This window comes from Segatella salivae F0493 (assembly GCF_000477535.1).
Lineage (GTDB): Bacteria > Bacteroidota > Bacteroidia > Bacteroidales > Bacteroidaceae > Prevotella > Prevotella salivae.
Window position 1 is genome coordinate 403,313 of record NZ_AWGW01000007.1, and the last position, 55,093, is coordinate 458,405.

Annotated in this window: 46 protein-coding genes (1 of these 46 only partly in view); 24 read left to right on the top strand and 22 right to left on the bottom strand. The window is 42.3% G+C overall.

Features of this window, described 5'->3' with window-relative positions:
- Both queF and HMPREF9145_RS04295 read right to left on the bottom strand, forming a co-directional pair.
- Positions 1-168, bottom strand: partial view of a preQ(1) synthase gene (gene queF, locus HMPREF9145_RS04290; RefSeq protein WP_007135484.1) — the start only. The gene continues 288 nt to the left of window position 1, outside the view; only the first 168 of its 456 coding nucleotides appear in the window; the start codon lies at positions 166-168; the stop codon falls past the left edge of the window.
- A 3-nt stretch (positions 169-171) separates the two neighbouring features.
- The gene (locus HMPREF9145_RS04295; RefSeq protein ID WP_021825076.1) at positions 172-861 is read right to left on the bottom strand and encodes a queuosine precursor transporter; all 690 of its coding nucleotides are present in this window, start codon (positions 859-861) and stop codon (positions 172-174) included.
- A 256-nt stretch (positions 862-1,117) separates the two neighbouring features.
- Between HMPREF9145_RS04295 and lysS the strand changes: the two genes are divergently transcribed.
- From lysS to HMPREF9145_RS04340, 9 genes are all read left to right on the top strand, one after another.
- Positions 1,118-2,857: a lysine--tRNA ligase gene (gene lysS / locus HMPREF9145_RS04300; RefSeq protein WP_036906461.1), complete on the top strand. Its 1,740-nt coding sequence runs from the start codon at positions 1,118-1,120 to the stop codon at positions 2,855-2,857.
- Positions 2,850-3,845 (top strand): NAD(P)H-dependent glycerol-3-phosphate dehydrogenase, encoded by a 996-nt coding sequence (locus HMPREF9145_RS04305; protein WP_021824924.1) that lies wholly within the window; start codon positions 2,850-2,852, stop codon positions 3,843-3,845. The genes lysS and HMPREF9145_RS04305 overlap by 8 nt, the downstream gene beginning before the upstream one ends.
- 47 nt (positions 3,846-3,892) lie before the next feature.
- Positions 3,893-5,239, top strand: coding sequence for a glucose-6-phosphate isomerase (locus tag HMPREF9145_RS04310; protein WP_021824877.1), 1,347 nt, complete (start codon positions 3,893-3,895; stop codon positions 5,237-5,239).
- Positions 5,240-5,974, top strand: coding sequence for an HAD family hydrolase (locus HMPREF9145_RS04315; RefSeq protein ID WP_021825165.1), 735 nt, complete (start codon positions 5,240-5,242; stop codon positions 5,972-5,974).
- A 113-nt stretch (positions 5,975-6,087) separates the two neighbouring features.
- The gene (locus HMPREF9145_RS04320; protein WP_021824819.1) at positions 6,088-6,267 is read left to right on the top strand and encodes a tetratricopeptide repeat protein; all 180 of its coding nucleotides are present in this window, start codon (positions 6,088-6,090) and stop codon (positions 6,265-6,267) included.
- Between the two features lie 36 nt (positions 6,268-6,303).
- On the top strand, positions 6,304-6,534 hold the full coding sequence (locus HMPREF9145_RS04325; RefSeq protein ID WP_007135477.1) for a 4Fe-4S binding protein: 231 nt from the start codon (positions 6,304-6,306) through the stop codon (positions 6,532-6,534).
- Between the two features lie 14 nt (positions 6,535-6,548).
- Positions 6,549-7,640, top strand: a complete 1,092-nt coding sequence (locus HMPREF9145_RS04330; RefSeq protein ID WP_021825055.1) for a 3-methyl-2-oxobutanoate dehydrogenase subunit VorB — start codon at positions 6,549-6,551, stop codon at positions 7,638-7,640.
- Positions 7,633-8,400 carry a thiamine pyrophosphate-dependent enzyme gene (locus tag HMPREF9145_RS04335; protein WP_021824835.1) on the top strand — a complete coding sequence of 256 codons (768 nt, stop codon included), beginning with the start codon at positions 7,633-7,635 and terminating at the stop codon, positions 8,398-8,400. Before HMPREF9145_RS04330 ends, HMPREF9145_RS04335 begins: the two co-directional genes overlap by 8 nt.
- A 15-nt stretch (positions 8,401-8,415) precedes the next feature.
- The gene (locus tag HMPREF9145_RS04340; RefSeq protein ID WP_021824881.1) at positions 8,416-8,952 is read left to right on the top strand and encodes a 2-oxoacid:acceptor oxidoreductase family protein; all 537 of its coding nucleotides are present in this window, start codon (positions 8,416-8,418) and stop codon (positions 8,950-8,952) included.
- 504 nt (positions 8,953-9,456) lie between these two features.
- Here the strand turns inward: HMPREF9145_RS04340 and recQ are convergent.
- The 8 genes from recQ to lptB all read right to left on the bottom strand — a co-directional run bounded on the left by recQ (position 9,457) and on the right by lptB (position 20,020).
- The gene (recQ, locus tag HMPREF9145_RS04345) at positions 9,457-11,634 is read right to left on the bottom strand and encodes a DNA helicase RecQ (RefSeq protein WP_021825058.1); all 2,178 of its coding nucleotides are present in this window, start codon (positions 11,632-11,634) and stop codon (positions 9,457-9,459) included.
- A gap of 91 nt (positions 11,635-11,725) precedes the next feature.
- Positions 11,726-12,970 (bottom strand): ATP-dependent Clp protease ATP-binding subunit ClpX, encoded by a 1,245-nt coding sequence (clpX, locus tag HMPREF9145_RS04350; protein ID WP_021824974.1) that lies wholly within the window; start codon positions 12,968-12,970, stop codon positions 11,726-11,728.
- Positions 12,971-12,973: 3 nt separating this feature from the next.
- Positions 12,974-13,639 carry an ATP-dependent Clp endopeptidase proteolytic subunit ClpP gene (clpP, locus tag HMPREF9145_RS04355; protein ID WP_007135470.1) on the bottom strand — a complete coding sequence of 222 codons (666 nt, stop codon included), beginning with the start codon at positions 13,637-13,639 and terminating at the stop codon, positions 12,974-12,976.
- A gap of 173 nt (positions 13,640-13,812) precedes the next feature.
- The gene (gene tig / locus HMPREF9145_RS04360; RefSeq protein WP_021824872.1) at positions 13,813-15,165 is read right to left on the bottom strand and encodes a trigger factor; all 1,353 of its coding nucleotides are present in this window, start codon (positions 15,163-15,165) and stop codon (positions 13,813-13,815) included.
- A gap of 194 nt (positions 15,166-15,359) precedes the next feature.
- Positions 15,360-17,678: a TonB-dependent receptor domain-containing protein gene (locus tag HMPREF9145_RS04365; protein WP_021824986.1), complete on the bottom strand. Its 2,319-nt coding sequence runs from the start codon at positions 17,676-17,678 to the stop codon at positions 15,360-15,362.
- 213 nt (positions 17,679-17,891) lie between these two features.
- Positions 17,892-18,308: a hypothetical protein gene (locus tag HMPREF9145_RS04370; RefSeq protein WP_036906549.1), complete on the bottom strand. Its 417-nt coding sequence runs from the start codon at positions 18,306-18,308 to the stop codon at positions 17,892-17,894.
- A gap of 574 nt (positions 18,309-18,882) precedes the next feature.
- Positions 18,883-19,161, bottom strand: coding sequence for a hypothetical protein (locus HMPREF9145_RS04375; protein ID WP_007135465.1), 279 nt, complete (start codon positions 19,159-19,161; stop codon positions 18,883-18,885).
- Positions 19,162-19,240: 79 nt separating this feature from the next.
- Positions 19,241-20,020 carry an LPS export ABC transporter ATP-binding protein gene (gene lptB / locus HMPREF9145_RS04380; RefSeq protein ID WP_021824842.1) on the bottom strand — a complete coding sequence of 260 codons (780 nt, stop codon included), beginning with the start codon at positions 20,018-20,020 and terminating at the stop codon, positions 19,241-19,243.
- Positions 20,021-20,268: 248 nt separating this feature from the next.
- On the opposite strand from lptB, the gene HMPREF9145_RS04385 reads away from it, so the two are divergent.
- Both HMPREF9145_RS04385 and HMPREF9145_RS04390 read left to right on the top strand, forming a co-directional pair.
- Positions 20,269-21,027: an MlaE family ABC transporter permease gene (locus tag HMPREF9145_RS04385; protein WP_021824990.1), complete on the top strand. Its 759-nt coding sequence runs from the start codon at positions 20,269-20,271 to the stop codon at positions 21,025-21,027.
- Positions 21,024-21,812, top strand: coding sequence for an ABC transporter ATP-binding protein (locus HMPREF9145_RS04390; protein WP_021825043.1), 789 nt, complete (start codon positions 21,024-21,026; stop codon positions 21,810-21,812). Before HMPREF9145_RS04385 ends, HMPREF9145_RS04390 begins: the two co-directional genes overlap by 4 nt.
- An 18-nt stretch (positions 21,813-21,830) precedes the next feature.
- On the opposite strand, the gene HMPREF9145_RS04395 is transcribed toward HMPREF9145_RS04390, so the two are convergent.
- The 8 genes from HMPREF9145_RS04395 to HMPREF9145_RS04425 all read right to left on the bottom strand — a co-directional run bounded on the left by HMPREF9145_RS04395 (position 21,831) and on the right by HMPREF9145_RS04425 (position 29,491).
- Complete coding sequence (locus HMPREF9145_RS04395) at positions 21,831-22,223, bottom strand: hypothetical protein (RefSeq protein WP_036906552.1); 393 nt, start codon at positions 22,221-22,223, stop codon at positions 21,831-21,833.
- A 52-nt stretch (positions 22,224-22,275) separates the two neighbouring features.
- Positions 22,276-23,589 (bottom strand): ribosome biogenesis GTPase Der, encoded by a 1,314-nt coding sequence (gene der, locus HMPREF9145_RS04400; protein ID WP_007135460.1) that lies wholly within the window; start codon positions 23,587-23,589, stop codon positions 22,276-22,278.
- Positions 23,590-23,822: 233 nt separating this feature from the next.
- On the bottom strand, positions 23,823-24,704 hold the full coding sequence (gene era / locus HMPREF9145_RS04405) for a GTPase Era (RefSeq protein ID WP_007135459.1): 882 nt from the start codon (positions 24,702-24,704) through the stop codon (positions 23,823-23,825).
- Positions 24,705-24,802: 98 nt separating this feature from the next.
- The gene (locus tag HMPREF9145_RS04410; RefSeq protein WP_021825131.1) at positions 24,803-25,822 is read right to left on the bottom strand and encodes a beta-ketoacyl-ACP synthase III; all 1,020 of its coding nucleotides are present in this window, start codon (positions 25,820-25,822) and stop codon (positions 24,803-24,805) included.
- Positions 25,822-26,007, bottom strand: coding sequence for a 50S ribosomal protein L32 (gene rpmF / locus HMPREF9145_RS12715; protein ID WP_007135457.1), 186 nt, complete (start codon positions 26,005-26,007; stop codon positions 25,822-25,824). The genes HMPREF9145_RS04410 and rpmF overlap by 1 nt, the downstream gene beginning before the upstream one ends.
- Before the next feature lie 29 nt (positions 26,008-26,036).
- Positions 26,037-26,564, bottom strand: a complete 528-nt coding sequence (locus HMPREF9145_RS04415; protein ID WP_007135456.1) for a YceD family protein — start codon at positions 26,562-26,564, stop codon at positions 26,037-26,039.
- 130 nt (positions 26,565-26,694) lie between these two features.
- Positions 26,695-28,017: a 5-methylcytosine restriction system specificity protein McrC gene (locus HMPREF9145_RS04420; RefSeq protein ID WP_021824934.1), complete on the bottom strand. Its 1,323-nt coding sequence runs from the start codon at positions 28,015-28,017 to the stop codon at positions 26,695-26,697.
- 31 nt (positions 28,018-28,048) lie between these two features.
- A complete protein-coding gene (locus HMPREF9145_RS04425) occupies positions 28,049-29,491 on the bottom strand; it encodes an McrB family protein (protein ID WP_021824847.1) in 1,443 nt (480 codons plus the stop codon).
- A 292-nt stretch (positions 29,492-29,783) separates the two neighbouring features.
- Here HMPREF9145_RS04425 and HMPREF9145_RS13665 point away from each other — a divergent pair, with 292 nt between their 5' ends.
- On the top strand, positions 29,784-30,017 hold the full coding sequence (locus HMPREF9145_RS13665) for a hypothetical protein (RefSeq protein WP_036906466.1): 234 nt from the start codon (positions 29,784-29,786) through the stop codon (positions 30,015-30,017).
- Here the strand turns inward: HMPREF9145_RS13665 and HMPREF9145_RS04435 are convergent.
- Positions 30,014-31,177 (bottom strand): sensor histidine kinase, encoded by a 1,164-nt coding sequence (locus HMPREF9145_RS04435; RefSeq protein ID WP_036906558.1) that lies wholly within the window; start codon positions 31,175-31,177, stop codon positions 30,014-30,016. The two genes, HMPREF9145_RS13665 and HMPREF9145_RS04435, sit on opposite strands and share 4 nt — an antisense overlap.
- Before the next feature lie 311 nt (positions 31,178-31,488).
- Here HMPREF9145_RS04435 and HMPREF9145_RS04440 point away from each other — a divergent pair, with 311 nt between their 5' ends.
- The 7 genes from HMPREF9145_RS04440 (at position 31,489) to HMPREF9145_RS04475 (ending at position 45,233) form a co-directional block, all read left to right on the top strand.
- The gene (locus tag HMPREF9145_RS04440; protein ID WP_021825029.1) at positions 31,489-32,265 is read left to right on the top strand and encodes a DUF695 domain-containing protein; all 777 of its coding nucleotides are present in this window, start codon (positions 31,489-31,491) and stop codon (positions 32,263-32,265) included.
- Positions 32,266-32,449: 184 nt separating this feature from the next.
- A complete protein-coding gene (uxuA, locus tag HMPREF9145_RS04445) occupies positions 32,450-33,715 on the top strand; it encodes a mannonate dehydratase (RefSeq protein WP_021824985.1) in 1,266 nt (421 codons plus the stop codon).
- Between the two features lie 19 nt (positions 33,716-33,734).
- Entirely contained in the window at positions 33,735-35,321 is a 1,587-nt protein-coding gene (locus tag HMPREF9145_RS04450) for a mannitol dehydrogenase family protein (RefSeq protein WP_021824857.1), read from the top strand.
- Positions 35,322-36,146: 825 nt separating this feature from the next.
- The gene (locus HMPREF9145_RS04460; protein ID WP_021824822.1) at positions 36,147-38,519 is read left to right on the top strand and encodes a glycoside hydrolase family 3 N-terminal domain-containing protein; all 2,373 of its coding nucleotides are present in this window, start codon (positions 36,147-36,149) and stop codon (positions 38,517-38,519) included.
- Positions 38,520-38,527: 8 nt separating this feature from the next.
- Positions 38,528-39,898 carry an alpha-L-fucosidase gene (locus HMPREF9145_RS04465; RefSeq protein WP_036906561.1) on the top strand — a complete coding sequence of 457 codons (1,371 nt, stop codon included), beginning with the start codon at positions 38,528-38,530 and terminating at the stop codon, positions 39,896-39,898.
- Between the two features lie 160 nt (positions 39,899-40,058).
- Positions 40,059-43,463: a SusC/RagA family TonB-linked outer membrane protein gene (locus HMPREF9145_RS04470; RefSeq protein ID WP_036906563.1), complete on the top strand. Its 3,405-nt coding sequence runs from the start codon at positions 40,059-40,061 to the stop codon at positions 43,461-43,463.
- Positions 43,464-43,490: 27 nt separating this feature from the next.
- Complete coding sequence (locus HMPREF9145_RS04475; protein ID WP_021825011.1) at positions 43,491-45,233, top strand: SusD/RagB family nutrient-binding outer membrane lipoprotein; 1,743 nt, start codon at positions 43,491-43,493, stop codon at positions 45,231-45,233.
- Between the two features lie 479 nt (positions 45,234-45,712).
- Here HMPREF9145_RS04475 and ahpC read toward each other — a convergent pair whose 3' ends face one another.
- The gene (gene ahpC / locus HMPREF9145_RS04480; RefSeq protein WP_021825035.1) at positions 45,713-46,279 is read right to left on the bottom strand and encodes an alkyl hydroperoxide reductase subunit C; all 567 of its coding nucleotides are present in this window, start codon (positions 46,277-46,279) and stop codon (positions 45,713-45,715) included.
- A gap of 468 nt (positions 46,280-46,747) precedes the next feature.
- On the opposite strand from ahpC, the gene HMPREF9145_RS04485 reads away from it, so the two are divergent.
- From HMPREF9145_RS04485 to HMPREF9145_RS04495, 3 genes are all read left to right on the top strand, one after another.
- On the top strand, positions 46,748-47,116 hold the full coding sequence (locus HMPREF9145_RS04485; RefSeq protein WP_021824869.1) for a hypothetical protein: 369 nt from the start codon (positions 46,748-46,750) through the stop codon (positions 47,114-47,116).
- Between the two features lie 19 nt (positions 47,117-47,135).
- Positions 47,136-49,484: a pectate lyase family protein gene (locus HMPREF9145_RS04490; RefSeq protein ID WP_021825135.1), complete on the top strand. Its 2,349-nt coding sequence runs from the start codon at positions 47,136-47,138 to the stop codon at positions 49,482-49,484.
- A gap of 182 nt (positions 49,485-49,666) precedes the next feature.
- Positions 49,667-51,307: a phosphatase PAP2 family protein gene (locus HMPREF9145_RS04495; RefSeq protein WP_036906478.1), complete on the top strand. Its 1,641-nt coding sequence runs from the start codon at positions 49,667-49,669 to the stop codon at positions 51,305-51,307.
- Between the two features lie 212 nt (positions 51,308-51,519).
- On the opposite strand, the gene HMPREF9145_RS13395 is transcribed toward HMPREF9145_RS04495, so the two are convergent.
- Complete coding sequence (locus HMPREF9145_RS13395) at positions 51,520-51,762, bottom strand: hypothetical protein (RefSeq protein ID WP_155945267.1); 243 nt, start codon at positions 51,760-51,762, stop codon at positions 51,520-51,522.
- Positions 51,763-52,215: 453 nt separating this feature from the next.
- Here HMPREF9145_RS13395 and HMPREF9145_RS04500 point away from each other — a divergent pair, with 453 nt between their 5' ends.
- Complete coding sequence (locus tag HMPREF9145_RS04500) at positions 52,216-52,839, top strand: Type 1 glutamine amidotransferase-like domain-containing protein (protein WP_021824961.1); 624 nt, start codon at positions 52,216-52,218, stop codon at positions 52,837-52,839.
- A 357-nt stretch (positions 52,840-53,196) separates the two neighbouring features.
- Here the strand turns inward: HMPREF9145_RS04500 and HMPREF9145_RS04505 are convergent, their stop codons facing one another.
- Positions 53,197-54,060, bottom strand: coding sequence for an AraC family transcriptional regulator (locus HMPREF9145_RS04505; protein WP_021824936.1), 864 nt, complete (start codon positions 54,058-54,060; stop codon positions 53,197-53,199).
- 356 nt (positions 54,061-54,416) lie between these two features.
- Here HMPREF9145_RS04505 and HMPREF9145_RS04510 point away from each other — a divergent pair, with 356 nt between their 5' ends.
- Positions 54,417-55,040, top strand: a complete 624-nt coding sequence (locus tag HMPREF9145_RS04510) for a Type 1 glutamine amidotransferase-like domain-containing protein (protein WP_021824908.1) — start codon at positions 54,417-54,419, stop codon at positions 55,038-55,040.
- The last annotated feature ends 53 nt before the right edge of the window (positions 55,041-55,093 follow it).

Sequence of the window (55,093 nt, forward strand, 5' to 3'; positions counted from 1 at the left end):
TTGTCCCGTGATAGGACATAGAGATGTGAACTCGGGACAATTGAATCTAACCCAATAATCGTTATCCGTGTGCTTATTGTTAAACGTTTCTAACACTTCGGGCGCATAGTCCATGCGATATTTAGTCTTTGCTCCCAGGGCTTGAAGTCCTTCATTTGTTCTTTCCATATCTTAGAGATTAAATATTTTCAACACGTTATAACTGATGTCGTTATCATATACATCGGCGCCTTCATGACGCTTAAGATAGTTCACAATGCGTATTGTCAGAGGCAAAACTACAATTTCATAGGCCGTCTTTAGCACCACTTGCCACAACATAAGCTTTGGAAGTTCGTGGTTAGGAACTATTCCTCCGAACGCCAAAGGAAAGAAAATGAGCGAATCAGCGGACTCTCCGAAGACCGTACTCAATATGGCTCGCGCAGAGAAGTGACGTCCTTTGTCTCGTATCTTCATCTTACTCATCACATAAGCATTAACGAAACTGCCTACAAGAAAAGCCACAAACGAAGCTGCAGCAATGCGAGGAGCAAGCCCAAAGATTTCATGAAACCCCTTCTGATTCGTCCAATAAGGAGCTCCCGGGATAGCATCGCAGAGTGCACCAAGGCCTACAAAGAAGAAGTTCATTGCGAAACCAGTCCATATTAAGAGTCGGGCTTTGCGATAACCCCACACTTCACAGACGCAATCATTAATGATATAAGACACAGGGAACACGATTAAACCTCCCGTAAGACTAATCGTTCCGATAGCTATTTGCTTTGTTTCGAGCACGTTTGCAGCTATTAAGCAAACGCAAAAGAGTATGCTGAAAAGCATAAACAGCACACTAACCTGATTCTTTTCTGTTGTCATTTCTTGTTTTTTACGAGGTTTACCAAGCACTCGATGGATTGAATTCGGGTGCAAAGATAATAAAAATTGTGGAATGAAAAGTGTGAAACACTGAATTACATTGTTCCAATTTCCACTTTTTCTGCATTCATAAAGGAAGATGATTGCAATCAAACGTGCATAAGAAGTGAGCCATAAAAAACAATAAATGAGATGTAATCTCAAATTATTTTATTATTTTTGCAACAGAAAACAAAGTATATATACGAATAAAAATATGAATGTTTTAGAGCTAAGTGAACAGGAGATTATTCGCAGACAATGTCTCCAGGAGTTGCGTAATATGGGCATCGACCCTTATCCTGCAGCTGAATATCCAACCAATGCATATTCAACAGAAATAAAGGATGAGTTCAAAGATGACGACGAAAAACGCGAAGTAGTGATTGCCGGACGCATGATGAGCCGCCGAATTATGGGTAAAGCCAGCTTCGCAGAGCTTCAAGACAGCAAAGGACGCATTCAAGTCTATATCTCACGTGACGAAATTTGTCCCGGAGAGAATAAGGATTTATATAATGTAGTGTTTAAGAAACTGCTCGACATTGGTGACATTATTGGTGTTAAAGGCTATGTGTTTAGAACACAAACTGGCGAGATTAGTGTGCACGCAAAAGAGATTACACTGCTCAGTAAGAGTCTAAAGCCGCTGCCAATCGTTAAATATAAGGATGGCGTTGCCTATGATAAGTTTGATGATCCAGAGCTACGCGCGCGTCAACGCTATGTAGACTTGATTGTCAACGATGGCATAAAGGAGACCTTTTTGAAGCGTGCGACCATCTTACGCACAATGCGTAACTTCTTTGATGAACACGGATATACGGAAGTAGAGACGCCAACCTTGCAGAGTATTGCAGGAGGTGCGAGTGCACGTCCATTCATAACACACTTCAATGCGCTTAACATTGACATGTATATGCGTATCGCCACAGAACTCTATCTAAAGAGATTAATCGTCGGAGGCTTTGAAGGCGTTTATGAAATTGGTAAGAACTTCCGCAACGAAGGTATGGATAAGTTTCATAATCCGGAGTTTACCTGCATGGAACTATACGTGCAATACAAGGACTATAACTGGATGATGAGCTTCACAGAGCAACTACTTGAGACGATATGTAAGGCAGTTAACAACGGAAGTACAGAGGTAAAGAATGGTGAACACACGATATCTTTCAAGGCACCTTTCCGCCGTTTGCCGATACTTGAAGCCATTAAAGAAAAGACCGGCTTTGATCTTACGGACAAAAATGAAGAGGAAATTCGCAAGATTGCAACCGAAGAACTGAAAATAGAAGGCTTGGATGAGAGCTTTGGAAAGGGAAAACTCATCGACGAAATATTCGGAGAATTCTGTGAAGGCACATTCATCCAACCGACTTTCATTACAGATTATCCTGTAGAAATGAGTCCGTTGACGAAGATGCACCGTTCAAAGGCTGGACTTACAGAGCGATTTGAGCTCATGGTTAATGGCAAAGAACTCGCTAATGCCTACTCCGAATTGAATGATCCTATAGACCAAGAGGAGCGCTTTAAGGACCAAATGAAGTTGGCAGATAAGGGAGATGACGAGGCAATGATTATCGATCAAGACTTCTTAAGAGCTTTACAATATGGCATGCCTCCTACATCTGGCATCGGAATTGGCATTGATCGACTCTGTATGTTGATGACAGGTAAGGAGTTCATTCAGGAAGTTTTGCTCTTCCCTCAAATGAAACCAGAAGCCAAAATGCCACAAAGCAGTGTTAAAGAATGGGCAGAATTGGGTGTCGATGAGCCTTGGGTATACGTTCTTCGCAAGGCAGGCTTCAACCTGATTAGCGATATTAAGGACGAGAAAGCACAGGGATTGCAACAGAAACTCGGTGAAATCAATAAGAAATATAAATTAGGTTACGAGAAGCCTTCTGTGGAAGAGGTTCAGCATTGGATTGACAAGGCAAATGTTTAAATGTGGAAACATAGCCATTATTGGCGGAGGTTCGTGGGCAACGGCTATCGCAAAACTCGTCGTTAAGCATGAAAACCATATCGGATGGTACATGCGTCGCGACGACAGGATAGCCGAATTTAAACGCTTAGGCCATAATCCTGCCTACCTACAAGCGGCAAGTTTCGAGGTCAGTAAGATTAATTTTTCGAGTGACCTCAATCAAGTTGTCAGCGATTATGACACATTAGTGTTCGTAACGCCATCTCCTTATTTGAAGAATCACTTGCAAAAGCTCTCTGTTCCGCTAAGTAATAAGTTTATCATTAGTGCCATCAAAGGAATTGTTCCAGATGAAAACCTTGTGGTATCTGAATACTTTCATCAAGTGTTGGGCGTCCCCTACGAGAACATAGCATGCGTAAGTGGCCCATCACATGCGGAAGAAGTAGCCTTAGAACGACTTTCTTATCTCACTATTGGATGTGCTGATGTGGAAAAAGCTCAGGCATTTTCAAACATCATCTCAAGCGAATTTATCAATACAAAGACTTCTTTGGACATCGTCGGCATTGAATATGCGGGCGTATTAAAGAATGTTTATGCTATTGCGGCAGGCATTTGTCATGGTCTTAAATATGGCGACAACTTCCAAGCAGTGTTTCTTTCTAACGCCATTCAAGAGATGAATCGTTTCCTTACGGCTGTTTATCCTGCACAACGAAACATTTGTGATAGTGTATATTTAGGCGATTTACTCGTTACAGGCTATAGTAATTTCAGTCGGAATCGTACATTTGGAACAATGATTGGTAAGGGATATTCTGTTAAAAGCGCACAGATCGAGATGGAAATGGTAGCAGAAGGATACTTCGGTAGCAAGTGTATGATGGAAATCAACAAGCAGTTTGGCGTTGACATGCCTATACTTGATGGTGTATATCATATCTTATATGAACATGGTTCTCCGCAAAGAGTCGTTCAATCAATTATAGAAAATTTTAGATAGTCAATGATCTTGTACATTATATAAGGTCAGGATAATAACAAAAAACAATGAAAAATATCAGTGTAGACATTACAAAGGCAGCACAGTTCCTAAAACCGGGAGCTGTTGAAGCCTATGAAAGTCAGGTCAAGGCCGCTCAAGAAGCTCTTGAAAATGGTACTTGTCCAGGTAACGATTTCCTTGGTTGGCTTCATCTGCCGACAAGTATCACACCAGAATTCCTTGGTGAAATCCAGAACACGGCAAACACTTTGCGTAACAAATGCGAAGTAATCGTCGTTGCAGGTATTGGTGGTTCTTACCTCGGTGCACGTGCCGTTATTGAGGCATTAGGTAATAGTTTCGCTTGGTTAACAGCCGAAAAGAAGAATCCAATCATTCTTTTTGCTGGCAATAATATAGGTGAAGATTACCTGTTTGAACTCACAGAGTATCTTAAAGGCAAAAAGTTTGGTGTTATTAATATTAGTAAATCGGGCACAACTACAGAGACTGCGCTCACCTTCCGCTTGCTAAAGAAACAATGTGAAGCACAGCGTGGCAAGGCAGAAGCTAAGGATGTAATCGTTGCTGTGACTGATGCGAAGAAGGGAGCTGCCCGTACTTGTGCAGACAAAGAAGGCTATAAGAGCTTTATTATCCCTGATAACATTGGCGGACGCTTCTCAGTTCTCACTCCCGTTGGGCTGCTTCCAATAGCTTGTGCAGGCTTCGATGTCAAACAACTCGTTAGTGGTGCGCAGGAGATGGAACGTGTATGTGGTAAGGAAGTACCCTTTAATCAGAACCCCGCAGCACTCTATGCAGCTGTTCGAAACGGTCTTTATAGCGAGGCAGGAAAGAAGATTGAGATTGTTGTTAACTTCCAACCAAAGCTCCATTTCTTTGCAGAATGGTGGAAACAACTATTTGGTGAGAGCGAAGGTAAAGACAATAAAGGTATCTTCCCAGCAGCTTGTGACTTCACAACCGACCTGCACTCTATGGGTCAGTGGATTCAAGAGGGCGAACGTTCTATTTTTGAAACAGTCATCAGTATAGAGGAACCAGAAAACAAACTGCTTTTCCCACACGACGAAGAGAACTTAGATGGTCTTAACTTCCTTGAGGGAAAGCGCATTGACGACGTTAATAAGATGGCAGAACTTGGCACTCGTCTCGCTCACGTTGATGGTGGAGTACCTAACATTCGCATTAGTGTTCCACGCTTGAATGCTTATTACATTGGTCAACTTATCTATTTCTTTGAGATAGCTTGTGGTATCAGTGGCAACCTACTTCAGGTCAACCCATTCAACCAACCAGGTGTAGAGGCTTACAAAAAGAATATGTTTGCCCTGCTCAACAAACCTGGTTACGAAGCTGAAAGCAAAGCCATCCGCGAACGTTTGTAAATGAAAGACGAAATAAATAAATACTTAGAAGAACACGGCTTTGGGCATTTTAGCCCCAAAGCCGTGCTTTTTGATATGGATGGTGTACTCTATGATAGCATGCCTCACCATGCCATTGCATGGCAAGAAAGCATGAAGCAGTTTGGCATTCGCATGACAAAGGCTGACGCTTACGCCACAGAAGGGGCGCGAGGTATTGATACCATCCAACAGTTTGTTAAGCAACAACAAGGCAAAGACATTAGTCTTACAGAGGCACAACGCATGTATGATGAGAAAACTCGACGTTTCCACATGATGCCAGAAGCCCTAATCTTTGATGGCGTTCTTGACATTATGCGAAACATTCAACAAGCAGACATGAGCATAAATGTTGTTACCGGCAGTGGACAACGACCGCTGATAGCACGCCTCCTCCATGACTTTGGAGCCTTTCTTGATGAAAATCATATCACCACGGCATACGATGTAAAACGTGGCAAGCCTTATCCAGATCCTTATCTTGCAGGACTTCAGAAGGCGGGTAACCTTCAACCATACGAAGCGATCGTGATAGAGAACGCACCACTTGGCATTCGTTCGGGTGTGGCTGCAGGCATCTTTACAATCGCAATCAATAGCGGTCCACTGCCAGACGACTCACTTCTTAACGCCGGTGCAAACATATTATATCACAAGATGACTCAACTGGTCGACGATTGGAGTAACTTTATTTCGTTTTTTGCACACTCTTAAAAGGCGTGCGCACTTTTAAGCAAAACTATTTTAATATAGCTTAAAATTACATTGAATGTTTGTTGTAAGTCTTTGTGTATCGTAATTTTGTTTAAACAAAGACATATAACGACATGACATCTGAAGAATTTTACATCCTTGGCAATGACTTTCGCCGGCAAGGTGACTTCAAACGTGCTATGGAAGCCTATATGGAATCCATTGCACTCGATGCTAATAGTCCCGCCGTTGAAGCCAAAAAGATGCTCGCATCCATATATGCTTTCTATTGCAAAGACATGTATAATCCTTAGGAGTGTCATCGACAACAAACACATATCAATCACATTATGGGAAAAGTAGTAGGTGCCATCGTTGTTAACGAGGACCGTTGTAAAGGCTGTTCGCTTTGCGTAGCGGCCTGTCCGAAAGACGTTATCGCGCTGGCCGACAGGAAAGTCAACGTAAGTGGCTACACTTATGTCGAAGCAATCCATCCCGATGACTGCATCGGATGCGCTGCTTGTGGCATAGTTTGCCCCGATGGCTGCATCACTGTCTATCGAAAGAAACTTGATTAAACATGATCAAATCTATGGAAGAGAAAGAAATTAAACTCATGAAGGGTAACGAAGCCATCGCACATGCAGCCATTCGATGTGGCACAGATGGTTATTTTGGCTACCCGATTACACCACAAAGCGAAATCATTGAAACCCTTGCACAACTCAAACCATGGGAAACCACTGGCATGGTTGTATTGCAAGCAGAGAGCGAAGTGGCTTCTATCAATATGCTATATGGCGGAGCTGGCGCCGGAAAACGCGTGCTAACAAGTAGCTCAAGCCCTGGAATTGCGTTAATGCAAGAGGGTATTTCCTACATGGCGGGAGCCGAATTACCCGGTGTTATCGTGAATGTTCAGCGTGGAGGTCCAGGCTTAGGAACCATCCAACCGAGTCAAAGCGATTATAATCAAGCCACTCGTGGTGGTGGAAATGGAGACTATAATGTCATCGTTCTCGCGCCAAACTCTGTGCAAGAAATGGCAGATTTCGTCGACTTAGCATTCACTTTGGCTTTCAAATACCGTAATCCTGCAATGATATTAAGCGATGGAGTAATCGGTCAGATGATGGAAAAGGTAGTGCTTCCCCCTATGAAACCTCGCCGAACAGAAGAGGAAGTTATCCGCGAATGCCCTTGGGCTTCAACGGGACGCACTAAACATCGTGCACCAAATATCATCACTTCACTTGAACTTATGCCTGAAGTGATGGAACAAAAGAACTTGCATCTGCAAAAGAAATATCAGCAAATCAAAGACAATGAAACGCGTTGTGAGATGACAAATTGTGATGATGCTGACTATATTGTCGTGTCATTTGGTAGCGCATCTCGCATTGCTGAGAAGAGCATGGAACTTGCTCGGGAACGCGGAATCAAAGTAGGACTCTTCCGCCCCATAACACTTTGGCCTTTCCCTGAAAAGGAATTGCGCGAAGCTTCGGCCGGAAAGAGAGGCATACTTGTGGCAGAAATCAATGCAGGACAAATGATTCAAGACGTCAAACTGGCTGTAGGAAGCAACATTCCCGTAGCACATTTCGGACGATTAGGCGGTATCGTGCCCGATCCTGAAGAGATTGTAGACGCTTTAGAGACTAAACTTATCGACAATGAATAACGACATCATATCACCAGAAAACTTAGTTTATGAGAAACCTAAACTCATGAACGACACTGCTATGCACTATTGTGCAGGCTGTTCTCACGGCGTTGTACATAAGCTTGTGGCTGAAGTCATCGCCGAAATGGGCATGGAAGACAAGGCCATTGGAGTCAGCCCGGTAGGTTGTGCGGTATTCGCTTACCGCTATCTTGACATCGATTGGCAAGAAGCGCCACACGGACGTGCTCCCGCTTTGGCTACAGGCATTAAACGCCTTTGGCCCGATCGCCTTGTGTTTACCTATCAGGGAGATGGTGATTTGGCTTGTATCGGAACAGCAGAAGCCATCCATTCGCTCAACAGAGGCGAGCATATCACGATTATTTTCATTAATAATGCTATCTATGGCATGACTGGTGGGCAGATGGCGCCAACCACTTTATTAGGTCAAAAGACTGCAACCTGCCCGTATGGTCGCGATGCAGAACTGCATGGTTACCCTCTAAACATCACGGATTTAGCCAGCCGTTTGGAGGGCACTTGCTATGTAACACGCCAGAGTGTAGAGACTGTTCCTGCCATTCATAAAGCCAAAAAAGCTATCAGAAAGGCATTCGAAGCCTCAATGAAAGGACTTGGTTCAAGTCTCGTTGAGATTGTATCAACGTGTAACAGCGGTTGGAAGATGACACCATTAAAGGCTAACGAGTGGATGGAGCAACACATGTTTGAGAAGTATCCCAAAGGAGATTTGAAGGATACAACCTCACTTTAAACAACAAGTAAACGTATGAAAACAGAAATTATCATAGCAGGCTTCGGCGGACAAGGTGTGCTTTCCATGGGAAAGATACTCGCTTATTCGGGTATGCTCGAAGGAAAAGAGGTCACTTGGATGCCTGCCTACGGCCCCGAACAACGCGGAGGAACGGCTAATGTGACGGTGATTATCAGCGATGAACGCATCTCTTCGCCCATACTTAGCAAGTATGATGTGGCCATTGTGCTTAATCAGCCTTCGTTAGATAAGTTTATGCCGAAGCTAAAACCTGGCGGAATGCTCATCTATGACGGCTTTGGCATCGTTAATCTGCCTACGAGAGACGACATCAAAGTCTACAGAATAGACGCTATGGACAAGGCTGCGGAGATGAAAAACGCCAAGGTTTTCAACATGATTGTACTTGGAGGTCTCCTTAAAGTCTGTCCAGTTGTCAGTACGGATGGACTACAAAAGGCTCTATTCAAATCGCTTCCAGAACGCCACCACCACCTCATTCCACTAAATATGCAGGCTGTGGAGGAAGGCAAGAAGATGATAAAATAGAGGCTTTTCAATAGAAGAGTTTCACGCTTTTGCAAAAACAAGTTGTTGTTTTCTATCATTTCTGAACTATGATAAATTGAAAACGGAATGCAATAAAAATAGCGTGAAGCTATGATTTCAAAGGCTACGGCGTACAATGTCAATCATTGTGCGCCGTAATGTATATACATCATCTTGCATCTTTGCATAAACCACATGATAGATGATTTGATTCTGCGCCATCGGTATTATATTTTCCCACGCATTGCAATGTTTAATCATGTTGTGAAATGACGCATATCGACGTGTAATTAGGCTCATTTTATCGTGTGAAATGACGCTATTCACACGATTATTTGCATGAGATGACAACGCAAAAAGTCAGAAAAGGGATAATCCTTTGAGGAGCAACGTTTTGTGGATAATAAAAAAATAACGCATATTTGAAGTGGAAGTAACCCACGATTCAAATATGCGTATCCTATAAAATCATTTGCGAAATAAGACAACAAATGTCAAAACGGCTTAGTTTGCCATTTCCGATAGGAACTTAATTCTTACCAATCGGATTTCATCTTCACTGTATTCGTCGCCAAGTTCATTGATAGCATCGTCCAAACTATCGGTTTCACTCTCACGAAAATACTCATAAATATCGTCAACATGCTCGTCGTCAATCACCTCTTCAATGAAATAGTTGATGTTAATCTTAGTGCCACTATAAACGATTGCCTCCACTTCATCAAGTAATTCATCGAAAGAAAGGCCCAAAGATTCAGCGATATCATTGAGTGCCAACTGCTTATCTATGCTCTGAATAATCTTTACTTTGATGATGCTTTTCTTGGCAACAGTACGCACGCGAAGTTCTTCGGCGCGCTCAATACCATTGTCTTCACAATGCCTTTTAATGAGTTCAAGAAACTCTTTGCCATAACGCTTAGCCTTACCAGCCCCAACTCCTTGAATCTGTTGAAGCTCTTCAACCGTTATCGGATACATTGTTGCCATCTGTTCTAACGATGGATCTTGGAAGATTACATATCCTGGAACGCCGAGTTTCTGGGCCATTTGCTTGCGAAGTCCTTTCAACATAGCAAACAATTCGGGGTCAAGAGCCATACCAACAGCCTCACCTCCCTCTTCATAATCGTCGTCTTTGAACTCATTATCACGCACAATCATAAACTCAGTTGGATGCTTTATGAAGCGCTTTCCGGCTGAAGTTATCTTCAAAAGTCCATAGTTTTCTACATCCTTTTTAAGGTAACCAGCTATTAATGCCTGTCGAATGACGGGGTTCCATAACTTCGGATCCTCGTCCTCTCCAGCCCCAAAGTCTTCTAATTGGTCGTGTTTATGCGACAAGATATCATCCGTTCCACGACCTTTTATGAAGTCAATGACATACTCTTGTCTAAAGTTTTCCTTTAGTGCAAGCACTGCTTTTAGAACAATGTTCAAGGCATTTCCCGCCTCAATCTTTTCTTTTGGATGGAGACAATTGTCGCAGTTGTGACAATTATCATGGGGATATTCTTCTCCGAAATAATGTAAAAGCATCTTGCGACGGCATACAGAAGACTCTGCATAGGCAGCCGTTTCTTGTAGCAACTGGCGTCCAATGTCCTGCTCGGCAACAGGCTTTCCTTCCATAAATTTCTCTAATTTATTGAGGTCTTTCTGGGCATAAAACGCGATGCACAGCCCCTCTCCACCATCTCGACCGGCTCTACCCGTCTCTTGATAATAGCCTTCTAAGCTCTTCGGAATATCGTAATGGATAACAAAACGCACATCAGGCTTGTCGATACCCATGCCAAATGCAATGGTAGCTACAATGACATCGATGCGTTCCATGAGGAAATCGTCTTGGGTTTGTGAGCGTGTTGCGCTATCAAGACCTGCGTGATAAGGAGCTGCTTTAATATTGTTAGCCTTGAGAACTTCGGCAAGTTCTTCCACCTTTTTACGTGAAAGACAATAGATAATGCCACTCTTTCCCTCGTGTTGACGAATGAATTTGATGATTTGTTTATCCACATCATTCGTCTTTGGCCGTACTTCGTAGTAGAGATTTGCCCGATTAAATGAGCTCTTAAACTCGTGGGCATCCATAATTCCAAGGCTCTTCTTGATGTCAGTACGCACCTTGTCGGTCGCTGTTGCAGTCAAAGCTATGACGGGAGCATTGCCAATTTTGTTGATCGTTGGACGTATATTGCGATACTCCGGACGGAAGTCGTGCCCCCATTCTGATATGCAATGAGCTTCATCAATGGCGTAGAATGAAATGTGAATCGACTTGAGGAATTCTACATACTCTTCCTTATTGAGCGATTCTGGAGCCACATAGAGCAGCTTGGTCTTGCCACTTCGCACGTTATCCATCACCTGTTGGATGGCTGATTTGTTGAGAGATGAGTTCAAATAATGAGCCACAGTACCGTCTTCACTCATGCCGTTTATGACGTCAACTTGGTTCTTCATCAGGGCAATCAGTGGCGAAATGACGATTGCAGTGCCCTCCATGATGAGTGAAGGAAGCTGATAACACAGGCTCTTTCCACCTCCAGTGGGCATCAAAACAAACGTATCATGCCCCTCCATTAGACTGAGAATGATTGCTTCTTGGTCGCCTTTGAACTTGTCAAAGCCGAAATAATGTTTTAGTTGTTGTAATAGATTTGTGTCCTTTGCCATACCATTAGCTCACTTCATCCCTATCCATTAGCGATAGTTTTGTTTTTCATTGGGCATCCGGACGATAGCTTTTATCGCCCGGATTCATTGTTTATACAGTCTTATCAAGATTTTGTAAGTAAGACTTGTCTAATTGATTCTTCGCATAGTCAAGTGTAACGACAAAATCTTTCATCCGTTTTGACGGCACTTCGAACATCGCATCCATCATGATTGACTCAACAATTGAGCGCAGACCACGTGCACCTAACTTATATTCTACAGCCTTATCCACGATGAAATCGAGTGTATCCTCTTCGAAACTTAGCTTAATGCTATCCATTTCGAACAGCTTTTTATATTGCTTGATGATTGAGTTCTTCGGCTCAACCAGTATGCGACGCAATGCTTCGCGGTCCAAAGGATTGAGATAAGTGAGTACCGGTAGACGACCAATAATCTCGGGAATCAATCCAAAGGACTTCAAATCCATTGGCTGAACATATTTCATGAGGTCGCTCTTATCTATCTTTGCCACGTTCTGTACAGAGTTATAACCGACCACATGGGTATTCATTCGCTGGGCAATCTTACGTTCTATACCATCAAAAGCACCGCCACAGATGAATAAAATGTTCTTTGTGTCGACATGAATATAGTCTTGATCGGGATGTTTTCGACCGCCTTTTGGAGGTACATTGACCATCGTTCCCTCTAAAAGCTTTAGTAAACCTTGCTGAACGCCCTCGCCGCTGACATCTCGAGTGATAGAAGGATTGTCGCTCTTACGTGCAATTTTATCAATCTCATCTATGAAAACAATACCCCGTTCGGCTGCAGCAACATTGTAATCTGCAACTTGAAGTAAGCGGCTTAGTATACTTTCAACATCTTCTCCCACATATCCTGCCTCGGTAAATACCGTTGCATCGACGATGGTAAAAGGCACATCAAGCAGCTTTGCAATAGTACGTGCGAGCAAAGTCTTACCCGTTCCCGTGCTACCCACCATGATGATGTTACTCTTTTCAATCTCAACACCATCCTCATCGGTAGGTTGCTGCAGACGTTTATAGTGATTATACACCGAAACGGACAAGAAACGTTTGGCTTCATCTTGCCCGATGATATACTCATCAAGGTATTTTTTTATCTCCTTTGGCTTGGGAACTTTCTTTAATTTAAAAGGTTCCTCCTGGTCATTTGTAGCAGTATCTGAACCAGCTACGCCCGCACTGCGTACAATATCATAGGCCTGCTTGGCACAATCCTCACAGATGTATCCATTAAGTCCAGTGATAAGCAGCCGCACTTCGCTTTCACTTCTGCCACAAAAACTACATGTTTTTTTTGCCATAGTTTACTTCTTACGAACCAATACCTCATCAATCATGCCATATTCTTTTGCTTCTTGAGAAGTCATCCAATAGTTTCGATCACTATCTTTCCATACTTTTTCGAAGGGAGTATGTGAGTGTTCAGAGATGATTGTATAGAGTTCTTTCTTGAATTTCTGTATCTCTTTGGCCTCAATCTCTATGTCGGAAGCTTGTCCTTGCACACCACCGAGAGGCTGATGTATCATTACTCGGCTATGGGTTAGCGCCGAACGTTTACCTTCTTGGCCTGAAACGAGGAGCACAGCAGCCATAGATGCAGCCATTCCTGTACATATCGTTGCCACGTCACTACTAATGAATTGCATCGTGTCATAAATGCCAAGACCGGCTGTTACGCTACCCCCTGGGCTGTTGATATATATGGAAATATCCTTCCCACTGTCTACAGAATCAAGATAAAGTAACTGAGCTTGCAATGTATTGGCAGTATAATCATCTATCTCTGTACCAAGAAAGATAATGCGATCCATCATCAATCGTGAGAACACATCCATCTGAGTAACGTTCAATTGGCGTTCTTCGAGAATATAAGGGTTAAGATATTGCGCTTGAGACTTAATGACATCATCAAGCACCATCCCACTCATTCCTAAATGCTTAGTGGCATATTTTCTAAAATCATTCATAGCGTTATGTTTTAATTAAAGACAAAAAAAGGAGGTTATCCACCTTATTTATTATCTATAGTTGCAAAGATGATGCCAAAAGCAGATTCATCTCAGCTTGTCTTCATATAGACAAAGATAATAAAAAAAGTCGATAACCTCTTATAAAAGAAGTTTTTTTTCAAAAAAAACAATTACTCGCTCATCATCTTATTGAAGTCATCGAGGCTGATTTCCTTTTCATTTAGCTTCACAACTTTCTTCAAAGCGTCAGTCAATTTGATGTCAACAGCGCGATCAACGAGGCCGTCAACATTCTCCCGTTTCTTTAGAATCTCCTTGGCATAGTTCTCTACATACTCATCAGGTACATTGTTCATACCATACTGAGCGAATTGAACTCGTGCGGTTTCTTTAGCTGCATTGAGTACATCTTCATCATTAACTTTGATTTGATTATCAGCAACAAGTTGTTCCTTTATTAAGTGCCAAGTAAGTTCTTTGATGCTTTGCTCGTAGTTCTTCTCAACAAACTCTTCGCCCTTGTCCTTGTTGTTGTTCAGCATAATACGCTTCAACAAAGCATCAGGGAATTCAAGTTTGCCCACCTTCTTCTCGCAATAAGCACGTACATCAAGGATAAACTTATAGTCAGCATCAACTGCAAGCTGCTCTTTTAGACCCTCTGCAATCTTCTCACGGAACTCTTTTTCACTCTTAACTGTGTCTTTTCCAAACAAAGAATCAAAGAGTTCTTGATCTACTGGGTGCTTCTTGTAACGCTGAATATCTGTGATTTGATAGCTGAAATCAGACTTAATATCCTTCACACGATCACGTTCAACCTTTAGAAGTGAAGCAATCTCTGCTTCGTTTTCAAAGGCTTTGCTTACATTTAACGTAATAATGTCGCCGAGTTTTGCGCCATTGAAGAGTGCCTTTTGAGCCTCATCCTTGATATAATTAGGCAAAATAGAAGCTGCTTCAACTGTGATTCCGTCTTCTTTTGTATTGCCTTTCTCATCAAGCTCACGCAAATCACCCTTCAACATATCGTTATCTTCATAGCTTTCTGCCTTCTCATAGGTACCATTACGAGAGGTAAACATCTCTACTTGGCGGTCGATAAGAGCGTCATCTACTATGATAGTATAGTGATCAATCTTATTATGTCCGTTCAATTCTATTTTGAATTCCGGTGCAACGGCAATGTCAAAAGCGAACGTATAAGGCGCAGGTTTCTCTAAATCTTGAGCTTCTTGCTTCTCAGAAGGAAGCGGTTCACCCAACATTTGGATTTTATTGTCCTGCATATACTTGTAAATCTGTTCACCAATGAGTTTGTTGATAGCATCCATTTTGGCTGATGCGCCATACTGTTTCTTTATCAGTCCCATTGGAACCATACCCGGACGGAAGCCTGGGTAGTTGGCTTTCTTGCGGTAATCTTTCAATGTCTTCTCGACACTTGCCTGATAATCTGCCTCTTCAACAGTGATAGTCAACAGACCATTCACCTTGTCCGGATTCTCAAATGAAATCTTCATCTCTGATGTTTTTATTTATATTATTATTATTATTCGCACAAATTACGGGACGCAAAATTACTCATAATTAATGAATATACCTAATATATAATAGAAAAATTTGTTTTTTTAACCATAAAGATGAACCATTTCAGGCCTATTTTTCAAGCTTTCTGCCTTACTGATACTTGCAACTCATTGGCCAACAAAACCCATTACATACGGCCTTTCTCCCCAGCTCCGGCACCTTTTCCTTTATATTTGCTTTGTGAAGCGTTAAAGTTATAGGTCACAGTGAGGCTTAAACGACGTGAGAATTCATAGCCTGACAGACATAGATTGACATGATTTCCGTAGGTGTATGTCTTTGAAAAACTGGTCTTCAACAAGTCGTTGACAAACAAGTTGACGGTCCACGTCTTATGACAGAACTGCTTTATCAGTTGCAAACTAAGGTTAGTGTTCGGTTTTACTAAGTTAACGCCGTAATAACTACTAAAGTTATGATTCAAATTCACATACACATTGAAGTCATGAGGCAACGAAAAACGATTGCGAAGAGAGAAAGAAACCGTCAGCTTATTCATGTTTTTATCCAATGAATAATCTTTTGTTTCAAAATGCTGACAGCCAAAATTCAACTCATACGTAGGCTGATACCACCCAAATTTGGGCGAAGCTGTGAGTGAAGCATAAAGATATTGATAGCTATCGAAATTGGAATTATTAGTTACTCCAATATCCTGTCCATTGTAAAGTGTAGCTGTCCTGAGCATCTTATCCTTGGTATATTCATATCCTACCTCGGCATTCAGCCACGAATAATTACCAGAAAGGCTTACGCTTTGCACTCTTTCAGGACGCAGATAAGGGTTTCCTCCCTCATAAAGATAACGGTTATCATATTGCATTTCATTACGAAGCCAGTTATAACTTGGGCGAGCTATCTTACAAACATAACTGCCTTGAACTCCCCATTTGCCTTTCTGCCAAGCCAAAGATAACGAAGGAAACCAATCGGCATAGCGTCTGCTGGGACCTGATTGATATATACCTGCTTCATAATAATTAGACTTTACGTGCTCATAACGCAAGCCGGCATTGGCTGAAAAGTTACCAAACGCAAACTCATATTCGGCAAATCCTGCCGTGTTTCGCTCTTTCATCTCAGTCAAACTATTGCTAACCACCCCACCATCATTGCTATATTGGCCGAACGAATAAGTGCTTGTGAGCTCTGTTCCCACATTTAATGTGCCCTTCCATAAAGGGTAAGAGAGGATTAATTTGCCTGCCCAAAGATGATTCTTTTGCTCATTATGCGTTGTAACTGTTTGGCTTTGTAGCTGTGAACTTACCTCTTTGCTCTGTTTTCTTCCTGCATCTTTATTCCACAACGCCGTCAAGTTGAGGTCTATTTTCATGTTACCCAACTTTCCCAAGTAATAGGCATTGGCTTCATGATTGGGTCCTTCAAGCCCATGAGATGTATAGTCTTGGTCGATATGGCCTATCAGATTGCCGTTCTTCGTGACGTCTTGCGTAGCTCCAAGCGCATCTCCTTTGTCATAGAATTCACGTGTCAACGTGTAACTTCCACCTATAGAATTGTCGCTATCGAAGTCGTAACTTGCCCCCCATTTGCCATAAAGTCCGTTCGTACGTTCTTTAATTCGTATGTGCTGGTCAAGCACAATATGGTCTGTTCCATTGATTTCGTCGCTGATATATGGGTCTTGTGCGTAGACCGAAGAATACACATAAGCATCTAAAAAGGTTTCAAATCCACCATGACGATACTTGAGATAGTCTTCCTGGAAGCCTGAAACATAGGTGTTATACTTGATGTTATTGTCGGCACGGAAGCTCAAACCATCGCCTTGTGAGCGTTTAGTTTTAATGCGAATCACGCTCTTCACGGTCGCATTATAACGTGCACCGGGACTCGTAATGACTTCAACGGTCTTAATATCTGTAGACTTCAATTGTTCAAGTTCACTCTTGTTTTGCACCTTTTTGTTATTAATATAGATTTCAGGTGTGCCTTTTGAAAACACGTTCACACTGCCATCATTCTCCACATTGACGCGAGGCAGCTGACGAAGTACGTCGGTAGCCGTTCCCGTTTGAGCCAAAAGTGTGTTGGCAATGTCGACAGAAAGGCCACCCGCAACAGGCTTAAACTGCGGCCGATTAGCTTTCACAACGACTTCTTTCAAGGCATGTACCTGCTCGGTAAGGGTCAAGATACCTGCATCATCGCCATCAATCTGCTTGAAAAGTGGTGCATATTCCACAGATGTTAGCTTCAACAAATAACGTTGTTCCTGGGGAACATCAATGTGAAACTGCCCATTTTCATCGGTCACTGCACCCTGAATGAAGGTTGAATCAGCAGGATTTAACACAACAACATTAACGAAAGGTAGAGGCTGTTGCTGCCCATTAACCACCTTTCCAACAACTGATGGTGCAGCAAAAGCACTGACAACAGAAAACCACAGAAGGCTCGTTACGAGAAGTTTCTTTTTCATTCGATTAGTATTTACTTTATCATGAGACGTTCAAACGCTTCAAAAAGTTGCATCGCCTCTTATTTTTTTCATATATACTCCTTATACGTTGTAATGCTGTTATTGTGACATCATGATGCAAAAAAAATAGAGATACAACAAATTTTCTTTGTTATACCTCTATGATTCAAGTGCTATCAGCCCTTCAGACGACGCACTATCGTTGGTAAAAAATTAATTCTCGTGAATCTTTACGACCAAATCAAGCTTATTGATGCTCTCTTGTGTCTTGTCAATCTTCTTTTGCAGTTTTTTCAATTTCTTTTGACTCTTAGCCAACTTCTTGTTTACTTTCTTTGCCTCTTTAAGCTTCTTAATCGTTGCTTTAGCATCTTTCACGGTGCTTGATGCATCAGAAGTGCTGAAGTCTGTGGTTACAGAATTAGCTGTTGCATTAGCCTCTGCAGCCTCTTTTGTTAGTTCATCGTAGCCAGCCTTTTCCTTTTCAAAGTCTATTTGCAGCTTTTTCAACTTAGCATTAAGCATCAAAGCCTTCTTCTGTTGTTTCAAATCTTTTACCGAATCCCCTGTTTGTGCGAAAGCGGTGAAAGCTGTTAACACTGCAATACAGATAATTAATAATCTTTTCATCATACAATCTTTTAGATATTTATGGTGCAAATATAGAGAGAAACCACCAAACTTGCAAATTATTTAGAAAGAAAAGTCAATGCAACAAAGATTATTCCGTTTTCTGTCTTCATGCAAAACAGCGTATAGGTTGGAGCTAATGATGATGATTGATAAACCCATTTATACAAGAAAGCTATTAAAAGCAAAGGCTTGTTTCTTTCAAAACACAGATTATGCTTTATCACTTCATAACACACTGTGGCTCAACATATTGCTGAGATAAGAACAAAACAAGCCAAGCCTTGCATGGAAAGAGAAAACAAACTGACTGAAATCATGAGATAATTTGACTGAAAACACCGATTGTTTTGCGTCAGATTGCAAGACGAAATGACTTGAATTGTTTGGTCATGTGAGCACAGTGAACACCTGATATGCTTTTATCATCCTTTTCGTAACCTAAGAAACATCAGCTCAAAGTGGTCTGAACCTCACTCGACTCCACCGCTCATAGGGCAATCATCAGATGAAATCGCAAGCCGTTTTGATGAAAAGTGGCTGATGAAAAACAAGAAAGAACGAACCCAGGAAACTAATTTTGCCAGCTCTGTCCTAACAAGAGGAAGAACGTAGTTAAGGCAACGAAGACCTCAACAATCACAGAAAGCACAAACATCAGCCAGCCGGCAACTCTTCCTTTGGCTGCACCAAAGTTGAAAGAACATATAGCTATCACGATTATTCCCACAATAAAAAGAAACGGAATAAACTCATCCGCCACAGAAGTGAGCCGGAAATAAGCCGGGAACAGTTGGAAAATGAACCACCCTATGACATAAAGAAGCCATTGATATTTCATGAAAAGTTTCATAACATGCACGGTTTTATGAATTGTGATGACACGGATTATCGTTCGTTCTCTCGCTTGATGCCGTCAGCTTTTTATCTTCTTACCTTTCATAAGCCTCGTCTTCTTCGTTTGGTTTGAATCTACGATAGACGAAATTATCGCTCAAATAGTTCTTGCGCACAATGGGATTGGCAGCCAACTCCTCGGAAGTGCCATGGAAAAGGATGCGTCCTTCGAACAAGAGATAAGCGCGATCGGTGATAGAAAGCGTTTCTTGCACGTTGTGATCCGTAATGAGGATGCCTATGTTTCGATACTTCAAGCGCCACACAATGTGCTGAATGTCCTCCACAGCAATAGGGTCTACGCCCGCAAAAGGCTCGTCAAGCATAATGAATTTAGGGTTAATGGCAAGACAACGCGCTATTTCTGTGCGTCTTCTTTCGCCTCCAGAGAGCTGATCACCCTTATTCTTTCTCACTTTGTTTAAGCGGAATTCATTAATCAAACTCTCTAACTTCTCTACTTGTTCTGCATGAGAGAGTTTCGTCATCTCAAGCACTGCCATGATATTATCCTCTACACTCATCTTGCGAAACACACTGGCTTCCTGTGGAAGATAACCTATTCCGGTGCGTGCCCGCTTATAAACGGGGTAGTTAGTAATCTCTTCATCGTCGAGATATACATGGCCTTCGTTGGGCACAACATTACCCGTTGTCATATAAAACGATGTGGTTTTACCTGCTCCATTGGGTCCAAGTAGGCCAACAATCTCGCCTTGTTTGACGCTGATACTTACCCCATCAGCCACCGTTCTCTTGCCATATCTCTTGACAAGTCCCTCAGTTCGGAGTGTAGTCAAATGTGTTTCGTCCATAAATCTATGTTTTGTTTGTTGCTCATCGGTAATCGTCTCACCTCTCAACAAAACCAAATTACGATTAGTATAACAAGAAATGCCTCACAAATCACATTCATTGATGACTATGAAAACATTTAATTTGATACAAAGTTAGTTGAATTTGTGAGGATAACAAAATAAAAAAAGAAAAACTATCTCAATTATAGTAGATTTTCTGAAGAATTTGGTTACTTTTGCAAGGAATAAGAATTAGGATAATTATCATGTTTATTTTCAAGCCGTTATACAACTATCTTACCACTTTTGGGAGTTATCTCATATTGATGTGGCGTTCATTTGCCATCCCCGATAGGATGAGAATGTTTTTCAAACGCTATACAAAAGAGATGTCACAACTTGGTGTTGACTCCATAGGTATTGTGTTGTTGATTTCTTTTTTCATTGGAGCAGTAATCTGCATTCAAATGAAAGTCAACATCCAAAGCCCCTGGATGCCACGTTGGGTGTCAGGATATACGACGCGAGAAATCATGCTTTTGGAGTTCTCCAGCAGCATTATGTGTTTGATTTTGGCAGGAAAGGTCGGCTCAAACATAGCTTCTGAGCTTGGAACTATGCGCGTTACACAACAGATTGACGCCTTAGACATCATGGGAGTAAACTCAGCCAATTACCTAATTCTACCCAAAATATTAGGTTTAGTCACGATGATGCCCTTCCTGGTTATATTCAGTTCGGCACTCGGAATCCTTGGAGCTTATAGCACAGCTTATATAGGTCACCTGCTAACTCCAGACGATTTGACCCTTGGTATACAGCATTCCTTTAACTCATGGTTTATTTGGATGAGCATACTTAAAAGCATGTTCTTCGCCTTTATCATAGCAAGTGTGTCGTCATTCTTTGGTTATACTGTTGAAGGAGGGTCTGTAGAAGTGGGCAAAGCCAGTACAGATGCCGTTGTAAGTAGCAGCGTTTTGATCTTATTTTCAGATGTATTCTTAACCCAATTACTGTCATGATAGAAGTTAAACACCTATATAAATCGTTCGGAGATAAGGAAGTTCTGAAGGACATCAATGCCGTTTTTGAAGATGGAAAGACGAATTTGATTATCGGACAAAGCGGTAGTGGAAAGACTGTTTTAATCAAAAACCTTGTCGGTTTGCTTGAACCCACAAGCGGAGAGGTGCTATATGACAACCGAAACTTCGTCACTATGTCTAAAAAAGAAAAGGTGATGATGCGGCGAGAAATGGGTATGATCTTCCAAAATGCAGCGCTTTTTGACTCTCTTTCGGTATTAGAGAACGTGATGTTTCCCTTAGATATGTTCTCAACGATGAACTATCGGGAACGTGTAAAGCGTGCCCAGGAGTGCTTAGATCGCGTGAATCTGATTGAAGCGCAACAGAAATTTCCCGGTGAAATATCTGGAGGCATGCAAAAACGAGTAGCAATAGCGCGCGCAATTGTACTCAATCCGAAGTATCTTTTCTGTGATGAACCGAACTCAGGACTTGATCCTAAGACGTCGTTAGTTATAGATGACCTGCTATCGGGAATCACAAAAGAGTTTGATATCACGACAATCATCAACACACACGATATGAACTCTGTGATGGGTATAGGCGAAAATATCGTCTTTATCTATAAAGGTCACAAGGAATGGCAAGGGAATAAGGACGAGATTATCAACTCAACAAACAAGAAACTCAATGACCTTGTGTTTGCAAGTGACCTCTTCAAGAAGGTGAAAGAAGTGGAAACTGAGGAACATAACAATGAGATGGGGCCGAAAGAATAAAGAATTCTTTCTGCAAACTCATCGCATATACCACACGCCTTTACGCTCAACCATAGGTACTATCACCTGTTCGGTTGTTTTATCTCCATAAGAAAACAGCAAAAAAGCATTGCCTGTGTGATGCAAAGTATCTATTGTTGCGTTGCTAATCGTAATCTCTTTGATGCCCTGATGCTCCTCTTTCTGCTGTCCAATGAACATCTTTGCATTGGCAATCAATTGTTCTCGATAAGAAGGGGGAATGCTATCAGGACGATATGAGCCATCAACAAAGGCCTCATAATTATCGTGTAGCAAATAATCATAATAGATTTTAGCCGTCTTTCCGACAATCTCTGCAGCATCCTTCTCTTGCTTTTTACAGCTGAAAAGCAAGCAAAGAGAACATAAAACAATTAGAATCTTCCTCATAACCATAATAAAATGTCTCTTTCCCCATAGCAATGAGGAAAGAGAAGACCTTTTATTTCTGACGTATAAACACGTTGATTGGGCAACCATGCATACTCCAATTCTCCCTAATTTTATTCTCTAAGAAACGTCGATAGTTTTCTTTCACATACTGAGGGAGGTTTGCATAGAACACAAACGAAGGGATTTGAGTGTTTGGAAGCTGTGTACAATACTTGATTTTAATATACTTTCCCTTGACACTTTGAGGCGGAAAAGCTTCTATTAACGGCAACATCACCTCGTTAAGTTTAGAGGTTCCCACGTGCGTTTTACGGTTAAGATAAACTTGTTTGGCTGTTTCGAGCACACGGAAGATACGTTGTTTCGTCAAAGCTGAAGCGAAAATGATAGGGAAATCAACGAAAGGTGCCATCCTGTTTCGTATGGCAGCTTCGAACGTATTGATTGCTTTCTGCGACTTATCTTCTACTAAATCCCACTTGTTTACAACGACTACAAGACTCTTTTTGTTCTTTTGTATGAGCTGAAAGATATTCATATCCTGTGCTTCTACACCTCTTGTAGCATCTAACATGAGGATACACACATCGCTATTCTCTATTGCTCGGATAGAGCGCATTACGCTATAGAACTCCAAATCCTCACTAACCTTGTTCTTACGACGTATTCCTGCGGTGTCAACAAGATAGAAATCAAAGCCAAACTTGTCGTATCTGGTGTAAATACTATCACGTGTTGTACCCGCAATCTCGGTCACAATGTTACGGTCTTCGCCTATAAAAGCATTGATGATACTGCTTTTTCCTGCATTAGGACGACCCACTACAGCAAATCTTGGAATCTCTTCTTCAACGCTTTCTGGGTTCTCTTGGGGCAATTTATCAATGATAAGGTCGAGCAAATCGCCTGTACCCCCACCCGTAGCAGCACTGATACACTGCGGCTCTCCTAAGCCTAACTTATAAAATTCGGCTGCTTCGTAATACTCACTATTATTATCTACCTTGTTGGCTACAAGGATAACGGGTAGTTTTGCGCGTCGAAGAATCATGGCTACATCTTCATCCCAGTCGGTGACTCCGGTCGAAACATCGACAAGAAAGAGTACTAAGTCAGCCTCTTCTGTAGCAACAAGCACCTGACGACGTATCGCATCTTCAAATATATCGTCGGAATTTACAACCCAACCTCCTGTATCTACGATTGAAAACTCTTTTGAATTCCAAGAACATTTGCCATACTGGCGGTCACGAGTTGTGCCTGCTGTGTCGCTGACTATAGCGCGACGAGACTGTGTGAGGCGGTTAAAGAGCGTAGACTTGCCTACATTTGGGCGACCTACAATAGCTACTAAATTTGACATACTGTTTGTTTAATTACTGAAGTTATACATTCTTCGGCCCTCCGTGTGACGGAGAGTGTGCCCTCTTTCAATTCAGGGCAAATGATTATCTTTTTGTTTTTATCTTTCCAAGTCTGTTCACTTGTCGATTAAAGTGCCTGCAATTGGTCGGTGAAACACGTCATATTGCATTGCAATTAGCATGAAAACATCGGATGATTTAAGGCAAATTAGCTTGCCATAAGCCTCCCCTTTTACTCTGGGTTATAGCCAAAGCTGTCGAGTTCTCGCTGAGAAGAGCGCCAGTCTTTATCGACTTTGACAAAGGTTTCAAGATAGATTTTCTTATCAAAGAACTTTTCTAACGCCTTACGCGCTTCGGAACTAACCTTCTTTAAGGCTATTCCTTTGTGGCCGATGATAATTCCTTTCTGACTATCGCGCTCCACATAAATCACCGCATTGATATGAATCGAAGTGTCAGTCTCCTTGAATTGCTCTACGCGCACCTCCACACTATAAGGGATTTCCTTATCATAATAGAGCAGAATCTTCTCTCTTATCATCTCACTTACAAAGAATTTAGCCGGCTTATCGGTAAGCTGGTCTTTGTCAAAATAAGCGGGTGACTCGGGAAGAAGCTCCTTAATGCGTTTCATCAAGAGTTCAACCCCAAACTTATTCTTGGCAGAAATGGGGAGAATCTCTGCATTAGGAAGTAATGAATGCCATTTGGTGACAATCGTTCCGAGTTCTTTTTGATTGCTCTCATCAATCTTATTGATAAGCAAAATCACTGGAATCGGAAGCTGTTTCACCTTATCTAAGAAGTCAATATTCTTCTCAGGATTCTCTACAACATCAGTAACATAGAGCAGAATATCGGCATCTTTAAGCGCAGATTCAGAGAAAGCAAGCATCATTTCCTGCATCTTGTAGTTGGGTTTCAATACACCTGGCGTGTCGGAAAAGACGATTTGACAGTCCTCAGTGTTAACAATTCCCATGATACGATGGCGTGTTGTCTGAGCCTTAAACGTAGCAATACTGATACGTTCTCCTACAAGTTGGTTCATCAATGTACTCTTTCCAACATTCGGATTGCCTACAATGTTTACGAAACCTGCTTTATGCATAACGATGTTTACTAATTGTTTATTTCAAACAAAAAGACGCATCATCTTATTATTAGAATAAGAAAGATGCGCCCTTTTGTATATATTGCCTGTTAAAACTACTTCACTGTAGCTACTGAAGCACCGTCATAAGCCCATCTTAAATATGAAGCTCCGTTGACAAATCCTGCTCCAAATGCGGTAAAGATGATGTTATCACCTTTCTTTAAGTCTTTTTCGAAGTCCCAAAGCACAAGTGGCATGCACGCAGCGCTTGTGTTTCCGTAACGTTGAATGTTAACTAACACCTTATCCATTGGTGCACCTATGCGCTTGGCTACAGCCTCAATGATACGCAAATTGGCTTGATGAGGTATGATATAGTTAACATCATCCATCGTCAAATGATTGCGTTTTAAGAGTTCTTCGCAGTCATCGCCCATGGCAGTAACGGCATAACGGAACACAAAACGACCCTCTTGATAGGTGTAATGCATACGATGATCCACAGAATAATGAGATGAAGGACAAACCGAACCGCCTGCTTTGACATGCAAGAATGGTAGTCCTTTGCCATCTGTTCGATGGAAAGAGTCAATCAAACCAATGTTCTCTTCCTCTGTAGCTTCTACCAAAACAGCACCTGCTCCATCACCAAACAGTGGACAAGTAGCACGATCTTGATAATCGGTTATTGACGACATCTTGTCTGCTCCAATAACGATGATACGTTTATGGCGGCCACTCTGAATCATGTTACAAGCCACATCAAGCGCATACATGAATCCACAGCAAGCAGCAGAAAAGTCAAATGCAAACGCATTCTTTAATCCAAGCTTGCCTAAAACGATAGATGCGGTTGAGGGATGTACGTAATCTGGGGTGGTGGTTGCAACAAGAAGGGCATCAATGCTATCAGGATCTGCACCGGTTTTCTTCATCAAAAGCTTCGCAGCCTTACGCGCCATATACGAAGTTCCAAGTCCTTCTTCGGTAAGAATACGACGTTCTTTGATGCCTGTTCGTGTGACTATCCATTCATCATTGGTATCAACCATGCGAGAAAGTTCCTCATTATTGAGGACATAATCAGGCACATAGCCGGCTACACCCGTGATGATAGCGTTGATATTTCCCATTATTCAGCTACTTCCTTAACAACAGCGACCTTGCCTCTATAGTATCCACACGTTGGACATACAGTGTGATAAACATAATAAGCGCCACAGTTTGGACATACTGCCAACGTTGGAGCCACTGCCTTATCATGCGTTCTTCTCTTGAGTGTACGAGTCTTTGACTGTCTTCTTTTAGGATGTGCCATAATCTTTTAATTTTTAATCTTTAATTTTATTATTCGTCTAATTTCAAATTGGATAACGCTTCCCAACGCGGATCCATTGTAGTCTCATCATCACTCCCACTACTTCGGGTAGCAGAATGCTCCTCGAGCATCCGTATCATCGCAGGGTTGCATTTTCCAGGTGCATGCACATGCTTGATGGGGATATTGAGTTCAATGGATTCATAGACGTACCATGCGACATCGAGTATTCCTTCTTCCTCGGCCACCGTCACAAGATCATCGTCTTCTGAGTAGCTATCTCCGAGCTTAACAGCCATCCGTTGGTCTGCCACAATGGGTTGATCCATGTCGTCAAGACAAAGATCACAGGGCACAACGACGCTGCCAACTGTATGGAAATTCAAATCAAAGCAGTCACCAATGCGGTTCACTGCCAGCGTAGTATGTAAACAACCATGTTGCACTTCGGCAGCCTCAAGTGACTGAAAAAATGCATCATCTAAGTCGAATTCAAGCACTGTCTGCCCTTCCTCCAACGCTTTTAAGTCTATTTTATAGGCTTCTGAACTTGCCATACGGGCTGCAAAGTTACAAATATTTTCTGAAATTTGCCAATGAAAGCGTTAAAAAAATCTTATTTATAAGACTTACTTTAACTTCAAAACGTCTTATCTGTTATTTAAAAATCATTCATATTATAATCTTTCATGATTCTATTGATGCCAAAAAGTCCTTTTCATGGTGTCGCATTTGGACTACAAACTCAATATAAGAAGATGCAGAAGTCGCAATCTGAACGCCATAAATACCTATCATTGAGACACCATCTCTTAAGTGAGCAGTGACTATTTCTTCAGTCTTTGCTGTCAAAGGAGCAACAAAACCACCTCTCTTAACGTGCAAAGCTGTCATATATGTAATGATTTGATGAATGTCATTACGATCAACTTCGGCAACCCTTTTACACTCTTCCAAACGTTTATACTTCGTATCCAACACCATTTCGTCATTATAAAAGTCAGGATAACGAAGCCCACTACCATCGGTAAATAAAGCGATTCCTTTCTTTCTTAGTCTATTTTCGGCATGTATGAACTGACAATCTCTAAGAAGTGTGGCAACATATTCCTCCCATAACCATGCACCATCAAACAAAACACCATGTATTTCATTATCATCTTCGCCATATTTCACCTCTTCCATGCGCAATATTTGAATGCAAAGCAATTGTAATGAGCGATATTTCGTATAATAAGGATGGCTTTTCAATCTCAGATTTCGATTGATAACAACCGCTCGTTCCACCTTATTATATAAGGTGGTATAATGCTTTATTATCTTTATGTTCTCTGTAGTTTCACGACAAGAAGACAATACACATCGCCCAAAATGCGTTGATTGCATAAATTCTATGGTATGTCTTATCAACTGAGTAACATCATTATCACGGCTATACTCATGCGTTGTATAAGCAAATCTCCCTGAGAATGGAACATTGTTTCGCAGGTGTTGGCTCACATTTATACTCCCATGTACGTTTGAATCATTATGATTATAACATTGATATTGACGGAAAACACCTTGCTGTATGGCTGATTTAAGAAGATGAGGAAACATCAACATTAAGAGTTCTGAGAGTCCTTCTTCACCACTATTCAAATCTAAATCGAACATGTTTAGCGCCAAAACCTTCTGTAACATATAATGTAAGAAATAGTCATTCTGCCCCAAATCAAACCGCGATTTGATTTTAAGTTTGATATTACCGATACCAACAAAGCCCATAATATTACCCGTAACAACTTGTACTTCGTCAGGATTATCTGTGTTTTGGATAGAATATAATGTTCCATTTCCTATTTCATCATCACATTCTTCTATGCTTTCAGGGAACACAAGCAAGTGCTCATGATCACGACATAATTCAGAAATTGTTTTATCACCAAATGGAAACAGCGCCGCAATATCATCCCTTTGGAATCGGTTATTCGCACTTACGCTGTTATTATCTGTCAATTCTATCTGCATAAACCAAATCTTCTGAAGCCATCTTTCTCATCTAACCTTCTCTGAAAAAGGCTTTTCTGAACTTCTCCATCATATCATCTATTGCTCTGAAACCACGCAAATATTCCCGCAAAAGAGGTTCAATATTCATATTCCAAAGCGCAGAAAAATCTCCTTTTAAATCCTTTATCTTCATGAAATAGGCTGGTCCTACACTATAAGCAGCACCCAAACCATCTGTAGCTACAATTTCATTATTCAGTCTATGCATTGTTTCTTTTGCGCTATCAGCCAAAGATTGTCCAAGATTATCTAACATATCTTCCGTACATTCAGGTTTTATTTCTTTCCAAGTAAACCTTCTTCGCATCGCAAAATCCATGCTTTCTACAGATCGATCTATGTCATTCATCGTTGCAAGGATATAGACATTTCTTGGCACATAGAAGCCTTTTGCAAACACATCTGACGTTGGAATTAGATTCTGATACTGCGTCTGGACGGGATTATCCTTATCATCTCTATAACCAGGATCAATGGCATAAAACAATTCTCCGAATATTTTTGAAACCTCACCACGATTGATTTCATCAATAATAAACACGTAATCTCGTTCTTGTATCCTACTACTATGCTTCTGATTAACCTTGTTTGCGCTTGCGCTTTGATGTTTTTCTCTTATCTGTTTTACAATAACATATGTATAAGAATCAGCCTGTGTACCAAACATTCTGCCGAAATATCTTCGAATATCACGCACATATTCAAGCGTAATTTCATTGAACAACAGAGTTAATATCTCATGTATACTAACGTTAAGTATTGATGCTTTAGCATTCTGTTCATTAAGAATCGAGACATAACTTTCTGTCATTCCTGTAATAACAAATTCGGAACCATTCACCGTCTTGAATGTCGTGGCATTGTCAATAGCATCATTTACAAACTCCTCTAATAGCATCTTCCAATGCGTTTCATCACTAAGTTCTTCGACACTCTTTGAAGAATCTATCAGGTTTTGCACTGCCTTACGACAAAATTCCTTAAAGACTCCATCCTTTCTTTCAAAGACTATATGCCCTTCTCCATTATCAATTGGGCGCAAACCCTCTACAAAATCCGTATAATCATAAGACGGATGAAACTGCACAAACATGCTTTCGGCACCCATTTCTTTTGCAATTTCCCGAGCCATATGAGTCTTCCCCGTACCTGGAGCGCCTGTAAACACAAGATTATGTGTTTGCTTCAACAAATCAATATATGCTTGATACTTCGATGTTTTCATTTCCTTTGGTTTTAATATAGCCTCAACATAATCTATAATAGTATTGGCTTTATGTTCAGGTTCACGATAGAAAGCCAACAAAGCCTCACGATAATTCTCTGTTGTTATTTGTGGATTAGTCAATATTTCCTGCCAGTCATCCACACTGATTCCTATATCACAGCTGGATGTTCCTTTTGGTTTTTCTATGATTTGAATATTTTTCATCGCAAAGTTTAATATATTTTTTTGATAGAATCATTTATAATCAGCCACTACATGAATTAGCCTCAGCATGCAATTTGCTATACCTATTAGATTATCTCCTATGATTGCGTCACATAAAGGCATTTCATTTCTCACAGCAATAACGACAAAACGTTATCTCATACGCATTGCAAAGATAATAATTTATTTTTATAATACTCAACGATGCACATTATTCTTTCTCCTCAACCATAGGTTTTCATCCTCTATGAATATAGCTTTTCCCATGTCCTTTCATCTTGATTGAAACTATATGCATCACATTCTTCATCAAAAAGAACATGATTCTACTCATAAATCTACAAGCAAACGCATTTTCTACCCTATTAAAGAGCAAAATAATATGAATCAAATCACGCCGCGAAATCAGTCAAAACACAAGACAAAGAGCATCAAATCACAAGGTAAAATGAATGAGATGAGAAAGCATGATAAGCGACTTCAAAAAGGGATTTGTGATGAAGGACAAAATGATTTGTGTGTTTAAGGCCGCGGAAGTGTGATGCGAAATGTCGTGCCCTGCCCCACTTCAGAGTGCTTAATGAATATTTTTCCGCGATGATAGTCCTCAACTATCCGTTGAGTTAGCGACAAACCAAGTCCCCATCCGCGTTTCTTTGTTGTAAAACCTGGCCTAAAAACATTCTTCAAATCCTTTTTCCGAATGCCCTTTCCCGTGTCTGTTAAGTCGATGATTATCGTTTGTTCAGTCTCTGAAACGCAAATATCGATGCGCCCATTACAGCCTTCCATGGCATCAACGGCATTCTTACAAAGATTTTCTATGACCCATTCAAAGAGCGAAACATTAAGGTTTGCCTTCACCTTTTCATTCGACTCATGAAGTGTCATGACTACCGTGTGTGACGTTCTGCTTTGCATATAGGCCATGACTCGGCGCAACACAGCCATCAAGTCCGTTGCTTCGAGTGTGGGTTGTGAGCCTATTTTCGAGAAACGATCAGCCACAAGCTGCAGTCGTTTCACATCATTTTCCATCTCAGGCAGCAACAAATCATCAGGATAACTCTCTTTCATGATTTCCATCCAAGCCATTAAACTTGAGATGGGTGAACCGAGTTGATGTGCCGTTTCCTTGCTCAACCCTACCCAAACACGATTTTGTTCGGCGCGTTTTAGCGTCAACAGGGCAAACAGGGCAAGGCAAACGAAGAGCAACACCACACTCAGTTGCACATAAGGATACCATGAAAGTCGACGCAACAGCAATGATTCGTCATAACAAACATCTATATATTCACGATGCTTATCTAACAAAATACGAATAACATGCCCCTCGGCACGCATCCTTTTGGCTTGACTGATAGCGTCGTTAAGGCTGTCTTTGCGCGTCTTTCCTTTCAAATCCACATTCCGATAGGTTTGAATCGTCCCCTGATGGGTCATGACTATTACTGGAATGGTATGATTTTCGTTGATTACTTTCAGTACCAACGAGAGGTCAGTATACTCATCTGCTGCATTCAACGAGCGCATTGCTTCGGCCCAAACCTCCATACGCGCAGTTTCTTCTTTGGCCAAATCGCTGACCAAAAGATGCGAAACTACCAGAGAAGCCAAGGCTATCATCATGGCAATAATAATGAACAAAATGCGTATTTGACGCAGATGGGAAGTCCATTTCATATCAAAAAAAACGCGATTCAACATGATTTATTGTTTCAAATGATTCACAAGACATTATATTTGCATTCGAATATATTCATAACCAAGTGACCATTCAGACCAATTTTAGTATAAAAAAAAGATAATTTTGAATGAAACATAACACAATTGCAAATATCCTATACTTCAATTTAATTTTTCTTACGCTTTAATTTGCAAATTACAATGCAATCAACTAACTTTGCGAAATCTAAAATTAAATAAATTGTTAGTGTGTGTTGGATGCAAATTCAATGACATAACAAGCACAATCACTCAACAACAAATATAAAATGACTCTTCTAAAAAACATTATCCACTCTAAAGTACCAGAGGACTGGGGCATGTATATGCAAGATCTTGAGAAGAAACCTGCTATTACTCGCGTCAATCTGGCACTCTATAACAACGCCCCTTACAATGGATATCATCACCGGATTCAATTGTCAGTATGTTGCAAAGAGACTACAGAAAGCGGATTACCAAGCCAAGAAGAAAACACAACGCTTTGGAAAATAGAAGATGCTTTCATTGAATTACTGAAGCAAGTTGATGCCATTGATGCAGGTTTAGTCAAATGGAATAATCGTTTAAACTTTATCTTTTATGTGAAGAAAGCAGGCGATGTAGGAAACAAACTCATTGGAAAGCTGAAAAAGTTATTCCCAGATTACGAGTTCAAACTCACTGAAAACGAAGACAAAGCATGGGAAACTTACTTTGGAACGCTATATCCTGACAAGTATGCTATGCAGGAAATACAGAACAACAAGGTATTACAGACACTGCAAGAACACCATGATAATTCCAACAAGTCACGCCCAATAGATCATTATATCTTCTTTAAGAATGAAGATTCTGCCAAGAATTTCATCACAGTTGTTGAGAAAGAAGGATTCAAAAAGACTTCACAGCGGTATGAAAAGACTGAAGAATATCCCGTAATGATTAGCGTTTCACGCGAAGATGTGCCCAATAACATCCACCATGTCACCTCATATCTATTAGACACTGCAGAGGCAGCAGGCGGTGATTACGATGGATGGGAGAGCCCTGTCGCTACAGATTGAGTTTAAAGGTGCACCACATGCACCTTTAAACTCATTTTTGTCATACCACCTTCTCATTGAAAAGCACACCCATTTTGTAAGCATAAATAATCCATGAAATAATCTTTGATTAAATCAAAAAGAGCTATCTTTGTGCTTTAATCAATGAAAAATAAAGATATTATTACGTTAAACCTAAAATAATATGGAAAGAACCTGGAGATGGTTTGGCAAAAACGACAAGATAACCCTTGCCATGTTGAAAGAGATTGGCATTGAAGGTATTGTCACAGCCCTACATGATGTGCCACTGGGTCAAGTGTGGACACGAGAGAAAATCCATGAACTTAAAACCTACATTGAAAGCTTTGGCATGCACTGGAGCGTCGTAGAGTCTCTCCCTGTGACTGAAACCATCAAGTATGGAGGCCCAGATCGCGACCAACAGATTGAAGTTTACAAGGAGAGTCTACGCAATCTGTCTGCTGAAGGCATTCATATCGTCTGCTATAACTTTATGCCTGTGCTCGATTGGGCACGTACAAACTTGTTGCATGAAAACCCAAACGGCAGCAGCAATCTTTACTTTTCTATCCCCGAATTTGCTTATTTCGACATTCATATCCTTAAGCGTGAGGGAGCAAAAGATAGCTGGGCAGCCTTTAAAGTGCTTGGTCCTGATGGCAAACCCAATGGGCGTGACATCCTCAAAGAGGTTGATGCATTGGCCAAGACAATGACACCAGAGAAAGATCACGCCCTCGTTGAGAACATAGTCATTAAGACTCAGGGCTTTGTTAGTGGCAATTTCAAGGAAGGTGACAAGCATCCTGTCGCACTGTTCCGCAAACTTCTTGCCCTCTATGACGGCATAAGCAAAGACCAACTACGTGAAAACATGCGCTATTTCCTTAGTGCCATCATGCCCGTTTGCAACGAAGGTGACATGTATATGTGTGTACATCCCGACGATCCACCCTTTCAAGTCCTCGGACTTCCACGCATTGTAACGTGTGATGACGATATAAAATGGTTCTTGAATGCGGTTAATGACAAGCACAACGGCCTGACTTTCTGTGCCGGAAGCCTTTCAGCGGGTGCACAAAACAACCTCCCAGAGCTTGCAAGAAAATATGCTAATCGCACTTGGTTCGTGCATTTGCGCAGCTGTTATGTGTTCCCCAATGGCGACTTTACAGAGGCAAGTCACCTCGGAGGCAGGGCAAACCTCATTGAATTATGCCGTGTTTTCGAGCAAGAAGAACAGCAACGGCGAGACCATCCCCATGTTGCGAGACTGCCGATGCGCGTAGATCATGGCATGACTATGCTTGGAGATGAAGATAAAGGCTATAATGCGGGCTATAGTTTCTTAGGCCGTATGTTTGCCATGGGACAGCTTCAAGGCGTCATTGCAACGGTAGATAACGAACAGGGCATAAGTTATCATCAACCGGGATTCTTCGATTAACTTCAAAATTTCTATCATCATGAGACTAACAACGCTATTAAAGAGTCACTACAATGCTGCAGAATGGGAGAACAAAGGCTACGAACTACCTCGCTTTGACATTCAAGCCGTTCGCCAAAAGACCTTTGAAGAGCCTACATGGATACACTTTGGAGGCGGTAATATCTTTCGAGCCTTTCCGGCAGCACTACTCAACGATGCCCTAAACTCAGGCAAATATGACCGCGGAGTCATTGTTGCTGAGACCTTCGACAATGAAGTTATCGACAAAGCCTATACACCTTACGACAATCTTTCATTGTTGGTAAGTCTGAAATCCACGGGAACAATTGAAAAAAAGGTTATCGCCAGTGTCACCGAAGCCCTCAAAGCAGACCCTCAACTGCCTGATTGGAAACGACTGATGGACATCTTCTGCAACCCAACCCTGCAGTTAGTATCGTTCACCATCACGGAGAAAGGCTATAACTTCAATGAAGACGACCTTGCACGTGGGCTGAACCCGCAGTTTGCTTTGGGCAAGGTCACCGCCCTACTCCACGCGCGTTACAAAGCCGGAAGACTGCCTGTAACGCTCCAAAGCATGGATAACTGCTCGCATAATGGTAGTAAACTCCAAGCAGGTGTATTCGCTTACGCCGAACGTTGGGCCAAAGACGGCCTCGTTTCCATAGAGTTTGTCGACTACTTAAAGGATGAAAGCAAAGTCACTTTCCCTTGGTCGATGATTGATAAGATTACTCCTCGCCCACATGCAAAGGTGAAAGCGCTGTTAGAAGCTGATGGATTTGAAGACAACGACTATATAGAAACGGCACGACACACGTTTACTGCGCCTTTCGTTAATGCCGAAGAAACTCAATATCTCATTGTAGAAGACCACTATACCAATGGCCGTCCGCCCCTCGAACTTGGCGGAGTGCTGTTCACTTCGCGTGAAACGGTCGACAAGGTAGAGACGATGAAGGTCACCACCTGCCTCAACCCACTTCACACTGCCATGGCTATCTTCGGCTGTTTGTTAGGCTATGACCTCATCTCTGCAGAGATTGCAGACCCTGATATCCGTTGTTTGATTCAGAAAATTGGCTATATCGAGGCCATGCCTGTAGTCGTTGATCCGGGCATTCTCAATCCTTATGAGTTCATAGGTGTATTTATCAACAAGCGATTGCCTAATCCGTTCATGCCCGATACGCCTCAACGCATCGCCATGGATACGTCACAAAAGTTAGCCATTCGCTTCGGTGAGACAATCAAAAAGTATATCAAGCGCGGCTTGGATAGGTCAAATCTCGTCTTGATTCCATTGGTATTGGCTGCTTATGCACGCTATTTGAAGGGCATAGATGACGAGGGAAAGCCTTTCAATCCCTCTCCCGATCCATTGTTAAATGAACTTCAAGCCATGGTGTCACCACTTGAAATAGGACATGAGGACCAAGATTTCAGCTGTTTGAAAGCACTCTTCAGCCGCAAAGATGTCTTTGGATTAGACCTTTATGAGGCTGGTTTTGGGCCACAGATTGAGGCTGCTGTTAAAGCGCTCTTTGCCGGAAAGGGCAGCGTTCGCACTACTCTCCACCGCTATGTCATGGCAAGATAACGCCTGAAAAGAAACTATCCGCGCTGCACCTCCAAAGTAGATGCGGCGCGGATTGCATTTTATCTTCCTACCTTATAATATAGAACATGCTTTCAATGGAACGGAATGAAAAAACAATCTCACACAAATTATGCCGTAATATGGCATGAATAACGCGATGAAATGACGCAAACAATGCGGTAAAATGCCACAAATCACTCTACGAATAACCTAACCATAACCATAAAACAAAAACAAAGCACGAAACAAAGGAGTTTCCTTCTTTCATTCATCGCTAATCTTATAGCCCATAACATGAAAACAACAAGCATTTGAAATGGGGCAACCCATAAGTCCATAACACTCAAATCACAATAAGAAAAGTCAAAATCAGCATCGCTATTACGGCCTCTTTCACCCATGAAATAACCTAACACAGCCGATAACAAAAAAGTGGAAACACAAAATTTATTAAATAATTAAAACAAAAACTTGCTTTTATCAAAACTTATTACTACTTTTACCACCGAAATAGTTGTGTGCATTTCCACCCATGTTCAACGCACTTTGTCTGACCATGAACGCTATCAGAAGACACAGAACGTTATCCGTCATTGGGAAGCACACCATGAATAAACTATCAATTCATGATTGAATGACCTATAAACCAAAGAAAAAAACAATCCATGACCGCATGAATCATGACGTCATGAACCAATATCAAGTCCATCGCATGCCACAAAAAGCATGACAATGGCAATGTAGGTAGTCCCAAAAGTCACACTCTCTAAATCTCTTGTTTACACTTTAAATTCGCTGAGAACTATCAAAACACAAATCAACATTATGAAAATCGCGCGATGCAAAGTCACCGTTCTGCTGCTTATGGCTTGTGGTTTATGCTTAAACCTGAAAGCAAAAGGACACTTCCCCTATCAAAATGAGAAGCTGCCGACAGCCCAACGAGTGACTGATTTGCTTCGTCGCATGACATTAGACGAGAAAATCGGCCAGCTAAGGTGTATGCTGGCATGGGACTACTACATTCGAAATCGACAACAGATTGAACTTTCCGACACGTTCAAGAAAGACATTGCAGAAGGTAAAATCGGTATGCTATGGGCCACTTTCCGCGCTGATCCTTGGACAAAGAAGAGCTTAGAAAACGGATTAACGCCTTATCTGGCAGCGCAAACTGCCAACAAACTGCAGCAATATGCCATTCAAAACACACGTCTTGGCATACCCTTGTTCTTGGCAGAAGAGGCACCTCATGGGCACATGGCTATCGGAACAACTGTATTTCCAACGGGATTAGGGTTGGCAGCCACATGGAACAATACGCTCGCTGAAGCCATAGGGCAATGTATCGCGCGTCAAATCAGACAACAAGGAGCACATATTAGCTTCGGTCCTGTACTTGATTTGACGCGCGATCCACGTTGGTCTCGTGTGGAAGAATGTATGGGAGAAGACCCTGTTTTGACTGCCGTTATCGGTGCATCTATGGTGAAAGGACTCGGCGGAGGCAAGCATTCACAACCCCATGCGACAATACCCACGTTGAAACACTTTGTGGGTTACGGCACAACCGAAGGCGGACAAAATGGCTGTCAGACGGTAGGTGGACTGCGAGATGTATGCCAAAACTTCTTACTTCCATTTGAGAAAGCGATACAAGCTGGGGCAACTTCGGTCATGACTTCCTATAATTCACTGGATGGAGTGCCTTCAACGGGCAACCGATGGCTTTATGATGACGTGCTAAGGAAACGTTGGAACTTCTCGGGATTTGTGCTTTCTGACCTCTATAGTATTGACGGATTGTGGCACACCCACCATGTAACGCACACCTTGGCAGAGGCAGGTGGGATGGCATTAAAAGCCGGAGTAGACATAGATTTGGGTGGACGCACTTATGCACTACTGCCAGAAGCCTTAGAGAAAGGATGGATAACAGAGCATGATATCGATTCAGCTTGCGCGCGAGTGCTACGCATGAAGTTTGAGATGGGACTCTTTGAACACCCTTATGTCAATGCCGCGGAGACAAAAACGATTGATAACGAGGTCGACAAAGCCTTGGCATTGAAGGCTGCCCAACAACTCATCACATTGTTGAAAAACTCAAATCAGTGCCTGCCGCTACAGAGAAAAGCCAAGATTGCCTTAGTAGGACCGAACGCAAACAACGTATATAACATGCTCGGTGACTACACTGCACCGCAACAAGAAGGGCATGTGAAGACGGTGTTGATGGGACTTCAGACAAAGATTCCTGCGGCACAGCTTCGCTATGTGAAAGGATGTGCCATCCGAGACACGGCAAACAGCAACATAGATGAAGCCGTTGCAGCTGCAAAATGGGCCGATGTTGTCGTTGCAGTTGTAGGAGGTTCGAGTGCACGTGACTTCAAAACAGATTATCAAGCGACTGGGGCGGCAACAGTAAATGCCTCAACTGTGAGTGACATGGAATCGGGAGAAGGCTATGATCGTGCATCGTTGACCTTGACAGGACGCCAGGAAGAGTTGCTGAAAGCCGTCAAAAAGACAGGCAAACCACTTGTCGTTGTCTATATAGAAGGCCGTCCTTTACAGAAAAACTGGGCGGCAACACACGCTGATGCCTTGCTAACGGCCTACTATCCCGGCCAAGAAGGTGGGCAAGCGATAGCCGATGTACTCTTCGGAGACATTAATCCTGCGGGACGATTGCCTATCAGTGTGCCCGTCAGTGTAGGCCAACTCCCTTGTTACTACAATAAACGCATGCCCTCACCCCATGACTATGTGGAGATGAATGCAGCTCCCTTATATCCGTTTGGCTATGGACTGAGCTACACAACTTTCAGCTATGACAAGATGAAGACAGAGAAAACAGGGCGAAACGCCTATCGTATCTCGTTTGAAATCACCAATACTGGCGACACGGATGGTGAGGAAGTGGCACAACTTTACACGCATGATCAGGTGGCAAGTGTAGTGCAACCATTGCTTCAATTGAAGCACTTCAAGCGCATTTTTATCCCCAAAGGACAGACGAAATGCGTCACCTTCGACCTTGAACCCAAAGATTTTTCCCTCATTAATACCGAGATGCAGTCTGTTGTTGAAGCCCGGTCTATTGACATCGGCATAGGAGGCGCGTCAAACAAGCTACCACTTCATGCCGTCATACAGACCGAAGCTGAGACACTTTCACCCTCATATAACTAAGAATGACAATGAATTTGAAGAAAATAATCTGTGCTATTGCAATGCTCATCAGTGCACATGGTGCCTTTGCACAAGGCGATGTGTATGAGCGTTCGCAAACCTATGAGTGGCCAACAGACCCTCTTGTGGTGAAGAAACTAAAGCAATGGCAAGACTTAAAGTTTGGAGTGCTCATCCATTGGGGGCTTTATGCTGTTCCAGGTATTGTGGAATCGTGGTCTATTTGCGATGAAAACTGGATTACACGCGACACAACAAAGACCTACGATCAATACAAAGCATGGTATTGGGGTCTATCCAACACGTTCAATCCCACAAAGTTTGACCCCGAGCAATGGGCCTCAACATTTGATAAAGCAGGGATGAAATACATGCTGTTCACAACAAAACACCATGATGGTTTCTGCATGTATGACTCTAAACAAACCGATTTCACGATAGCCCAACATGCTTTTCGCGACAATCCTAAACGCGATGTACTGCGCTATGTGCTTCAAGCATTCCGCAACAAAGGCTTTATGGTGGGCGAATATTACTCTAAACCCGACTGGCATTCACAGGATTATTGGTGGGATGTCTATCCCATTAAGCGAGGACGCAATGTTAACTATGACATCAAGCAATGGCCTTGGCGCTGGAACCGCTTTAAGAACTTTGTCTATGCCCAGACAGAAGAGTTGCTGCGAGACTATGGAAAGGTGGATATTTTGTGGCTCGATGGCGGATGGGTATGCAAAGAAAACGGGCAAGATATCAACATGCCACGCATTGCTTCGCGTGCAAGAGCTCTGCAACCGGGCTTGATTATCGTTGACAGAACCATTCATGGACCTTATGAAAACTATCAAACCCCCGAACGAACCATTCCTGAACAACAGCTCAACTACCCTTGGGAAAGTTGTATTCCGCTGTCAAACGATTGGGGATGGGTAAAGAATCCTGTTTGGAAGTCGGCGACAAAGGTCATCAACACCTTGGTAGAGGTTGTAGCAAAAGGTGGAAACCTTGTGCTTGGCGTTGGGCCTACGGCAGACGGACGCATTCAAAAAGAAGCAGCATGTAGGTTGGATAGTATTGGACAATGGCTGAAACGCTATGGCAAAGCCATTTATAACACGGTGCCAACGCCCTATTATCAGGAAGGAAAGCTATGGTTTACAGCCGATAAAAATGGGCGTCAACGCTATGCCATCTACGCCCTTTCAGACGGCGAAGAAATGCCATCGACCCTGTCATGGCATACCAATGTTCCCAAAAGTGTTATGCTCCTTGGAGTAAACAAGAGGCTAAAAATGACAAAAACCAACGATGGGAAGGTAACCGTTAAACTGCCAGAAGGGATGAAAGCAGAACCTTTCGCCTTGCAATTAAACCTATAACACAACACCATTACACGCAAAACACGTTATGGAATGAAGGACTTTAGCACACGATTTGACTCAAATGAGTTTATCGTTCGTGCGACAATAAAGTTTCATTGACCACAGACAATTTTTTAACGCTATATACAATATGCAAAACTCTAAACCTATTATTCAGATGAAACAATCGAAATGTTTTTATCAAAGTATTCAGAGAATATCTTTGATGGCCTTGTTTCTCTTGTTCACAGTCGTCACCTATGCTCAGAATTTCGTGGTGAAGGGCTGTGTAAAAGACCAGGCCGGCGAGCCTATTGCAGGCGCTACAGTGAAGATTTTAGGCACATCTTCAGGCGGAGTCACTGATGTTGATGGCAACTATACTATCAAATGTGCGGCTTCATCAACGTTGGAGTTCAGCTACATCGGGTTCTCTACAAAGGCCATTGACGTGAAAGGCCGGAAGAATATCGATGTTGTCATGGACGAAGGAAGCCAGAACATTGATGAAGTTGTAGTGACTGCACTTGGTATTAAGAAAGATTCCAAGAAGTTAGGTTACGCAGTAAGCTCCATTGGAGCAGCCGATTTGAACCGTACAGGCTCTCCAAGCATTGCCACAGGTCTATATGGTAAGGCCTCAGGTGTAAGGATTCAGACCGCGCCTGGAGGCAATTCAGCCATCTCTGTCTCTGTACGTGGTTTGTCATCTATCACAGGTAACACCCAACCGCTATTGGTATTAGATGGTGTTCCAATTCACAATGGTAATGTAAACAACAATGACTATTGGTCAAACCAGCGTATTGCAGCCAATGGTTTGGTAGACATCAACCCCGAAGACATTGAGAATATCTCTATCTTGAAAGGCGCTGCAGCGTCTGCTCTCTATGGTTCTGAGGCTGCAAATGGTGTTATTATGATCACCACGAAAACCGCCTCAAGAGGCACGGGCACGCACATTGACTTCAATGCAAGCATTGGTTTTGACAAGGTTGCATATATGCCCGACATCCAAAAGAAGTTTGGTCCCGGCTATGATAACTGGGCATTAGGCGATGGAGAAGAAGCCGTTACGGGATTACGCAAGATATATAAGGACCGTGCAGGCAATACAATTACAACACCACGCCCTACAATTTACAACTATGGTCCAGCCTATGATTCAAGTAAATCAATAACCTATTTCGATGGAACTACACGTAATTATAGTCCGATCGACCACAACCAATGGGGTGATATCTTCCGTACGGGTGTGAATCAGAACTATAACATTGCGATAACAAACGGCACAGAACGTAACAATGTGCGTTTCTCTTATACGTATAATCAGACTCGTTCGATGCAGTATAACTCAGAAAACAGCCGTCATAACTTTAATTTGACGGGAGCTTTCGACGTAACCAACGATATCAAACTCAACTACTCAGTAAGTTATCAACCTCAACGCATCAAGAATAGACCTTATCGTATCAGCCGATTAACCAATAACTACTCGGGAATGTTTGGCGGATTTACAGATATTGCCTATATCCGCAACCACACAGTCACCAGTCTTGGCTACCTGAATGGCGTTGCTCAGATTAATGGTGGCTCACCAAACACGATGACACCTGACGAGACTTTCTTGTATAGTCCTATGGGATCAACCTCACTTATCAGTGAATATTTCTGGAAAGTATTCCGTAACAATGAGTTCGTTAACCACGAACGATTCATGGGAGCCGTTAATCCTACTTGGAAAATCATGGATGGTCTTACGCTTAGTGGACGCATAGCAACAGACATGACGACTGAAAAGATAGAGAATAAAGAATATACTTCAAATGCACATTCATTCTCTACCAACGGCCAATATGATGATGTTTACAAGCTTTCTAACAGCCGTTATCGCATCTATTATGGTGATATCATGCTGACTTATGACAAAACTTTCAACCTGAAACATAACATAACAGCCAGTGCAGGATGGACAGGTCGTCGTGAAGATTACTACATTTCAGCTGTTCGAACAAATCAAGGTTTGACACAAGAGAACTGGTTCAATCTCAACGCTTCAGTGGGAACAAAGGGTGCCGACATGGATAAACAGGATCAACTCCGTACGGGTCTCTTCCTCACCGGAAGCTATGGCTATGACAGTTGGCTCTATCTTGAAGGCACAATCCGCCAAGAAAAGACTTCAACCCTAAAGAAAGGAAACAACACCTTCTATTATCCTTCAGTCAGTGGTAGCGTTATTTATACAGAGTTATTAAAGGAAAAGAAACCTACTTGGTGGGATTATGGAAAGCTTCGCCTATCTTATGGTGTTGTAGGTAATGCTCCTTCTATCTACTTAGCCAATATGGCTTTCAGCCAAGGAACTATCACACGGTCGAGCACTTACACTTATAACTTCGTACCAACCAATATCGGTAATGAGAGCATTAAGCCTGAACGTAAGCATGAATATGAACTCGGTCTTGAGAACAAATGGCTTAACAACCGACTTGGAATGGAGCTCAGCTACTACTACAATGACATTAAAGACCAGATTCTTACAACCACTTCGGCTTCATCAATGGGTGCAAAAAGCATGTTGATGAACGTGGGTGAGTTGACCAATACCGGTTTAGAAATCAGCCTTTATGGTACACCTCTCTTGACAAAAGACTGGAGATTAGACTTGAATTTCAATACCGCCTTCAACCGAAACAAGGTGAAGAAGCTCGCCGATGGCCTTGATGTATTGTCACACATGACATGTGATAATGGTGCAGCAAGCTTAGAATCACACGTTGGAGAGGCTATGGGTGACTGGTATGCATACACATATAAGACAGACGATAAAGGCAACAAACTTGTTGGAGCCAATGGTCTTTACATCACAGATACGTCTGTACGTCACAAAGTTGGCAATGCTATGCCTAAGGCAACAGGTGGTTTCGGTGGTATGTTAAGCTATAAGAACTTTGCACTTACATTCAACTTTGACTTCCGTATCGGTGGAGATGTACTCAACTTGCCATGGCAATATATGATGGATGCAGGTAATATCACCGACGCAGTTGGTGTTCGTGATGCTGCAACAGGGGGCATTTATTACTACAGTGACACTGACAAGGCAGAAGATAAGACTTCAATCCATGTTGTAAAACCATCTGATGTACCTAACTATAAGCGTGGAGAAACCAAGATAAATGGCCACTATGTATGGGACAACGGACTTATTCAGAAGGGTGTAAAAGAAGACGGAACACCGAATGATGTCGTAGTAACACAGTTCGAAGTGAATGATAGTCAATACGGATGGGGCACAGGTGCCACCCAGAGTTATGCCGATGCAATTCAAAAGAACAGCTATGTGAAGTGCCGCGAGATAACATTTGCATACACACTTCCGAAGCTACTCACGAAGAAGTTCCATTGCAACAATCTCACGCTTGCAGCCTACGTACGCAATCCATTCTATCTCTATCGCAGCTTGAAACTGTTTGATGCAGAGGCAACGGATGGTACAAACTGGGTCTATCAGGCACAGATTGGCGGAACAACTGCCACTTCTCGTTCGTTCGGTTTAACGCTTCGTGCAAACTTCTAATATGAATATAGTAAATAAAGTAACAATATGAAAAAGATATTTGGATTAGCCTTAGCAGGGCTTACACTATTGACTGCAGTGTCGTGTAGCGATTCTTCATTCAATTCTAAATACGAAGATCCGAGTAAAACCTCAACCGTTGGCGTGCCACAGGTATTTACTGGTATCCTCTATAAAGGCAATAATTGGATGAATCCCGCGTACTATCGCTATTATGTTCAATCGACAACATCAGGCTTTTACTCTGGAGTTATTGGAAATGCCAATAGTCGTGGCCGATTCAGAGGAGCCAGTGAAGGATATTATAACACGCGTTGGCAGAACTTTTATGACATGCTAACACAGTATCGTTTGCTTGAAGACAACTACAATAAGCTTGAAGAAGCTCAGCAGCCTTCAAACAAAATATTCCTCTTGCTCGGTCGAACCATCATGCAAGCACAACTCCATGAGATGCTTTCTATATGGGGAGATGTACCCTATACTGGTGCTTCGACAATATGGAAAACAAGTAACTATGCAGACGCCAAGGCAAAAGATGTATTCGATAGCGATGTAGAAACCTACAAAACGATTCTAAAAGACTTGAAAGAAGTAGGTGATTATTTCGCCGCGGGCAATCTCAATGCCACTGGTTTGGCATCATTGAAGCGCCAAGACTTCACAGTTGCTGATGGAAAAGCAGACATTTGGCAACGCTATGTAAACTCACTTCGTCTCCGCATTGCCCTTCACTTAGCTACCCATGGCGAATGTGTCAGCGATGCAAAGGCAGCAATCAAGGAAATATTGGAGAATCCTTCAACCTATCCTTTGATTGACGACAACAGCCAAAATCAAGGCGTCGCTGCCGATACTCAAACCGATGAATTCAATTATGGCAAGAGCGTTTCTCAGGCACTCAGCGGTAATGGCAACTGTTCTGGCTCTCAAACCATGCTCGATGCAATGAATGTTGGTGCAAATGGCTACCCTAATGCCAACACCGACCCACGCTTGCCACTCATCTACGACCCTAATCCTATGGGACGATATGTGGCTTATGACGTCAGCAAGAGCAGCACAGAAATCTCTGATTTAGCTACAGACAGTATCAAGGTTTATCAGAGTTTGGGAATCAAGAGCGCTAATTACTACTGCGTGATTGACTCACAAGCTGTGCAAGGCTGGGCTACTTATCAAGGTAATGAGCATCTAACCTTCAGCTGGATTAATGCTGCTGAAGTTAGTTTAAGCAAGGCTGAATGTTACTTGAATGGCTATGGTGTGGCAGCAAATGCAACCAAGGCTAAGGAGTGTTTCGTTCAAGGTGTGGCACAATCATTCGAATATTACAAGGATCTTAAAACCAAGAGCACCCTCTACAAGGCTGTTGATGCTACACATTTCAACGATAGTTATGGTGGCAAACGTGTGACAAAACTACCTACAGAAGCACAGGCTATCGCTTATGCTAACAGCATTTGGGATGGAAGTGAGAAGGTTGTTGCAACACAATTGTGGTTGAACTTCAGCTTCACAAATGAGTTAGAAGCGTGGAATGTGGTACGCCGCACGGGCTTCCCAAAGGTTACTTTCGCCACCGATGCACAGGCAAGCAGCTATCCAACGCCTGCACATCGTCTGCCTTATACCAGCGATGAGCTCACCTACAACGCCGAAAACGTTCAGGCTGTCATTGCAAAGAAGTATAAAGAGCCAACGGGTTATTACACGAAACTCTTCTGGGCAAATCCGCAAGACTACTATAATATGGTTACTTCTCACTAATATTTGAGCATACCATTCATTCAAAAGAAGCATCAGGGCTTGGCTCTGATGCTTTTTTATTGTTCAAAACTTTTTCCCTTCTGGAGGAAAGCACAAGGCAGCGGCATCTCTTTGATGCCGAGAACCTTACGACATGGCATTTTAAAAGCTATGAAAACGTGCGCCAAAATGAATGAAAACTCACGGCAATAAGATAGTAATTGCGCCCCCATCTGCCTGCGTTTACAAAAGGGCCGAAGGGAAAACACTTTTTTGATGAAATTTGTTTTGCCACCACTTTCATGCGCTATAAAGAACAACGGCAAATCAACCTCTTGATTTGGAGCATACAAAAACAAAAAAGAATGTGGCTCAAAATGATTGCCTTACATGCACCATTCGAGCCACAAACAAATGAATAATCTTGTATTGACACACTACGTCAATAAGTTTTCGAAATCATTCGAAAGAAAAGCTATTGCACAAGATTGATAAAAGAATTAGATTTTTCCAACCAAATCAATACTTGGCTTCAAGGTCTTTCCACCCTTCTTCCACTTTGCTGGACACACTTCACCATTGTGAGTGGCTACAAACTGAGCAGCTTCTACCTTTCTTACAAGCTCATCGGCATTGCGTCCGATGTTATTATCCTGAATCTCTGCTACCTTAATCAGGCCTTCTGGGTTTACGAGGAAAGTGCCACGATAAGCCAATCCCTCATCTTCTTTATACACACCAAAGCCACGGCTCAAGCTACCTGTTGGGTCACCGAGCATCGTATACTTGATTTTCTTGATGGTTTCTGAAGCATCATGCCATGCCTTGTGCACGAAATGTGTGTCTGTGCTGACAGAGAATACCTCTACACCCATCTCTTTCAACTGCTCATACTTGTCTGCAAGGTCCTCTAACTCAGTAGGACAAACAAACGTAAAGTCAGCTGGGTAGAAGAAGAACAAAGCCCATTTACCTTCGATATCTTTGTTTGAAACGGTTTTGAACTCACCATTTTGGAATGCCTGCACGCAGAATTCGGGTGCGTGTTGATTGATAATTGGTTCCATATTATTTTCTTATTAAATGAATTATTTTATTTGTCGATGCAAAGATAATGCTTAAACCATTTTGTTCCAACAGATAAAACCTATCACACGATAGATAATATCTTTTCTACACGACAAAGCCTTGTAGATATCGATAATATGCAACCAATCCCTGCTTCCCAACTTTTCTTATTACACTCTGTTTTTTCTTCGGTTGCAGTCTACGACACCTCACGAGCCGCAAACGAGCAAAAGTCAACAAGATTTATTCTTCCCAAGCCACATTAGCAGTATGATCTATGGAATCATTATCCTCAAAATCAAACGTATTATGCTTTGACAAAGCATTTCCTGGGGCTGCAGGTGTGTCATCATTCCGTAAACGTTTGCGTTTATTTTATAGGTTCGAAGGCGAACAAGTTTATGAGTTTCCTTGTATTTTTGTCAATGACAAGCAAATGAATATCCAAAACATTAAACCTAATCAATATGAAACAACTCCGTTTAATACTTGTCATCATCCTATCAGCATGTTGGGTTGGCTCGTGGGCAAAGGGCAAACAAACCATCACTATCAATGGATTGACCATTGGAAAAAGTGCAAAGAAAATCACGTTTTCTGGCGAAAAAGCAATGATTACTTATGCCGATGGCAGTAAACAGACCGAGAACATGGGACTGATTCAGCTTTCTTTTACTTATTCTACGAATGGCGGCATTAAGAAAATTGAAACTGCTGGCCAAAAGTTGGTAGACAATCGGTTATACAATCTCAATGGACAATATGTCGGGACAACGCTCAATGGTTTATCAAAAGGCGTTTACATCGTCAATGGGAAAAAAGTGGTTGTGAAATAAACAAAATCAACGTAAGCAAATGAAAAGACTTTTTTATAAGAGCATTCTGCTCTCCCTGCTCCTCGCTTGGACAAGTATGGGCAGCTATGCACAGTCGTGGGACTTCACTTCTATACCGACTTCAGATGAAGAAAACCTGAAAAGCGACATCGAAAACTGGAAGTATGATAGTGCAAAGAAGCGTTATTCCTATAACCAAGTTATCACCGATGGTGAACTCATGGCCAATAAACAGGTGCTCACCATGATGCAAGGACTACATTTTACAGCCAAGACTGCCGACAAGATAAGAATAGATACTGGCAAGGAATTGCAGCTCAATGGAAAAGATGTCGGGCTAACCATAGTCGGGCTCAAGGCTGGTCAGCAAGTGACTATCGTCTATGCATCGGCAAGTAAGAAAGAGCCACGCACGCTAAGTCCATCCAATCTTTCCGACATCAAAGGCTTTGAGAAGACCAACGGAGCGAATAAACACACTGGAACAGGTACTGTGACAGCCCATGGCAGCGTGACTTTCATCACAACCGATGGCGGAATCAACATTTATTCGCTCAAAGTGACTGGCTCATCGAGCAACAATAATAAAGAAGAGCCAGGCGGAACGCTCAGCGCAGACCATTCCGTAGCCTTCTCAACCACCCAAAATCAAGTCATCATCACAACGAATAAAGGCGAAACGAAATATTATAATACGCAAGAACTAAGTGATATTTCCATTGATGATGACCATGAAAAGGTTTCTGTTAATAGCCCATCATTCAGCGATGTATATACTCATTTGGTTACAAATATCGTCTTTTCTAAGGCTGCAGAACAAGGAAAGGGTGGCGAAATCGTGGATAAAGGCGTGGCCATTACAGAAGCAAAGGGTTGGTTGGAAAGTGCCTATGCGAAATGGAAGCCTGTAAATGGCGCACAAACCTATCAAGTTTACGTGAAAGGAGGACAGTATGAAGGCTACACAAAGATTGATAAGGAATTGATTCGAGCCTATAACGATTATATCAGAGCCGACATTCCCGGACTCAAAGTGGGCACCTATGCCTTGAAAGTTGCAGCTGTAAAAGATGGAGTTGAATATCTTTCAAGTGAAGTAACAGGCCTGCAAGTAAAAAATTATAGCCGTGAAGGCTTCGCTCATAAAAACTTTTCGGGGGTCGGCGCCTATAACAATGACGGCACCTTGAAGTCTGGTGCGGTGGTCATCTATGTAAATAAGGATAATGCAAAGACTGTTAGTGCTCAGTTGAGCAGCGGGAAGTTTACAGGCCTTCAAGCCATTTTGAATGCTTATCAGAAAGGAAATGTCACTACGCCATTAGCGATAAGGGTGCTTGGATTAGTAAAAGCAGGACAGACCGACACTTTTGAGAGTAGTGCAGAAGGTATCCAAATCAAAGGAAGAAAAGCCAATAGTGAACTCAATATCACGATTGAAGGAATCGGAGAAGACGCTACTATCCACGGCTTTGGCTTCTTAGTGAGAAGCGCAAAGAGCGTAGAGTTTCGCAACTTAGGCATCATGCGTGCCATGGACGATGGCATATCGCTCGACACCGACAATTCAAATATTTGGGTTCATCATATTGATGTGTTCTACGGAAAGGCTGGAAGTGGCGACCATGCAAAAGGAGATGGTGCTATTGATGTAAAGTCAAATTCAAGATTTATCACCATAGATCACTGCCATTTTTGGGACACAGGCAAGTCAAGTATGTGTGGAATGAAGAATGAAACTGGGCCAAACTATATCACCTATCACCACAACTGGTTTGATCATAGCGATTCGCGTCACGCCCGCATCCGCACAATGAGTGTGCACCTTTGGAACAATTTCTATGATGGTTGCGCTAAATATGGCATCGGAGCAACCATGGGTTCAAGCGTATTTTCAGAGAGAAATTACTTTAGAGCCACGAAAGATCCCATCTTAATCTCTAAGCAAGGAACTGACCAAAAGGGAACAGGGACTTTCTCGGGAGAGGCAGGCGGTATGGTAAAAGAATTTGGAAGCCTCTTTACTGAGCAGGGGGCAGGAAGTAATTACACCCCTATCACGTATGCGGCTGATAACAAAAGCTTCGACTTCTATCAAGTGGCCACGCGCGAAGAGCAGGTTCCTTCTTCCGTGAAGTCACTTGAAGGCGCAAACACTTATAATAACTTCGACACCAATGCCTCACTGATGTATTCCTATACGCCTGATGCAACAGTAGACGTTCCCTCACAAGTTACGGGCTACTATGGGGCAGGACGACTCAATCATGGCTCGCTTCAATTTAAGTTTAATAATGCCATTGAAGATACTAACTATGCGCCTATCCCTGCATTAGAGTCACTCTTAGACAACTATACCGGCGAGTGAGAGAACCATTATATATTACGTGTGTGTTAAGCTCAATTTCTTTATGCTTAACACACACACTCGTTAAGCTTTAAACGAAGCGTGAATGACACGCTCTTCTCACGAAAATAACACAAAGATTCCTTTTCCCTTTCAAACCTTTTATATAACTTTGCCGCATCATAAATGTTCAATCACCCTAAATGCAATACGGCAATTCTATTCTATCTCTCAATAGCTACCGCACATTCATTAGCATCATCCTTCTTTGTACCGCATTAACGTGCTGGGCAAATCCGTCGACCACGGAGATAATGAATGCCACCGACAGCATTGTAAACACCACCGATAGCATAGATATTCCCGCAAACCACAACACAAAACAACATAACTTCCTAACGAATAGTTCGCTGTCGATAACTGGACTGCCATGGATTATGGCAGGAATAGCACTGAGAAACGAAAGGAAAAACATCAGAGAACTACGCAATAAGTTTCAACCCCACTTTCATCATACGGCAGACAACTACACACAATTTGTTCCACTCGCGCTCACTACGGGGCTGAAATTAGCAGGAGTTGAAGGACGCAGCGACACAAAACGTTATCTCGTCAGCGGCACTGCCTCGTTTGCCATCATGGCAACCTTAGTTCAAGTGATAAAAAGTTCCACCAAAGAACTCCGTCCCGATGGCTCATCCTACAATTCCTTCCCCTCTGGCCACACCGCAACAGCTTTCGCGGCAGCGACAATTCTCCACAAAGAATATGGAATGACACGCAGCCCCTGGTATAGTGTTGCGGGCTACATGCTCGCCACTGCCACGGGATGCATGCGCGTTTTGAACAACAGACACTGGGCGAGCGACACCTTTTCGGGTGCAGGCATAGGCATTTTGTCAACCGAACTGGGCTATACCCTGGGAGATTTACTATTTAAGAACAAAGGATTGCTGCATCCTGAAAAAGATGATAAACCCAACTTCTACACAAACCCTGGCTTTTTCAACATCCAAATGGGAATCGGACTGACCGAACAGCAGCTGGATATCATCGAACATCTGCCTGTGTTGCAAAAGCACGATGACATGTTGAAACGAAAACTAAACCTTTCGAAAGGCATCGCAGTCGGCATCGAAAGCGCATATTTCTTAAACAAATATCTTGGCGTTGGCGGGCGACTCATGATCACATCACGCAATGCCAATGGCTTTGATGCAAACGCATTATATCCTAAGGACTACATCAAACAGACCTCAACTTTCGGCTTTTTAGACAGCTATACCCTAACCATCCAATCCAACCACATGGCAGAATTTAGCTGGAGCGGCGGACTCTACCTTAACTATCCCATCAGCAAAGGCTTCACCTTAGGCTCAAAACTGCTTATCGGCAGAAGTTATTTGGACGGCATATCCGTCACCGCAGAGGCAAAAGGACATCAGCAGGATATCGAAATTAAATATGAAAGCCAACACAAACAGCCGATTCCGATATTTGAAATAAAAGGAACGCCACAACCCAATGGAGCGCCCTATTACAGCAAATGGGACTTTCTAAAAGTAGACGGAGATGATGCGATGCTCTTTGGAACAGGCCTTTCTGCAACCTTCGCCTATAAATCAAGAATCGCATGGAAGGTGTTTCTCGACTATAATTTCGCCCGTCGCACCTACAGAACAACTTACGCCCCCACCCTCTTCCTTAAAGATGCCAGCCAAACGATGACACTCAACGGAGAAACCATTCAGCACGTTGCCGACTATGTCATCCCCTACACGGTATCACAAAAGAAAGGCAGCGCACAAACCATTCTTGGAGCAGCCTTCTCTATCTGCTTCTGAAACCAACCTCTACCATCTAAAAAGTCGTTTACGGGCCTCCCGCAAGCGCCAAATCCTTTAAAAAGTGAGTTGCGGGAGGCCCGCAAGCGCAAAATCCTTTAAAAAACGATTTGCGGGAGGCCCGCAAGCATCAAACCATTTGGGAAACGACTTTCGCCATGCGCGGAAATGCCAAACCTTTTAGGAAATAACTTTCGCCAAGCGCTGAAACATCAAACCATTCGGGAAATGACTTTCGCCATGCGCGGAAACACCAAACCATTCGGGAAATGACTTTCGCCATGCGCGGAAACTCCAAACCATTCGGGAAATGACTTTCGCCAAGCGCGGAAACACCAAACCATTCGGGAAATGACTTTCGCCATGCGCGGAAACATCAAACCTTTCGGGAAACAACTTTCGCCACGCGCGGAAACATCAAACCATGTATGGAATGATTTGCGGGAGGCCTGCAAAGTATATAAATAAAAAAGCACTCTAAAGAAATGAATCTTCAAAGTGCTTTATAAAAAGAGGCGGCTACCCACTCTCCCGCATTGTATTGCAGTACCATCAACGTTGGCAACTTGGCCTCTGCTACACCATCATCAGTGCTTCATCTTTCAAACCCAGTTCTCTACATACGCAAACAAGATAAGCTGTCTGCGGTAGAACAGCTCGATAAAAACAAAACAATGTTTCTCAGAGGTGGAAAATACATAGAGAAATACTGAAAATGGCTAATCCCAATCTTGGGAACGGCTAAAAATGCAGAAAAAAGTTATATCTTTGTAATGCCAAATTTGAAAAAGAATACAACTTTGGGTAAGAAACTATTATGTATAGCGATTTCGTTCATCTTAGCTCAAACAACTTATTGTAAGCAGAATGAGAAAATACAATTATACTTATCAAAACAAAATAGAACAATGAAAAGAGTCTTTTTATGCTCATCTTTCGCTGATGTAGCTGAAATTCTATCAAAAACTGCTTCCTCACCATTAAGAGGAAACACCGTAGCATTTATACCCACGGCGAGTATCCATGAAGAATATACCCAATATGTAGAAGACGGAAAGAATGCACTCCGTGCACTCGGCTTCCGCATAAAGGAAGTAGAAATTACCCAATACGATAAAGATAAAATTGCAAAAATATTGGGTGATTGTGACTGTATATACGTCTCGGGCGGAAACACGTTCTTCCTTATGCAGGAATTAAAAAAGACCGGAACAGATCAGTTGATTAAAGAGCAAGTGGAAAGGGGCAAACTTTATATCGGAGAATCTGCTGGTGCTATGATTCTCGCACCTAATATAGAATACGCAAAGAGAATGGATAATCACCTTGCGCTAACTCCAAACTTCAATGATTTTACAGGACTTGGCATCATCGATTTTTATCCCGTTGTGCATTTCAATAGCTTCCCTTTTGAAGAGGCTACGCAAAACATCATCAAAGAATACAGCAACCTGCCATTAAAACCTATCTCAAATCAACAAGCTATCTTTATAATAGGAGAGGACGTTGCAATATTAGGTAAGAATGAGTAAATGGTATACAACTAAAAAGCGTTCACTTAATTACTCAAATGAACGCTTTAGTTTGACCTACTCTCCCACATTGCCCTATTTGACACGGTGTACCATCGGACTAAGTGAGGGAACAGGATATAAACGAAAAAAGCACTCTGAAGAAATGAATCTTCAAAGTGCTTTGTAAAAGGAGGCGGCTACCTACTCTCCCGCATTGTATTGCAGTACCATCAACGTTGGTAACTTGGCCTCTGCTACAACATCATCAGTGCTTCATCATTCGGAATACACACCTCCGCAACTTTTCTACCTGTCCTATCCCTGCCCTCGCTGGTCTTTTTCACCAGCGAGGTTATTTCGCCGTCCTAAGTTTTATCAGCGACCGACAGATTGAATGGGAACATAAATCTCGGTTTTCAGCTTCTCTGCCGGCGTACGGCGGGCATCATTGAGATATTTTTCGAACAGCGGCTCGTCGCGCAATTCATAGTCACTGCCCACCACCCAGCGCATAGCCGCATCGCAAACAGCCTGCAGTTGGTCGTAGCTCCCTTGATAGGAAAACACGGCATAGAGGCCTCCCGCAATCGTTCTGCAACTCACTTCACCCACGGGAATGGCTGGTTTGTGAACTGCTAAGCAGACATCCGCACGCAGAAGTGTCACATCGGTGATCTTAGGATCGTCGTGGAAGATGCCAATCGACTCAATACCTTTTGTAAACAGCTTCTGCTCCTTCACTACTCCCCACAACTGTTCGTAAGCCCTGCCATAATCTACCATGCCATACGCTCCTTTCTGCGAGACATAAATCACCTTCTTTGCTGCCAGCTCCACGATTTTAGGTACCTTGAGTGTCAACGTGGGATGAATGGTCTCCTGCTTCACAATATATTTTTCTTTATCGTTTCGATACTGCGTAGGGCTGAAACCATACTGCAGCTTGAAGGCTTTCGACAAAGCCGCTGGCGTTTCGTAGCCGATATTGAACGCAATGGTTTCAATCGGCAACGAAGAATAGCGCAACAGCTGGGCCGCCGTTTCTATACGCAGACGCGCCACGAAAGCGATAGGCGACTCGTCCGTGATGGCCTTAAATATGCGACAGAAATGAAATGGTGAGAGGTTAGCCGTCTGCGCCAACTTCTCCACGGCTATCGTTTCGTTAAGATGATTGTTGATGTAATTCACCACCTGGTTGATGCGCTGAATGTAATGATTGCGAGTAATTGTCTTCATACATGTTATTGTTTTAAATTCCTCGGCAAAGATACAACTATTTCACTGAACAGTCTTTTCCCATCTTGCTAATTTACTATACGCCTTTCTGCAGAATAAACGGCCGGATAAAGGCAAAAACAATGTTTCTCAGAGGTGGAAAACACATAGAGAAATACTGGAAATGGCTAATCCCAATCTTGGAAACAGCTAAAAATGCAGAAAAAAGTCATACCTTTGTAATGTCAAATTTGAAAGAGAATGAAACTTTGGTTAAGAACTCTGCTATGGATAGTGATTTCGTTCATCTTTGCTCAAGCGGCTTACTGTAAGTGGAATGAGAAGATACAACTATATTCATCAAAAAAAATAGAACAATGAAAAGAATCTTTTTATGCTCATCTTTCGCTGATGTAGCTGAAATTCTATCAAGAACTGCTCCATCACCATTAAGAGGAAACACTGTAGCATTTATACCTACAGCGAGTATCCATGAGGAATATACCCAATATGTAGAAGACGGAAAGAATGCTCTCCGTGCACTCGGCCTCCGCATAAAGGAAGTTGAAATTACCCAATACGATAAAGATAAAATTGCAAAAACATTGGTTGATTGTGACTGTATATACGTTTCTGGCGGAAATACATTCTTCCTTATGCAAGAATTAAAAAAGACCGGAACAGATCTATTGATCAAAGAGCAAGTGGGAAGGGGCAAATTATATATTGGAGAATCTGCAGGTACAATGATTCTCGCACCTAATATAGAATATGCGAAGAAAATGGATAATCACCTTATGCAAACTCCAAACTTTAATGATTTTACAGGCCTGGGCATTATCGATTTCTATCCCGTTGTGCATTTCAATAGCTTCCCCTTTGAAGAGGCTACGCAAAACATCATCAAAGAATATAGCAACCTGCCATTAAAACCCATTTCAAATCAACAAGCTATCTTTATAATAGGAGAGGACATTGCAATATTAGGTAAGAATGAGTAAACGGTATACAACTAAAAAAGCGTTCACTTGATTGCTCAAATGAACGCTCTGAT

What these genes read in the sequence shown, in the direction of transcription:
- HMPREF9145_RS04295 (WP_021825076.1), bottom strand. Translation starts at nt 861, where the DNA reads ATGACAACAGAAAAGAATCAGGTTAGTGTGCTGTTTATGCTTTTCAGC.
- lysS (WP_036906461.1), top strand. Translation starts at nt 1,118, where the DNA reads ATGAATGTTTTAGAGCTAAGTGAACAGGAGATTATTCGCAGACAATGT.
- HMPREF9145_RS04305 (WP_021824924.1), top strand. Translation starts at nt 2,850, where the DNA reads ATGTTTAAATGTGGAAACATAGCCATTATTGGCGGAGGTTCGTGGGCA.
- HMPREF9145_RS04310 (WP_021824877.1), top strand. Translation starts at nt 3,893, where the DNA reads ATGAAAAATATCAGTGTAGACATTACAAAGGCAGCACAGTTCCTAAAA.
- HMPREF9145_RS04315 (WP_021825165.1), top strand. Translation starts at nt 5,240, where the DNA reads ATGAAAGACGAAATAAATAAATACTTAGAAGAACACGGCTTTGGGCAT.
- HMPREF9145_RS04320 (WP_021824819.1), top strand. Translation starts at nt 6,088, where the DNA reads ATGACATCTGAAGAATTTTACATCCTTGGCAATGACTTTCGCCGGCAA.
- HMPREF9145_RS04325 (WP_007135477.1), top strand. Translation starts at nt 6,304, where the DNA reads ATGGGAAAAGTAGTAGGTGCCATCGTTGTTAACGAGGACCGTTGTAAA.
- HMPREF9145_RS04330 (WP_021825055.1), top strand. Translation starts at nt 6,549, where the DNA reads ATGGAAGAGAAAGAAATTAAACTCATGAAGGGTAACGAAGCCATCGCA.
- HMPREF9145_RS04335 (WP_021824835.1), top strand. Translation starts at nt 7,633, where the DNA reads ATGAATAACGACATCATATCACCAGAAAACTTAGTTTATGAGAAACCT.
- HMPREF9145_RS04340 (WP_021824881.1), top strand. Translation starts at nt 8,416, where the DNA reads ATGAAAACAGAAATTATCATAGCAGGCTTCGGCGGACAAGGTGTGCTT.
- recQ (WP_021825058.1), bottom strand. Translation starts at nt 11,634, where the DNA reads ATGGCAAAGGACACAAATCTATTACAACAACTAAAACATTATTTCGGC.
- clpX (WP_021824974.1), bottom strand. Translation starts at nt 12,970, where the DNA reads ATGGCAAAAAAAACATGTAGTTTTTGTGGCAGAAGTGAAAGCGAAGTG.
- clpP (WP_007135470.1), bottom strand. Translation starts at nt 13,639, where the DNA reads ATGAATGATTTTAGAAAATATGCCACTAAGCATTTAGGAATGAGTGGG.
- tig (WP_021824872.1), bottom strand. Translation starts at nt 15,165, where the DNA reads ATGAAGATTTCATTTGAGAATCCGGACAAGGTGAATGGTCTGTTGACT.
- HMPREF9145_RS04365 (WP_021824986.1), bottom strand. Translation starts at nt 17,678, where the DNA reads ATGAAAAAGAAACTTCTCGTAACGAGCCTTCTGTGGTTTTCTGTTGTC.
- HMPREF9145_RS04370 (WP_036906549.1), bottom strand. Translation starts at nt 18,308, where the DNA reads ATGAAAAGATTATTAATTATCTGTATTGCAGTGTTAACAGCTTTCACC.
- HMPREF9145_RS04375 (WP_007135465.1), bottom strand. Translation starts at nt 19,161, where the DNA reads ATGAAACTTTTCATGAAATATCAATGGCTTCTTTATGTCATAGGGTGG.
- lptB (WP_021824842.1), bottom strand. Translation starts at nt 20,020, where the DNA reads ATGGACGAAACACATTTGACTACACTCCGAACTGAGGGACTTGTCAAG.
- HMPREF9145_RS04385 (WP_021824990.1), top strand. Translation starts at nt 20,269, where the DNA reads ATGTTTATTTTCAAGCCGTTATACAACTATCTTACCACTTTTGGGAGT.
- HMPREF9145_RS04390 (WP_021825043.1), top strand. Translation starts at nt 21,024, where the DNA reads ATGATAGAAGTTAAACACCTATATAAATCGTTCGGAGATAAGGAAGTT.
- HMPREF9145_RS04395 (WP_036906552.1), bottom strand. Translation starts at nt 22,223, where the DNA reads ATGAGGAAGATTCTAATTGTTTTATGTTCTCTTTGCTTGCTTTTCAGC.
- der (WP_007135460.1), bottom strand. Translation starts at nt 23,589, where the DNA reads ATGTCAAATTTAGTAGCTATTGTAGGTCGCCCAAATGTAGGCAAGTCT.
- era (WP_007135459.1), bottom strand. Translation starts at nt 24,704, where the DNA reads ATGCATAAAGCAGGTTTCGTAAACATTGTAGGCAATCCGAATGTTGGA.
- HMPREF9145_RS04410 (WP_021825131.1), bottom strand. Translation starts at nt 25,822, where the DNA reads ATGGGAAATATCAACGCTATCATCACGGGTGTAGCCGGCTATGTGCCT.
- rpmF (WP_007135457.1), bottom strand. Translation starts at nt 26,007, where the DNA reads ATGGCACATCCTAAAAGAAGACAGTCAAAGACTCGTACACTCAAGAGA.
- HMPREF9145_RS04415 (WP_007135456.1), bottom strand. Translation starts at nt 26,564, where the DNA reads ATGGCAAGTTCAGAAGCCTATAAAATAGACTTAAAAGCGTTGGAGGAA.
- HMPREF9145_RS04420 (WP_021824934.1), bottom strand. Translation starts at nt 28,017, where the DNA reads ATGCAGATAGAATTGACAGATAATAACAGCGTAAGTGCGAATAACCGA.
- HMPREF9145_RS04425 (WP_021824847.1), bottom strand. Translation starts at nt 29,491, where the DNA reads ATGAAAAATATTCAAATCATAGAAAAACCAAAAGGAACATCCAGCTGT.
- HMPREF9145_RS13665 (WP_036906466.1), top strand. Translation starts at nt 29,784, where the DNA reads ATGCATCACATTCTTCATCAAAAAGAACATGATTCTACTCATAAATCT.
- HMPREF9145_RS04435 (WP_036906558.1), bottom strand. Translation starts at nt 31,177, where the DNA reads ATGAAATGGACTTCCCATCTGCGTCAAATACGCATTTTGTTCATTATT.
- HMPREF9145_RS04440 (WP_021825029.1), top strand. Translation starts at nt 31,489, where the DNA reads ATGACTCTTCTAAAAAACATTATCCACTCTAAAGTACCAGAGGACTGG.
- uxuA (WP_021824985.1), top strand. Translation starts at nt 32,450, where the DNA reads ATGGAAAGAACCTGGAGATGGTTTGGCAAAAACGACAAGATAACCCTT.
- HMPREF9145_RS04450 (WP_021824857.1), top strand. Translation starts at nt 33,735, where the DNA reads ATGAGACTAACAACGCTATTAAAGAGTCACTACAATGCTGCAGAATGG.
- HMPREF9145_RS04460 (WP_021824822.1), top strand. Translation starts at nt 36,147, where the DNA reads ATGAAAATCGCGCGATGCAAAGTCACCGTTCTGCTGCTTATGGCTTGT.
- HMPREF9145_RS04465 (WP_036906561.1), top strand. Translation starts at nt 38,528, where the DNA reads ATGAATTTGAAGAAAATAATCTGTGCTATTGCAATGCTCATCAGTGCA.
- HMPREF9145_RS04470 (WP_036906563.1), top strand. Translation starts at nt 40,059, where the DNA reads ATGAAACAATCGAAATGTTTTTATCAAAGTATTCAGAGAATATCTTTG.
- HMPREF9145_RS04475 (WP_021825011.1), top strand. Translation starts at nt 43,491, where the DNA reads ATGAAAAAGATATTTGGATTAGCCTTAGCAGGGCTTACACTATTGACT.
- ahpC (WP_021825035.1), bottom strand. Translation starts at nt 46,279, where the DNA reads ATGGAACCAATTATCAATCAACACGCACCCGAATTCTGCGTGCAGGCA.
- HMPREF9145_RS04485 (WP_021824869.1), top strand. Translation starts at nt 46,748, where the DNA reads ATGAAACAACTCCGTTTAATACTTGTCATCATCCTATCAGCATGTTGG.
- HMPREF9145_RS04490 (WP_021825135.1), top strand. Translation starts at nt 47,136, where the DNA reads ATGAAAAGACTTTTTTATAAGAGCATTCTGCTCTCCCTGCTCCTCGCT.
- HMPREF9145_RS04495 (WP_036906478.1), top strand. Translation starts at nt 49,667, where the DNA reads ATGCAATACGGCAATTCTATTCTATCTCTCAATAGCTACCGCACATTC.
- HMPREF9145_RS04500 (WP_021824961.1), top strand. Translation starts at nt 52,216, where the DNA reads ATGAAAAGAGTCTTTTTATGCTCATCTTTCGCTGATGTAGCTGAAATT.
- HMPREF9145_RS04505 (WP_021824936.1), bottom strand. Translation starts at nt 54,060, where the DNA reads ATGAAGACAATTACTCGCAATCATTACATTCAGCGCATCAACCAGGTG.
- HMPREF9145_RS04510 (WP_021824908.1), top strand. Translation starts at nt 54,417, where the DNA reads ATGAAAAGAATCTTTTTATGCTCATCTTTCGCTGATGTAGCTGAAATT.